This window comes from Epilithonimonas arachidiradicis (genome assembly GCF_003610695.1).
GTDB lineage: Bacteria > Bacteroidota > Bacteroidia > Flavobacteriales > Weeksellaceae > Epilithonimonas > Epilithonimonas arachidiradicis.
Window position 1 is genome coordinate 173,015 of the sequence record NZ_RAQH01000007.1, and the last position, 46,892, is coordinate 219,906.

Genomic DNA, 46,892 nt, shown 5'->3' on the forward strand with positions numbered 1-46,892 from the left:
TTGCTAATTCCAGATGTGTCCAGTGGAACAAAGGATTTCTCAAGGTATTCGGAACTGTTTTGGCCCAAGCTGCGAATTTTTCTTTGTCAGAAGCGTCTCCGGTGATGAATTTTTCGTTAACGCCCATTGTTCTCATCGCTCTCCATTTGTAATGGTCGCCACCAATCCAAACCTGGGTAATGTTCTCAAACTGACGGTTTTCTGCAATCTCTTTCGGTGGCAAGTGGTTATGATAATCGATGATTGGTTGGTTCTCAGCAAATCTGAAATACAACTCCTCAGCGAATTTGTTCTTTAATAGAAATGTATCTGTGATAAATGGTTTTGTAAGTGTACTCATTTTTAATTATTAATGATAAATTATTAATTATGAATGTTTATTCGTTTGAAGGTTTTCCGATGGTTGCTAGGATTCCGCCATCAACGTAGATGATTTGTCCGTTGATGAACTGACTTGCTTCGGAAGCCAGAAAAATTGCAGTTCCTGCCAAATCTTCGGGATTACCCCAACGACCTTCCGGTGTTCTGCTGATAATGAACTCGTTGAAAGGATTGCCGTCCACTCGGATGGGTTCAGTCTGAGACGTTGCAAAATATCCGGGACCGATTCCGTTTACTTGGATGTTATGTTTTGCCCATTCTGTTGCCAGGTTTTTTGTCAGCATTTTCAAGCCGCCTTTTGCAGAAGCGTAAGCCACAACATTATCACGACCCAACTCACTCATCATAGAACAGATGTTGATGATTTTACCAGATTTTCTTGCAATCATATTTTTGGCGACCAACTGAGACATAATGAAAGGTCCTGTTAAATCCACATCAATCACTTTTCGGAAATCGGAAACTTCCATTTCCAAAGCGGGAATTCTTTTGATGATGCCGGCATTATTAATAAGGATATCAATTTGTTTGTGATTCGCTTCGATTTCTGCCACTTTTTCAGCGGCAATTTTCTCATCTGTCACATCAAAAATATAGCCTGTTGCTTTGTAACCTTTTGACTGGTAATAAGCAATGGCTTCTTCCAATTTGGATGGAGTAGTACTGGTAACTACCAATTCTGCACCTGCTGAACCCAAACCTTCTGCCATTGCCAAGCCTAAACCGTGTGTTCCACCAGTTACAAGAGCTACTTTTCCAGTTAAATCAAATAAATTTTTCATTTATAATATTTTATTTCTCGCTGATTTTACAGATTGTGCTGATTTTAAATTTGCTTGATTTGCTAAATCTGCGAGAGTTTATATTCTATTTTAATTCGTCAGTTTTTACAGCATCCATATCGCCATAATCCATATTTTCTCCTGCCATTCCCCAGATAAAGGTATAATTGGAAGTCCCAACACCAGAGTGGATAGACCATTCCGGAGAAATCACGACGTCTCTATTTTTAAGGAAAATATGTCTTGTTTCCTGAGGTTGACCCATAAAATGTGAAACCGTTTGCCCTTCTTCCAAATCAAAATAGAAGTAAGCTTCCATTCTTCTGGTGTGCGTGTGAGAAGGCATTGTGTTCCAAACACTTCCTTCGTGCAATTCGGTCATTCCCATCTGAAGTTGGCAGGTTTCCAGAACGCTGTTGACCAATAATTTGTTGATTGTTCTTCTGTTGGCATATTTAGAATCTCCTAATTCTACAATTTCCGCTTCATTCTTAGTAATCTTTTTTGTCGGAAAAGACTGGTGCGCTGGCGCAGAATTGATATAGAAGTAAGCCTGTTCTCCATCTAGGTTTTCAAAAGTAACCTCTTTGTTTCCTTTTCCTATATATAAGGCTTCCTTATTATTAAGTTCGTAAACTGTTCCGTCAACTGTGATTTTTCCTTTTCCACCAACGTTGATGATTCCGATTTCTCTTCTGTCAAGGAAGTTTTCGGATTTCAATTCATCAATTGTTTCCAATTTTAAAGCTTTGTCTGCTGGCATTGCTCCTCCAACAATTAATCTATCATACATTGTATAGACTAATTTGATTTGTCCTTCTTGAAATAAATTGTTGATTAGGAATTCTCTTCTAAGGTCTTCTGTTGTGTAATTTTTGGCATCATCCGGATGATGAGCGTATCTGAATTCTGAAGTTGTCATTTCTATATTATATAATGTGAACTAAAAATTAATTTTGTGTAATCGATTGCATTAATAAATGCTCTTTTTGGCACAAAAAATAATCTCTGTAAATATATATATAAATATTAATGAAGGAAGAAAAATTTGAAATAAATTTTAATTTGCTTTAAATCAATGTTTTATATTTGATTTAGTAATATAATTAATCATTTTTTTAATGATTTTTTGTGCTTTATTTTGCAATATAATATCAAATTTGTGCAATATTTTGCATTTTACCAATTTTTATAGCTATAGCTATTGTTATATGCTCTGTTTACATTTAATTGATTGATAATGAATTGATTAAATTTATTTTTTGTGAGATCCTTCTCATAGAATATATGAAGTCTAAAAAAATTGATTTTGAGTATAAAAAATGCCCCAATTTTCAAAAATTACTTTCTTAAGTTAAATTTTGGTTAATTAAAAATTGATGATATCTATCATTTTTTGACTCGATTAATTGAATATTGTAATTAATTAAGAATTAATTTAGACAATTTTCAATATTTATTTTTAAATCAAATTAACAGATTAATTAATTGAAAATGAATTATTTAATTGTTTTTTTAAAGTGTGAAAAAAATCTATATTAAATTAATATTAATAAAAATTTTATTTTTTTTATTTGTCAATTGAAAAATAATATTAGTTTAGTCGAGTTAAGAAAATTTTAAAATTTTAAGTGCAATCGATTGCATTTTTAACATTATTTTCAAGACGATTTTGAGTAAAAACATTACTAAAATTATAAAAACTAAAAAATATCTATGAGTGGTTTAAAATTAGGTATTCAAAGTGCTTTTATAAAAACGACGATTGCGTCGGTCTTTTTATTACCCGCCTTTGGATTAGCTCAAGAATTAATTAAAGTGTCCGGGACTGTAACGTCTGACCAAAACAAAGCTTTGCCAAATGTGGAGATTACTGTAAGAAATTCTAAATTCTCTACGATGACAGACAAATCCGGAAGGTATGAATTGAATGTTCCAAAAACGGCAACACTGGTGATTCGTTCCAAAGGTTTTGAAGAGCAGGAAGTTGAGGTTAATGGAAGAACGAGCATCAATGTTTCCTTGGCGAAATTTGATAGCAATAAGGAGAAGGCTATTGATGAAGTGGTTTTGGTGGGTTATACGACTGTGTCTAAAAAAGATGTAACCAATTCCATCGCTTCCGTAAAAGGAGAGCAATTGGCTGATATGCCTGTAAATAGTGCTGCCGAAGCTATCCAAGGTAGAATGGCGGGCGTTCAGGTAACATTTGGAGAAGGTTCTCCAGGCTCCGACCCGGAAATCAAAGTAAGGGGTGGAACGTCTATTACTCAGGATAACGCACCGCTATATATCGTTGACGGGATCCAGATGGATAATGCCTTATCATTGATCTCACCAAAAGAAATCGAATCTATCGAAGTTCTGAAAGATGCGTCTTCAACTTCTATCTATGGTGCTAGAGGTGCCAATGGTGTGGTATTGATCACCACAAGAAGCGGTAGAAAAAATGCTAGAACTACGGTTAACTATAACGGCTATACAGGCGTAAGAACGATCGCAAAAACTCTGGATGTGATGAGTCCTTATGATTTCGTTCAGTACCAATACGAGTTATATAACAAAGATGGTTACCAGGATTTGCAGGAGAAGTTTATCAAACTTTATGGTAACTATGAGCCGACATACGATGCCTTAGGACAAGTTGTTGACCCGGGAATCGAAAGATACAGAACCATCAAAACAAGAAACTGGCAGGAAGAAGTTTTTGGAAAAGAAGCTTTTAACTTTACACACAACCTCAATATCTCTGGAGGTAATGCCAATTCTGCTTTCACATTGTCTTTGAACCACGTGGAAGAAGACGGAATTATGATCAATTCCGGATACAAAAGAAATATGGCTAACTTCAAATATGATTTTGATATTAGCAAAAAATTGAAAGTGGGATTGACGGCAAGATACAGTGAAACATCTATTCTTGGTGCGGGAACTTCAACTTCCGGTTCTCAAACTACTAACAGACTTAGAAATATCATCCGTTATAGACCATTTGAAAATGGAATTTCTACAGGTGCAGGTTCTGATGAATTCGATACAGATGAATTTGCAGCAACTAACTTGATCAATCCATTGGTTTTGGTGAATAACGAGATCAAATACAACAATACCAATAACCTATTCCTGAATGGAGTTATTACTTATAACATCTTTAAGGATTTGACTTTCAAAAGTACCATTGGTTTTGTTAAAAATGACCAAGAGATTAACCAGTTTTCCGGACCATCAACTTATCTGTCAAGAATCAATGCGGATATGTCTGTGGCTCAGTTAACCAACACTCAAACAAGAAGAATTACCAATACCAATACCTTAGCTTACAAAAAGAAATTAGGTAACCACAAAATGGATTTCTTATTAGGTCAGGAGATTGTTCAGACCGACGGCGATAAATTGGATATGGTTATCAGATGGTTGCCGACGTCATTATCTCCGGATCAGGCTTTTGCAAATATTCAGTTAGCCATGCCGCCCGCAGGAATGATTCAGGACGCGCCATCAACATCTATGAGTGTTGGAAGATTAGCATCTTTCTTTGCCAGAGCCAATTATATCTATAACAACAAGTATATCGCAACATTCTCTATCAGACGTGATGGATCTAATTCCTTTGGACCTTCTAACAGATGGGCAAACTTCCCTTCAGCTTCATTGGCTTGGAAAATCGGGGAAGAAAACTTCCTGAAAGATTCTAGAATTGTAAATGATCTTAAATTGCGTTTGGGTTACGGACAATCTGGAAATGACAGAATCACACCTTTCTTGTTTGATACATTTTATACTCCGGCAAGTACTTATGGCTACACAGGTGGAGTAGGAATCATCACTGGTGCTGCGCCAGGAAATATTATGGCGAATCCTAATATCAAATGGGAAGCGACAGTTTCCCAGAATGCTGGTATAGATTTCACATTGTTCAATAAGCGTGTTTATGGAGCAATTGACGGATATATTACTAATACTAAGGACTTATTATTATTAGCTAAAATTCCTCAAACGTCGGGTTATGAATATCAATACCAAAACTCTGGAAAAACTCAGAATAAAGGTATCGAATTCAGTATGGGAGCAATTATTGTTGGGAATGAGAATTTTACCTGGAAAACCGATTTTAATATCGCAGCGAATAAAAACGTTATTAAAAGTTTGGGTTCTTTAACTCAGTCCGGAACAGATTATTACTTGGTACCTTCCGGTTGGGTGAATAACTTATTTGATTTCAAAGTTCAGATTGGTGCGCCTGTAGGAACATTCTATGGTTATGTGACGGAGGGAAGATATGAAATCAGCGATTTCGATTTTAATCCTGCTAATAATACTTATAAATTAAAAGATGGCATTGCAAGTTCTGGTTCTGTAGCTTTAGGGAACAGAGCGCCACAACCTGGTGACCTTAAATTGAGAGATCTCAACGGCGATGGTGTGATCGATAACAAAGATCAGACAGATCTTGGAAATGCGCAGCCTAAGTTTTATGGAGGTTTCAACCAGACTTTCAAGTACAGGAATTTTGATATGAGTTTGTTCTTCAACTTCTCTGTTGGAAACAAAGTTTATAACGCTAACAAAATTGAATTCACGACTAAGTATCAGTACACAGATCAAAATATGTTAGCTGATATGGCTGACAGATGGAAATGGTTTGATGGAAATGAAAGAGTAACAGATCCTACAAGATTAGCAGCCCTGAATGCCAACACAACGATGTGGACACCAACAGGAGGTAACTATTTCTTACATTCTTACGCTATCGAAGATGGATCTTTCTTGAGACTGAATAACGTCACCATTGGATATACACTGCCAAAAGATTCTTTGAAGATGTTGGGAATTACAAATTTCCGATTGTATGCAACGGCAAACAACGTATTCACGATTACGGGGTATTCTGGATATGACCCGGAAGTTAGTACAAGAAAAAGCACCCTTACACCAGGTGTAGATTACGCCGCTTTCCCAAGAAGCAGATTTTTCTTAACAGGTGTTGATGTAACTTTTTAATTCAAAAAAAAATGAAAAAACATAAACTTTTAATAGCAATATTAAGCTGTACACTGAGTTTCACTACAGTTACTTCTTGTAACGACTTTTTGGATGCGGAAAATATTTCTAATTCCAATGAAGATCAGCAGTTCGACAGCGTGGCTGACTCATTCACGGCATTGATTGGTGTTTATAATCAAATCATTGGTGACGATGGTTACGGACAGAGACTGAATTTATACTATCCGCAGTCTGCTGATGATTTCAAGACTTCCGGAGATTATAACTGTAATGACAGAAGAGGATTGAGTACTTACGGTGCTTGTACCTCCAATCCGGACCTTAATAAGCCTTTTTTAAAATTATATTCAGGGATTGAACGAGCTAATCTTGTCATCAAAAATATTCCAAAATCACCAGTTTACCAAACAGGTTCTGCAGCGGATAAAGCCTTGATGGACCGTTACTATGGAGAAGCGTTGACTTTGAGAGCGATGTTCTATTATGACCTGATCAAGAATTGGGGCGATGTTCCAATGCAGATGGTTCCTTCTTCTGATCTGGAATCGGTTTATTTGCCAAAAACGGACAGAGATGTGATCTATGACAAAATCATTGCGGATCTTGAAACGGCTGCACAATTAGTCCCTTGGAGAAGCGAAGCTTCTGTTTCTAACACCAGGTTTTCAAAAGCTGCTGTAAAAGGATTGAGAGCGAGAATCGCTTTGGCAAGAGCAGGTTATTCTTTGAGAAGAGATCCAAGAATTATGGCAAAAGGATCTAACTCCGAAGTGTATTACAAAATCGCTTATGACGAGTGTAAAGAAATCATTGAGAAAGGACAACACGGCCTGAATGCTAATTTTGAAGCCACTTTCAGAGCGTTACACGATAATACAGAAGATGCTGCACACGAAGTTATTTTTGCAATCGGAGCTTATGGAGGTAATGCTCAAACTGACAGTAAAATTGGTTACTACAACGGAATGAGACACAGTGATAACTCTAACTGGAAAAGTAGTGGAGGTATCAATGCTATCGCTACTTATTTCTATGAGTTCGGAAAATACGATGTTAGAAGAGATATTACTGTAGCATCAATGCAAATTAATGATGCAAACCAAGCGATATTAGCAACAGGCGTTCTTTGTACAGATGGAAAATTTAGAAAATCTTGGACTAGTGTCACAGGGACAGCACAGAATTTAGCAATTGATTGGCCTTTATTAAGATATTCTGATATTCTATTGATGTTTGCAGAAGCAGATAATGAAATTAACGGAATGCCTTCCGCACAAGCTATAGATGCTGTAAGGCAAGTGAGAAACAGAGCTTATGCAGGTAATCTTGGACAATCTGGAACGATCCCAACTGATAAAGCAGGATTCTTCAATTATATTGTTCATGAAAGATTACTAGAATTTGGAGGTGAAGGGCTTAGAAAATATGACTTGATCCGGTGGAATCTTTTGGCTACCAAAATTGCTGAAACAAAACAGAAGTTAACCGATTTATTGAACGGAACTGGACAATATGCCAATGTACCTTCTTATCTGTATTACAAAGCTTCGCCATACGATAGAACAAAAACTGCGCAGGCTGCACTGCAATCTGTTGATATCTATGTTCAGCCTGGAACAACAAGAGAAGATGTTTATTATACCCCATCTGTAGCAACTACACCAACTGGTTATACAAGAATCAACTGGAGAGTTGCGGTAACTGCAGATTATATCAGCAGTCCTTTGAAAGGCTACGCTCAGTATTTTGAAGCGAACAGAAAAGAATTGTTCCCGATCTACGATGATATTATACTATCAAACTATAATCTGAAACAGGATTACGGTTACTAGCATATAAGAAATTCTGGACTAGAATTTTTTAAGTTATTATATTTTTAATTTTTTTTGAAGAATCACTCTGTCAGGGTTTTATGCCCTGATGGAGCTGACTCTAAGGACTTCTTTGTCCAAATTTTAAACAAAGACTACTACTATTATTTAAAATTAGTTAATGAGATGGGTTCGTTGAAGGTCAACACTAATTATAATAATTACTTTTTATAAAAAAACTCGTAAAAAACTCATTTAATAAATTTTATATGAATAAACTGAAACTACTTTATGTATTCTTTTTACTTGCATTTATGCAGGTATCAGGACAGTCTGTTACGTTTAACGAATCAGCAGGCTGGATAGAAACTGCCTTTGTAAAATGGCAGCCGGTGGAAAATGCCGGGAGATATAATGTTTACTATTCTGGTGAAGGTGTAGTCAACAAGCAGGTTGACGATTATTTGATCCGTAGCTACGGATCATATCTGAGAGCTGATATTTTAGGATTAAAAGCAGGAAATTATACCATTACTGTTAAGCCTGTGATTCTGGGAATCGAAGGTTCTGGCTCTACAACGGGAACTTTGACCGTTCTACCTCAGGACAGAAACGGTTTTGCTTTCCACGGCGGAAGAGTTCCTGGCGGATACAAAGCCGACGGAACACCAAAAGATAATGCAGTGATTCTTTACATTACTGAAAAAAGTAAAAACACGATTTCTTTCAATGTAATTACGAATAATAACGGTAATACAACTAACTATGTTGGCTTCCAAAATATCTTTTCGGGTATCAAAAAAGGAATTGATAAGAGACCTTACATCTTCAGATTGGTAGGTAATATCACAGATTTCGATGTAATGGAAGGCGGCGACCTTGTGGTTGAAAATAAGAACAATGATTTAAGCTACATTACTGTAGAAGGTGTAGGGGACGATGCAACGGCCAACGGTTGGGGAATTCGTGTTAAGAATGCAACCAATATTGAGATTGCCAATCTTGGATTTATGAATTGTGACAGCAGCGAAGGCGATAACATCGGGATGCAACAGAATAATTCTTACATCTGGGTTCATAACAACGATTTGTTTTACGGACACGCAGGTAGCGACGCAGATCAGATTAAAGGTGATGGTGCATTGGATAACAAAGGAACATCTTATGCCACGTATTCTTACAACCACTTCTGGGATTCTGGTAAAGCAAGTTTATTAGGTCTAAGTGAAAATACAACTGCTGGTTTGTACGTGACCTACCACCACAATTGGTTTGATCATTCAGATTCCAGACATCCAAGAGTTCGTTATTATTCAGCTCATATTTATAATAATTATTTTGATGGAATTGCTAAATACGGTTCTGGCTCTACAGAAGGTTCATCTTTATTTTTAGAAGGAAATTACTTCCGCAATTCAAAAAATCCAATGATGATCTCGCTTCAGGGAACAGATGTTTGGAATCCTACAAAGCAAATGAATGATCCAACCAATCAGGGAACTTTTTCTGGCGAAGATGGAGGTATGATCAAAGCTTTCAACAATTTGATGGACACTGATATTGCAACCAATTCTATGCGTTTTGTAGCCTATGCAGATCCAAATCCTTTATATAATATCGAAGGAAAAATCAGTTCATTGACAGATTTTGATGCTTACTCAGCAGCCACTCGTGGTGAAACTGTTCCAGCAACAGTGAAATCAAAAGTGGGTGCAAAAACTTATAATAACTTTGATACAGATGCTTCGCTTTACGTGAAAAATTTATCCGTTGAAGAACCAACTGTAGCGAGAGACAGAACTAAGCTATATGCAGGACGTGTTCAAGGTGGCGACTTCAAATGGACTTTTGACAACGCTGTAGATGACAAATCTTACGCTGTAATTGCAGGTCTTAAATCTGCCTTGACCAACTATGGAACTTCTATGGTTTATATTCAGGCAGAAGGTAGTTCGCAGACTTTGGTTAATACTTCTGGTAACAAAGATCAGTCATTAATTTCTGGTTCAGCAGTTGCTCCAATTGTTTTCACTTGGGGTGGAGAAGCGACAGACGTTACATTAACTGGTGTTGCGAATGGTCTTACATTCACAAAAGATGCAACCGCTAAAACTGTTACCATTACAGGAACGCCAACTCAAACGACTTCTTATACAGTTACAACTGTTGGTAATTCTGGAACAGCAGCTTCTATCAGCGGAACTGTTACAGTTGGTACACCTGGAAATCCGGGATCAACAGATGGAATGATCCACAACTTCACAACATCTGGAAAAGTTAGTACGTTCTATGCGATTACTGGTAATATGAACTCTACAGATGGTTCTCAGTCTTATGATGGATTGACGTTGACAAAACGTTTCAAAATGGAATCTTCTACAAGTATCAAATACACCACAACAGCAGAATCTACATTAACTTTGGTGTTTGATGCTGACTTTGCTAAAGTGGTTAAGTTTGATGGCGTGAATTATACAGCATCTAACGGTATTGTTACAATTCCTAATGTTGCAGCTGGAGAACATACGATTACGAAAGGTGATACAACCAACTTGTACTATATCAAGACGGTTTATGCAACGATGGCAACTTCTGATATCAACAAAGCTCAGGTCACTTTATATCCAAATCCGGTTTCTGATTATCTGCATATCAACACCGCTGGACAAAAAGTTTTGAGTGTTAAAGTTTACAATTTTGCAGGTGCTTTGGTTAAGAATTTGGCTGATGCAAAAGCAGATTCTGTGGACTTGAGAAACCTTGCAACAGGTAATTATATTATCAGCATCACCACTGATAAAGGAACAATTACTAAGAAGATTATCAAAAAATAACCATACATAACTTAATGTCAATCTGTAGTTTTCAGATCACATTATTTAATTGTTAAATTCATACAGGTTTTCATCCCGAAAGGGGTGGAAACTTGTATATTTAAAAAAGATAAGTTCAATTTCATAGTTGATGACTAAGTCAAAACCTTAATGACTTTAAAAACATTTAATTATTAAAATAAAACTTAGTGACGATTGTGTTTAAAATAAGTTCTAAAATTTCAATGAAGATGTCAAAAACCAAAAATCTGTTATCGTTTTTTTCTTTCATCATTGTTTTGATGGTTATTAATTCTTTCAGCATTATCAGTAATTCTGAAAAAATTTATACAGTTTCAAAAGACGGAAAAGGAGATTTTGAAACAATTCAGGAAGCGGTGAATGCAGTTGAAGATCAATTGAATTCTAAAACTAAAATCATCATCAAAAAAGGAACTTATAGAGAAAAAATCACAGTTCCAGCAACCAAAGGGGCCATTTATTTTGAAGGCGAAAGTTTGGCAGAAACTGTTATTGTAAATGATGATTTTGCATCAAAGAAAAATGCTGAAGGAAAAGAAATGGGAACAACAGGTTCTTCTACAATTTTTATTTTTTCTGATAATTTCTCGGCAAAGAATATCACGTTTCAAAATGATGCCGGAAAAGTTGGGCAAGCCGTTGCCGTTTTGATTACAGGCGATAGAGCCATTTTTGAGAATTGCAGATTTCTGGGGTTTCAGGATACTTTATATTTGAAGGGCGAGCAGGATGTTCCGACACCCAAAAGAGAAATTAGGCATTATTTCAAAAATTGTTACATCGAGGGAACAACTGATTTTATATTCGGTGCAGCAACAGCAGTTTTCAAAGATTGTATAATCTATGCGAAGGAAGGTGCAACATATCTTACAGCAGCTTCAACACCGGAAAATGCCAAATACGGTTTTGTTTTCATCGATTGCAAAATCAAAGGCGAGGCGAAACCAGAATCTGTTTATCTGGGAAGACCCTGGCGACCTTTTGCTAAAACAGTTTTTATCAATACAGACATTTCGAATGTCATAAAACCGAAAGGTTGGCACAATTGGAATAAGCAGGAAGCTGAAAAAATAACTTTCTATGCAGAATTCAATTCGAAAGGAGTTGGAGCTAATTCAGAAAAAAGAGTCGCTTGGTCTCATCAACTAACCAAGGAACAATCCAAAGAATATTCGATTAAAAATATTCTTTCTGGAAAAGACAACTGGAATTTTAAAATGAAATAAAAGGTAGTATTAAAAAGTAATTAAAATGAAATTCAACAAACTCAAAATATTAACCATCGCAGCTTTAGCGTCAGGATTATTCTTTTGCTGCGCACAACAACCGAAGCAAAATAATCATCAAGTTTCGAAGATTGTAAGACAGACCATTTCTACAAAACTGCCTTGGTCAGAAAGGATGATGCAATCCGAGATGAAGCGTTTCCCCGAAGCTTGGATGCTGGATTTTCATAAATCGCCAAAATGGAGCTATCCCAACGGATTGGTTTTGAAAGGTGCAGAACAACTATTTAAGAAAACAGGAAAAAGAGAATACTACGATTATATCAAAGCTTACGCAGATGAATTAGTCAATGCAAATGGAACAATTAAAACTTATGATATCAATAAATACAATCTTGATATGCTAAATTCCGGCAATGTTTTGATCTATCTTTTTCTGGCAACTAAAGATGAAAAATATCTAAAAGGCGCTCAATTGTTGAGATCACAGTTGAACGATCATCCGAGAACTTCAGAAGGCGGATTCTGGCACAAGAAAATTTATCCGAACCAAATGTGGCTGGACGGTTTATATATGGCGGAACCTTTTTATGCGAGTTACACAAGGTTGTTTAATGATGGTGCAGAAGCTGAAAAAGCTTATAATGATATTGTGAATCAGTTTGATGTAATTCAGAAACATATGGTTGATTCTAAAACAGGATTGTTGTATCACGGTTGGGATGAGAGCAAAGAACAACAATGGGCGGATAAACAAACCGGACTTTCTCCTAATTTCTGGGGAAGAGCGATGGGTTGGTACGGAATGGCGATCGTAGATGTTTTGGATTATCTGCCAGAAAATCATCCGGGAAGAGAAAAATTGATTGGCTATTTGAAATCTTATTCAGAAGCTTTGTTGAAAGTTCAAGATGGTAAAACAGGTCTTTGGTATCAGGTTTTGGATAAAGGCAATGAAAAAGGAAATTATTTGGAAGCTTCAGCTTCATCAATGTTCGTCTACACTTTTGCAAAAGCAGCCAGAAAAAAATATCTTCCAACTTCTTACAAAACAGTTGCAAAAAAAGCCTACAACGGAATCCTGAAAAATTTAATTACAGTAGAACCTAACGGAGTAGTTAATCTCAATAAAAACTGTGCTGTTGCAGGACTGGGCGGAACACCTTACAGAAGCGGAACTTACGATTATTACGTGAATGAAGAAATTCGCTCCAACGATCCAAAAGGTACCGGACCATTTATTCTTGCCAGTTTAGAATTGGAAAAATAGAATTATAAATCTGTTTTTAATTCTTTGTCTTTCTTTGTTGAGTTTTACGCCTTTGCGAACCTTAAAATATTTTCAATAAGTTCAAAAAAATCTTTGCGGACTTTGCGTTTAAAAATATGACAGCATTAAAAAAACATATCATCCTTTCCTTGTTTGCAATAGCAATCAATCAACTCGATGCTCAGAAAACGAAGCCTTATGTTTCGGAAGTCTGGGTTTCGGATTTAGCAAATGGAACTTATAAAAACCCTGTTTTGTATGCAGATTATTCTGATCCGGATGTAATCAGAGTTGAAGATGATTATTTTATGACGGCTTCCAGCTTCAATGAGATGCCGGGTTTACCGATTCTCCATTCCAAAGATATGATCAATTGGAAGTTGGTGAATTATGCGATTACAGATTTAATTCCAAAAGAACATTTTAACCAACCAAGACGTGGCGACGGCGTTTGGGCGCCAACTATCCGTTTTCACAACGGCGAATATTACATCTATTGGGGCGATCCGGATTTCGGAATTTATATTGTGAAAACCAAAGACCCTTTTGGAAAATGGGAAGAGTCAGTTTTAGTTATGGAAGGAAAAGGTTTAATCGATTCTTGTCCGTTTTGGGATGAAGACGGTCAGGCTTATTTGGTTCACGGCTGGGCAGGAAGTAGAGCTGGAGTCAAAAGTATTTTGACCATCAATAAAATGAATCCAGAAGGTACAAAAGTTCTGGACAAAGGCACCCACGTTTTCGATGGACACGATGCACATCCAACAGTTGAAGGACCGAAGATGTATAAAAGAAATGGTTATTACTATATTTTTGCTCCGGCAGGTGGCGTTGCAACAGGCTGGCAATTAGCTTTGCGATCAAAAAATATCTATGGACCTTATGAAGAGAAAATTGTTTTAGAAAAAGGCTCGACCAAAATCAATGGGCCACATCAAGGTGCTTGGGTTGATACACAGAATGGCGAAGATTGGTTTTATCATTTTCAGGATGTGGATGCAGGCGGAAGAATCGTTCATCTTCAACCTATGAAATGGGAAAATGACTGGCCGGTCATCGGAATCGATCATAATAAAAATGGAATTGGAGAACCAGTTCTAACTTTCAAAAAACCGAATGTCGGAAAGTCATATCCAATTGAAACACCTGCAGAATCTGATGAATTCAATGATGATAAAATCGGTTTACAATGGCAGTGGAGTGCGAATGAAAACATCGTTTGGTCTGCAAAACTTCCTGGAAAAGATTATCTGAGATTATTTTCAATCAAAATTCCGGATGGCGAAAAAAATCTATGGAATGTCCCGAATCTTCTGACTCAGAAATTTCCAGCTCCAAATTTTGTAGCAACTACCAAAGTTAAATTGTTTCCTGAAGATATTAAAGAAGGGAAAACCGCCGGACTTCTGATAATGGGGATGGATTACCAATCATTAGTGATTACCAACAAACCTGACGGATTTTATCTTCAATTAAGAAAAGCTCAAAAAGCAGATAAAGGCGGTGAAGAGAAAATACTGAACGAAATCAAATTAAAATCAAACGAAGTTTATCTTAAAGTCAATGTCAGCGAACCTAACGGAATCTGTACATTCAGTTACAGTGAAAATGGGAAAAAGTTTGAGATTATTGGTGAAAGATTTCAGGCAAAACCGGGAAAGTGGATTGGCGCAAAAGTCGGAATTTATTCGGTCAGCGATTCCAAAGTTCCAAGAGGTGGCTATGCAGATTTTGACTTTTTCAGAATTACAAAAAATTAGATTTATCGCAAATCGAAGATTCGACGGAGTCAAAGGTGGAAAGTTAATTAGAATAAGATAAATATTAAGGCGCAAACCTTTGCGACTTAAAGAATGAAGTTTAAAATAAATGATTAGCGCCTTTGCGTTAAAGAAAAAATGAAAAGAATCAAAAATATCTCAACAGCGTTTTTTATCACGGCTTCTGTGATGACTTTTGCTCAGACAGAACAGGATAATCAAAAAGAAAGAATTGTTCAGCCTTCCAAAGATAAAAACACAACCAATATTTTTCTGGCCGGCGATTCTACGTTGACAGATTACACTTTGGAAAGCAATTATCAGGAAAAACGTTATCCACAGCAAGGTTGGGGTGGCGTGTTTCAAGAGTTTTTTGTGACTGACAGTCTCAAAACGTTTAAATCACCTTTAGCGAAAAATGTTTTGGTAGTTGATAAAGCTAAAGGTGGAAGAAGCACAAGAACGTTTTTTCAGGAAGGAAGATGGCGTTACATTTTTGAAAATCTAAGACCGAAAGATTGGGTTCTGATTCAGTTTGGGCACAATGACGAATCTGAGAAAAAAGTGGACCGCTATGTGGATGTTGCTGGTTATAAGGAATATTTGCGATTGTACATTCATCAGGTTCGTGAGAAAGGAGCAACACCGATTTTGGTAACGCCAGTTTCCAGAAATTATCCTTGGAAAGACGGTGTTTTGGGCGACAGTCACATAGATTATGCAAAAGCGATGATAGAAGTCGGACAGGAACAGAAAGTGGATGTAATAGATTTGAACAGGCTTTCCAGAGAATTTTTCACACAAAAAGGGAAAGATTTCGTGACGACAACTTATTTTATGAATCTTCCCGAAGGCAAATTCACAGCTTATCCGAATGGACAAAAAGATGATACGCATTTCCAGCCGGAAGGTGCAAAAGCAGTTGCTCAGCTGGTTTATAATGAATTCAAAAAAATAGTAAGCAAGAAATAATTTTTAAATACAAAATTTATCTCGCAGATTTTGCCAATTCAGCAAATTTTAAAATCAGCCAAATCTGTTTAATCTGTGAGAATTTAAAAAGATAAGAATGAAGAAATCGATTAAAATTTTAGCTTTAAGCTTAGCAACATTATTTTCAGGAAATGCTTTTGGACAGAGCATTGCTGATATTTACAAAAATGTAGAATTCAAAATGCCGACCGTTGCAGAAACTTCTTTTCCGGCAACTTCGGTCAATATCAAAAATTTTGGAGCAGTTTCCGGTGGAATCGTAAAAAATACCGAAGCTTTCAGAAAAGCCATTGACGAAACTTCTCAAAAAGGTGGCGGTACAGTTGTCGTTCCAAGAGGAATCTGGTTAACGGGACCAATTGTCTTGAAAAGCAATATCAATCTTCATTTGGAAGATGGCGCTTTGTTAATGTTCAGCAGAGATTTTGCAGATTATCCTTTGGTTGATGTAAGTTTCGAAGGTTTGAACACAACTCGTTGTCAGTCTCCGATTTCAGCAAAAGGAGCAACCAATATTGCAATTACAGGTAAAGGTGTGATTGACGGCAACGGCGACGCTTGGAGATATGTGAAGAAAGGAAAAATGACCGATGGACAATGGAAAGAATTATTATCTAGAGGTGGCGTTTTGTCTTCTGATAAGAAGATTTGGTTTCCAAGCGAAAGTTCGAAAAGAGGTTTCGAAAGTACAGCTAATTTTAACATTCCGGAAAAGCTGACAACTAGAGAACAATTAGAATCTGTTAAGGATTTCCTTCGTCCGGTGATGGTGAGTTTGGTAAGTTGTGACAGAGTTCTTTTAGACGGTCCAACTTTTCAAAATTCGCCAGCTTGGAATCTTCATCCATTGATGTCAAGCAATTTAATTTTGAGAAATTTAACTGTTAGAAATCCCTGGTATTCTCAGAATGGCGACGGTTTGGATTTGGAATCTTGTAAGAATGTTTTGGTTTATAATAATACATTTGATGTCGGTGATGACGCAATTTGCATCAAATCCGGAAAAGATAAAGACGGCCGTGACAGAGGTATTCCTACAGAAAATGTCATTATCAAAAATAATACGGTTTACCACGCACACGGCGGGATTGTTATCGGAAGTGAAATGTCCGGTGGTGTGAAAAATCTTCACGCTTCGGATTGTACGTTTATCGGAACAGACATCGGGCTTCGTTTCAAAACGACTAGAGGAAGAGGCGGTGTTGTTGAGAATATTTGGATTAGCAATGTGGATATGACGGGAATTCCGGCTCAGGTAATTGGTTTTAATATGTTCTATGAAGGCAATTCGCCAATCATTGAAGAAGACCAGAATGCGGACGACGAAAAAAGAGTAGAGAAACAAATTCCTGTAACCGAAGAGACACCAATTTTCAGAAACGTATTCTTCAAAAATATCACAGCTTCCAATTCTTATGAAGCTTTGTCATTAAACGGTTTATCTGAAATGAACCTTAAAAATATCGTGGTAGAGGATTCTTACTTCGATACCAAAAAAGCTTTAACAATCGTGGATGCAGACGGAATTACATTGAAAAATGTTAAAATAAAATATAACGACGGAACCGGTGCAACAATCTATAATAGTAAGAATGTTGATATCTCAGGATTGACTTTGGAATCTTCTAAAACGCCTTTGGTAAAGGTTATCGGGAGTAAAACTAAAGCTATTAAATTACCAAAAGGAATCTCCGGAGATAAATTATCGATTTTCAAAGATGTTCCGAAGAATGCTGTAAAATAATTTTTCTTATATTTTTTCTTAAAACGGATGAAACCTACCAAAGCTAACTTGAATCACAATAGTCATCTGGGGAAGATTTTAATCCGTTTTTCTATTGTTTTGATTTCGGTTTCAAAGATGTATTCTCAGGAAATCGAAAGACCAAAAGCACAACCTTACAACATTGAAGGAACTTATGAAAAACTGAAAAAGAAATATCCTTTCATTCAACCGTTGAATCTGGAATTTCCAAAAAATATCAAAGTCAAAAGAGATATCGAATACAAAACCAGAAATGAGAAATCACTTTTGGCAGATATTTATTATCCTGAAAATTCGGTTCAGAAATATCCCGCGATTATATTGGTTCACGGCGGTGGTTGGATTTCCGGAAGTAAGGAAAATGAGGAGTTTCTCGCTCAGGAATTGGCTTCTAAAGGTTATGTGGCGATGGCAATCAATTACAGTTTGAGTGATGATGCAAAATATCCTGCCGCTGTTGAAGATATCGAAGATGCTTTAAAATTTTTGAAGAAACATCACGGAGAATTTGCTGTTAATAAAAAGAAAATTGCAATTGGTGGAAACTCTGCCGGAGGGCAATTGGCAACGTTGGTTGGTGTCAAAAATAAAGTTCAGGCGATTGTCAATATCGATGGAATTGTCTCATTTATTCATCCCGAATCCGAAGAAGGCGCTTATGCCGCTTACTGGTTTGGAGCGACAAAAGCTCAGAATTTTAAACTTTGGAAAGAAGCGTCACCTTTGGAATATGTCGGAAAAAATACGCCTCCAACATTATTTATTAATAGCTCTCAGCCGAGATTTCACGCAGGAAGAGATGATATGATGAAGTTATTAAAAAGTCATAACATCCCAACGGAATTTCATGAAGTCAAAGATTCTCCGCATTCGTTTTGGTTGGTTCAGCCCTGGTTTGATGAGACTTTGAAATATACGGTCGATTTTCTGGACAAAGTTTTGAAAAATTAATCCAATGAAAAAACTATTTTCCTTTCTAAGTTTTTGCTTCGTGGTTTTGTCTTTTGCGCAATTGCCTTATATCACGATTACCGTTGCTAAAGATAGTTCCGGAGATTTCACGACGATCCAGAGTGCGATTAATTCTGTTCGGGATTTAGGACCTGCTGAAGCTTTGATTAAAATTAAATCCGGAATTTATAATGAAAAAATCGTGATTCCTTCCTCAAAACATTGGATTACGATTGAAGGCGAGAATAAGGAAAACACAATCATTACCAATGATGATTTCTCAGGAAAACTGAATCCTTTGACCAATGAAAAATTCAATACATTCAATTCATATACTTTTCTTGTTGCAGGAGATAATGTTAAAATTTCAAATCTGACCATTAAGAATTCATCTTGTAAGCAAGGTCAGGCCGTTGCTTTACACGTGGAAGGCGACCGATTTGTGATGAAGAATTCCAAAATTTTAGGTTGTCAGGACACGCTTTATTCTGCAACTGACCACAGCCGACAATATTATGAAAACTGTTATATAGAAGGAACTACGGATTTTATTTTCGGGCAAGCGACTGTCGTTTTTAAAAATTGTGAAATCAAAAGTTTAGCAAATTCTTATATCACTGCGGCTGCGACAAGTAAAGACAATCCATTTGGTTTTGTTTTTATCGATTGTCATTTGACTGCTAAAGAAGGTGTTAGCAAAGTTTATCTCGGGCGACCGTGGCGACCTTTTGCTAAAACGGTTTTCATCAATACAACGATGGAAAGCCATATTGTTCCGGAAGGCTGGAATCCCTGGAACGGCGACAAAATGTTTCCGGACAAAGAAAAAACAGCGTTTTATGCTGAGTTTGGAAGTAAAGGTAGCGGTTCAAATCCAGACAAAAGAGTAGAGTGGGCACATCAGCTTTCCAAAAAGGATTTGAAGAATTATACTGTTGAAAAGATTTTCAAAAAATCGGATAATTGGATTCCTTAGAGAATTGTTGCACAAATTACTTTTTTCTAAATTCCCAAAATTTGACTTTTCAGTTTAAATTTTGGGAATTTTTATGCAATCGATTAACTTATTTTAAGTTTGATTTTCTACCTCTGTTTTCGTTTTATGTTAAATTGTTTAAAAATTAATTAAACAAGTATTTAACGCTTTAATTCTTTATTTAAAAGAAATTTTAATTAATTGTTAAGTAAAATTGAACTCAATTTTAAAAATTTTACAGAAAATTATTGGGCGATATTGAAATAATTTTATATTAGAACCGTCGATATATTGTATTAAATAGTGTAATCGATTGCGCAACAAAATAAACAAACAACTATAAACTCATTATTATGAAAAAATTATTATTTTCTTTATTATTGGCGGTAGCTTCTGCTTTTTCTATTAATGCTCAAACCAGTTTTTGGGATTTTGGTGATAATACTGCTTGGGGACCAGGAGCATCTGATGCGAATTATCAAACAATTAGTTATACCTACGACTATAATGGCCTTAAATTTATCGAAGGTTCCAGTGGTTTTACGGGATTTAACACGTCAAGCTTAACACCCATCGGCGATTATACGCCAAAGCAAAGGTTAGCTTTTGGAGGAAACAGTTATGGTGGTAGCACTAATCCTGCTGTAGGCACATCCGGTGCATCTGCTTTGCCTACAAGACGTTATATCGAGGTTTCGGTTACCGGTAATTCCAAAATTACACTTTGGGGTAGAGGTGGCGGTGCGCGATCTCTTATAATTGTGAATAAGGGAACTTCTACGGTTCTGGCCAATTTTGCTTTTTCGTCCAGTACAGATGCGCAAAAATTCGAATACAATTACACTGGTGGCTCTAACACTTTGATTATTGCATCTGGAGCAGGTGATAACAGTTTATATAAAATTGAAGTTGCTAATACTGAAACTATGGCTGTTAATGATGTTAGGTCTAATAACAAACTCAATGCTTTTTCCTCCGGTAATAAAATTTATGTCAAAGATCTGGAATCAAAGAACACACAGATTAATGTTTACTCTACTAACGGCACATTGGTTAAATCTTTGAAATCTTCTTCAGATATCAATTTTGATATCAATACAAAAGGTATTTATATTGTCAATCTGAAATCTGAAGCGGGTGAGAAGTCTGTGAAGGTTTTAATCAAATAAATAAAACATAGCAATAGATATTTTTTTCGTATTATTTTTTAAGAAAGCCCTTTAAGTTTGATTTAAAGGGTTTTTTTGTGCAAAATGTTTTTTTTTTTTGCCTTAATTTATTTTTACCCAATTTTTTTCATCTGAAGTAATATCAATAAAAATGATTTCGGGAATAATTTTTTTTTTGAAAGTAATTATTTTGATAAAATTAGATCAATTTTCAGTGAAATTGATACAACCGATTGCACTAAATTTTAGTCTAAAAATGACATTCTATTATTCCTTACGTAAATAAATTTCGATGTATTTAATTGTTAAAAAGCTTATGAATATTGAGTTTTTCATTAATGCTAATAAAATTTAACATTAAATTAAAAAAAAATATCTCGGAATTAAATAATAATTTTATATTAGAACCATAGAAAAATTACACAAAATTGTGTAATCGATTGCATAAAAAACTTAAACAAACAATTAATAAATTATTTTATCATGAAAAAATCATTACTTTTTTTAGCATTTGCAGTTGTTGCTACTGTAGGAAACGTAAAAGCACAAACAACCTGGGATTTTTCGTCTGCAGCGTGGCCAGTTGTATCTGGTGAAACAGCAAAAGTTAAAAATAATCTTGCCTTGGTTCCCGGACCAGAAACTGTTGTGAATTTTGGGCAGGTAGAAGCTAACTCTGCGACATTCTCTGATGGTTATGTGGCGAGCAAGCGTTTTAAACTGAACGGTGGTGGCTTTACATCTACAGGAGTTAACACTACACCGACACAGCGTCACATTTATTTCAAAACCAATGGTAACTCATCTATTACTATTTGGTACAAAAATGGAGGCGGTGGCGACCGTACATTATATATCGGAACAGGAACAGAGATTTTAGCTTCTAAGACTTATTCTAACTCACAAGACGGTATTATCTATACTTATGACTATGCAGGACCGGCTAGAGATATTTATATCTACGGAGATCAGTCTTTGAATCTATACAAAATTACAGCAACTAATGTTGGGAACACAGTACTTGGTGTGAATGATGTGAAAAAAGAAATGAAGGCTCAGGCTTTCTCCAGCGGTAACAAAGTTTATATCTCTGACTTGGACGCAAAAAATACGGAAGTTAACGTTTATTCTGCAACAGGATCTCTGGTAAAAACGGCTAAAGTTTCTGCTGACACTAACTTTGAAGTGAATACAAAAGGTGTTTACATCGTTAATCTGAAATCCGATGCTGGTGTAAAATCTGTAAAAGTTCTAATTAAATAATTCTGAATTCAGAAAATTTGAGAGTCAGCAAAAATTTATAGGAAATTAAATTTTTCATTAATTAAGGTTTGATGAAACTTGCTTTCATCAAACTTTTTTTTGCCTGAATTAAATTTCAGAGTTGATTAATGGTTTGTTAACCAAATTGTTACAAATTAAAATCAATACCGGGCTTATCTAATTAACTTTTAAACATCTATTAATTTTTATTTTCTAATGAAAAGAATATTTTTAATATTAACATTCTTCGCTTTCGCTATTGCTACCAATCTAAGCGCACAATGTACTGTTTCCGGTTGGGCTTCTACCAATGGTGTTACCGGAGGCGGAACAGCGTCGCCAACAGTTGTGACCACCTATGCTGAATTAAGAGCTGCGGTAAACAATACGTCCATCAAAGTAATTCACGTTTCCGGACAGATCACTTTTCCTGCCGGCGGACGTTTGACTTTGAATAATCAAACTAATAAATCAATTTTAGGTCTTGCCGGAGCAAGATTGATCTCAACAGATCTTACAGCTGGTGGTTCCGGAATTTTGACTTTGAAAAACAGTTCTAACGTTCTCATCAAAAACATCACTTTCGAAGGTCCTGGTGCTTATGATGTGGATGGGAATGATAATATGACAATTGATAATTGTACCAATGTCTGGGTGGATCATTGTACCTTTCAGGATGCTTTGGACGGCAATCTTGATATCAAAAACGGTTCCGACCTGATTACAATTTCCTGGACAAAATTCGAATATCTGAAAGCGCCGATTCCCGGCGGTTCCGGAGGAAGTAATGATCACAGATTCTCCAATTTATTCGGGTCATCCGACAGTGATACGCAGGATTCCGGAAAGCTGAGAATTACAATGCAATACTGCTGGTGGGGCAATGGTGTAAGGGAAAGAATGCCAAGGGTGCGTTACGGTAAAGTTCATCTTCTGAATAATTATTTCAATAGCTCCGTAAGCAATTACTGCATCTACGCAGGTTACCAGGCAGATCTGTTGATAGAAAGTAATTATTTTGAAGGTGTGAAAAATCCAATCCGTCTGGAAACAGGTAATTTTACTGCGGCACAATTGGTTGACAATACATTTGTTGGAACATCGGGGACAGCAACTGGTTCGGGAACAGCTTTTACACCACCATATTCAATTAACAAAATTGCATCTCAGGATGTTAAACAAACAGTTATGGCTGGAGCAGGAGCGGTTCTGTTACAACCAACGGATTGTGTTTTTTTATCAACCAATGAAATTAATTCTAAATCTAAATCTGATTTTTTGTTTTATCCAAACCCAGCCTCAGAACAAATTTCTTTAAAAGCTTTTTCTGGAAATAATCAATCGATAAAAATTAATGTAACAGATATTTCAGGTAAATCAGAAGGAACTATTTACCAGGGAAATCTTAGTAAAGGAAATAACACGGTTAATTCGATTTCGATTAAAAAACTGAGCAAAGGGGTGAAAATTTTTGAAGTGAAAACAGACAAAGATTCTTATACCCAAAAAGTGATTGTAAAATAAATTTAGAATCAAATACTAACTTAACTACTAACTTTAATTACTAATGAAAAAAAATCTAATCTTACCAATTGTACTTTTCGGTACAGCTACGATTTTTGGGATCGGAAAGAGCATATCTTTTTTTTCAGATTCTGTCAATGATGATGCAAAAAAGCATTCTTCTTCGATAAAAGAAAATAAGAACACAACGGAAACTACAAAATATCCGAAAATATTTGAAGCAACTCCGGCTTCTGTTAACTGGCCTTTGATTACAGATGTTACTACAAAATCCTTGGAAGGTAATCTGGAATCTACACTCAGTTATCCTTCAACTGTATCTTATAATGTCAATACGAAAATAGATTTTACCGGAGATTCTGTAACGGACAGCAATGTCGTATTTTGGGAAGGAACAAGCAGTAACAACAGCTGGACAGCAACAGGCAACATCAATACTATTAATTCGTCGGTTTATATTCAGTTGGATGTTAAACCAACCAACAGCGGAACTTTCACAGTTAATAAAATTGAAGGATTGGTTGGAGCTGCCGGAACAGGAAATATGTATTACCAGGCTTTCTACAGTTTGAATTCTGATTTTTCTAACCCGGTTTCGATTCAGGCTGCAACAAAATTACCTAATAACGGTTCATCGGCTCTCAGTGTAACACTATCTACGGCGGTTGTACTTTCCGGAACCCAAAAGATGTATGTGAGATTTTACCCATATCTGGCTGCAGCTGCAACGAATAAGCAGTTTGGATTAAGAAATATTAAAATCTCCGGAACAATGGAAGGTTCTGTTGCCAATCCTGCAACCGTTTCTACAACAGCGATGACCTCAATCTCTACAACAACAGCAGTAACAGGTGGAACGATATCCAGCAACGGCGGTGGGGCGGTAACAGCAAGTGGTGTTGTTTACAGTACCAATGAAAACCCGACAACTGCAGACTCCAAAACAACTGAAAATGCAACCTCTGGCTCATACACAAGTAATTTGTCAGGGCTTTTGCCTTCAACCACGTATTATGTTCGTGCGTATGCAACCAATTCTGCTGGAACATCTTACGGCAGTCAGGTCAGCTTTACCACTTTAGCGAATATTGTCGCACCGACTGTTACAACAACTTCACAGTCTCAGGTAACCAATAAATCATTTGTAGTTTCAGGAAACGTTGCAGACTGGGGCGGTGCCAATGTGACTGACAGAGGAATTGTTTATTCGACATCTGCAAACCCAACAATTGACAACGCCACCAAAATTTCTACAGGAACAGGACTTGGGACATTTTCGTCTTATGCTTACGGTGTTGCGTCTTCTACATTATATTATGTAAGAACATTTGCAACAAACGCTGCAGGAACTTCTTATGGTTCACAAGCTACAGTTACCACAAAAGCTACAGAGCCAGATGTGATCAAAACAATTGCTAAAGATGGGTCTGGGGATTATACTACTGTTCAGGCGGCTTTTGATGCGGTTCCTGATAATTACACGGGAAGGTGGATCATCCACATCAAGCCGGGAACTTATACAGAAAGACCAACGCTTTTAGCTAATAAGATTAATGTATTCCTGATTGGAGATAATGCGGATACAACGGTTATTACCAATAATATCTCTGCTGGTGATATCAACCCTGATACAGGAATCGCTTACGGAACTTCTCTTTCTCAGACTATGGCTGTTTTCGGAAGTGATTTTACAGCTTCTAAAATTACTTTTGCCAATACATTCGTTAATTCAACAGCCAATACACAGATCAATTCATCAACCCAGGCTGTTGCTCTTAAAACGCAAGGTGACAGACAGGCTTTTTATGATTGTAAAATTTTGGGTTATCAGGATACATATCTGGGAAACAGCATTGGAAGGGCTTATTTCAAAAATTGTTATATCGAAGGTAATGTGGATTTCATATTCGGACGCCAGACTGTTGTTTTTGATCATTGTACAACTTACATTAATCGTAATAATAGTGTTGTAACAGCGCCTTCAACAGAAGCTACCACTAAGTTTGGATTTGTATTTCTGGATTGCAATTTGACAGTGCCTGCAGCTGGAACAGCGGATTTTAACGGAACAATTATCAGCAATTTCCATTTCGGAAGAGCTTGGCAGAATACGCCAAAGTCCGCTTTCATACGATGCGAAACCCCTTCTATGCTGAATCCAACTGGTTGGACAACACCTATTAACGGAACAATCCCTGTGACATTTGTAGAATATGGCAATACAGGAGCAGGAGCAACACCTGACAGATTAGCACAAAGATCTAACGGAGGAGTCGTTTTAACAGAAACCGATTCTCAGGTTTATACAATCTCTAATGTCTTCAAAAAAGATACAGATCCGTCTTTCGTTTTCGATTGGGTGCCGGAAGCTTCAGTTAATATCGATTTCGAAACTTTAGCAGTTAATGATGTAAAAGATAACAAGCTTTTGGTTTATCCAAATCCTTTCACAAATCAAGTTACAATTGCATTGGATTTGAAATCGAATTCGGATATTAATATTACAATCTATGATGTTAACGGAAGAGTTGTGAAAACTTTAAAAAGTAATGAAAAGAAAGGTTCTAATCAGTTCGTGATTGATACAAAAGATTTGAAAACCGGGATTTATTTCTATAATTTGAAAACAAATTCAGGAGAGTCGACAGGTAAACTAATTAAAAAGTAAACAATTTAATTTTCATAATGAGAGCCGTCTTCATTTCGGTGGGACGGCTTTTTATCAGATAGAAAATTACAAATTGTAAAACTGAAAAAAGAATTCAAAAGATTTTGATTCCGAAAGCAGTTGTGACAGGTATTATTTTATATATTTACAACAACCGAATATTCATCAAGAAGAATATATGACCAAGAAAAACACGACGATATATGACATTTCGAAAAAACTGAATGTAAGTGTGGCGACTGTTTCCAGAGCGCTCAATGATCATCCTAGAATCAGCCAGGAAACCAAGGAGTTGGTAGCTGCTACAGCAAAGGAAATGAATTATAAACAGAATAATTTGGCAAAAGCCCTGCAAAGTGGAGAGACCAAAACTGTAGGTGTAATCGTGCCTTATATCAATACCAATTTTTTCTCATCCGTCATTAGAGGTATAGAAGAAGAGTTGTCCCCTCACGGTTATCGTGTGATCATCTGTCAAAGTCACGATGATGTTGCAATAGAAAAAAAACAACTGAATACGTTGTTGCACACTCAGGTAGATTGTATTTTCATTTCGATATCAAGAAATACGACGGATATGGACTATGTGAGAAAAATCCTGAGTACAACCAACACACCGATTATTCTTTTTGACAGAAAAAAAGATATACCAGGCGTAAGTACAATCACGATTGATGACCACAAAGGGGCCTATCAGGCAACTGAACATCTCATCAACCAAGGTTATAAAAATATTTGCCATTTCTCTGGAGATCAGAATCTGGAAATCTATCAGAATCGTTTGAATGGCTACCTTGATGCTCTGAAAGATCATAATTTACCGATAATTAAAGAGAATATTATCAATACAGGAAGTTCTATCGAGGAAGGTATCAGTGCGATGAAGAGTTTGTGGAAACGCAAAATAAAGCCGGATGCGATTTTCTCTGCCAGTGATTTTACAGCATTGGGAGCTTGTAAAGAAATAAAAAATCTGAAAATTAAAATCCCTGAAGATATTGGCGTGATTGGATTCAGTAATGAGCCTTTTACCCAGTTTATGGAACTGTCAATCAGTTCTGTAGATCAAACGCCAGTGTTGATGGGTAAAATATCGGGAAATGTCTTTTTGGAAAGTATCAAAGACAATTCTTCAGGCATCAGTATTGAGAAGAAATTGGTTTTAACGCCGACGCTTCATATCAGACAATCATCCAGCAGAAAAAAATAAAAAACTCCCGGCTACCGGGAGTTTTTCTTTCTACTTTTTATTGAACGATCAAACAGTTAATGGTAATTGATTTTACCACCTACTACTTTTTTATCATTTTTCATTTGCGGACTTCCATACACATCTATTACACCACCGGCTCTCGTGGTAGCATCTACGGATTTAGAAGCGTTTACCGACGCATTTCCGCCAGCATTGGTTGTGATTTTGGTGATTTCTGTTTTCAGATTTTGTCCGTCATATTGTCCACCGGTGTTCACAACTACGGTTTGAGATTGCACATCGCCGGATAATTTTAAAATTCCGCCAGTGTTAACTTTCCCTTCAAGAACCTGTGCATCAATGTTAAGGTCGATGTGAGATCCTTCATTAGATGTTATTTCTAATTTAGAAAATTTCACAAGATCATTCGAGGTGATTCTTGCTCCCTGGCTTGCCTGGATGTGATTGATATCTTTATAATAAATGACAACTTTTACATCATCACCTTGCAGTAGTTTGGTTGGTTTCATTCTTACTCTCAGCTCATTGCCGGAGTTTACTAATTCTACTTCATTGGCTTTGGTTCCGCTTAATTCTGCTTTGTAGGAAGTCGATGAAACCAATTCTACAGGTATTTTATCAAAAACTTTAAGCGATGTGAACGTTGCTACATCTTTTGTCTGTGCCAAAGAAAACTGAGAAACCAGAAACACAGAGGCTGCAACAATTATATTTTTCATTATTAATTCAAATTTCATTCTCAGTAACAAAATCAAAACCACTTTTGTGTTAGAATATGTTAAATTTAAATTGCCAAACTTTTTTAATGATCTAAAAAACCTATTTTTATCTCAAATGAGAACAACAATTATTCTTTTTGTATTCGGCGTGTTATTTTCTTGTCAATCTGTTAAGAAAACTAATCTGTTTTTGGAGAAGAAAATATCGGCCGCTCAACTGAGAGAAGATGTGGATTTCACTTATAATAAACTGAAGCGCTTCCATCCAAATCTCTATTGGTACATCACAAAAGAAGAATTGGATTATAAATTTGACAGTCTCAAAGCCAGCCTGAAACCCTCAACGCCCAACGAGTTTTATTTCCATTTAGCGCCAATTGTTGCCAGTATTAACGAGGGTCATCTGAGACTACGTGCCATCCCGCGCCAATATTCTAAAGAAGAACTAGCGGTTCTCAAAACCAAAAAGCCGCTTTTTTCATTGATGGAATACAAGGTGGTGGATGATAAATTGTTTGTGATAGAAAACAAGGAGAATCTTGGCAACATCAAAAAAGGAACAGAAATATTGAAGATCAATGATGAAAATGTTTCGGAATTGGTCAGAAAATATAGAAAGCTATTCAGCTCAGATGGTAAGAATCAAACGTTTCAGAAGTATTTTATGAATCTGACATTTTTCAATTTTTACACTTTGGAAAAAGGCTATCTGGACAGTGCAAAGCTCGTAACCAGGTTTGATAATAAGCTGGCAGATGTGCTTATCAGAAGACACAAAAAATCAGAGAAAGAGATTGTCACAGATAAAGTGCAGACAAAAGTAACCGCGGATCAAAAGGTTCAGGATTACGATGCCAATTCCAAAAGTTATAACAGGAGTTTCAAATTCCTCAAGGCAGACAGCAGTATCGCCTACATCAAGGTGAAATCTTTTTCCGCTACCCTGGCCAGTCGGTTTTACAAAGAGACTTTCGAGAAGATTAGTCATGCCAAATCAGATTATCTTATTTTGGACGTTAGAGACAATTTGGGAGGCTCGCTTACGGAGATCAATAACTTATATTCCTATCTTACGGATAAAGAATTTACGCTGGTCAAACCTCCGGAGATGACTTCTAAAACTTCTGGTATGCATCAGAATTATTTCAGAGACAAGCGCTTTTTTTCAACAGTTTATAGAGCGCTGGGATACCCTTTCTTTTTGGCAGGCAATTATTTTTTATCCTCCAAAAAAGAAGACAAGTACTACTTCCGGGAGTTTGCTTCCAAACCTACAAAACCAAAATCCAATGCCTTCAAAGGTAAGATCTATGTCTTAGTGAATGGCGCAAGTTTTTCTGCTTCTTCTGTGATTGCTGCAAAACTCAAGTACGAGAAAAGAGCAACAATTATAGGTGAAGAGACAGGCGGTGCCAATGACGGAACAGTTGCGGGGGTCAATAATACAGTCACCTTGCCTCATTCTAAATTGATTTTGCCAATCGGTCTTTTTCTCATCAGACCTAATATCGAATTCGATAATCAAAGCCGCGGTGTCATTCCGAATGTAGAAATTGATCCGGAATTTGGAAGCATCGCTGAAACCGAAGATAAACCGATGAAGTGGGTGATGGATGATATTGACTTTCGTAACTCAATTACACGTCAATCCAAATAGTAGATTTATAGCCACTTTATCAGAGTGACTAAAGGATCTTATAAATAGCCAAAATATTTCCCGTTTTTCTCAAACTAATTCTCAAATTCTGCCTAATTGTCAAAAAATCAGAATTGGCAAAAAAATTGAAAAACAGTCCCTATAAATTAATCGATAATGGAAGAAAACAAAGATATACACGAGGAAAATCTGGATACCAACACGCAAAATACCGAAACAACTGAGCCGCAAAATCAGGAAAATGTGTCACAACAACCGACTGCAGAAGAACTTTTGGCAGAAGAAAAAGACAGATACATCCGTCTGTATGCAGAATTCGAAAATTATAAAAAAAGAACACTGAAGGAGAAGAACGAATTCTACCAATATGCTTCAAAAGATCTAATGACATCAATGTTAGGCGTTCTGGACGACTTCGAAAGAGCTTTGAAAGAAATTGCTAAAAACGGAAACGAAGCGGATCTGAAAGGTGTAGAATTAATTTATCAGAAATTCAGAAACAAACTGGTTGAGAAAGGTCTCAATCCGATCGAAGTTAATGTTGGTGATGATTTTAATGTCGACTTCCACGAGGCTATCACACAAATCCCTGCACCAAGTCCTGAACTGAAAGGCAAAATCGTGGATGTGATAGAAACCGGATATCAGTTGCACGACAAAGTAATCCGTTTTGCAAAAGTTGTTACAGGTAACTAATTAAGAATTAAAAAAAGATTTAGACAATAGATTGCGGGTCAATCACCATATATCAGTCACCAATTATGAGTAAGCGAGATTATTACGAAGTTTTAGAAATATCCAAATCAGCCAGCGCAGAGGAAATCAAAAAAGCCTATAGAAAAATGGCTATCAAATATCACCCGGACAAAAACCCGGGCGATAAAGAAGCGGAGGAAAAATTCAAAGAAGCGGCAGAAGCCTATGAAGTTCTGAGCGATGACAACAAGAGAGCAAGATATGACCAGTTTGGGCACGCTGGGATGGGCGGTGCAGCAGGCGGTGGTGGCTTCGGTGGTTTTGGCGGCGGTATGAATATGGAGGATATCTTCAGCCAGTTTGGCGATATCTTCGGTGGACATTTTGGTGGAGGCTTTGGCGGTGGTCAAAGACAACAGCAATCGCGTGGTTCCAACTTGAGAATTCGTATCAAGCTGAATCTTGAAGAGATGATCAACGGAACTCAGAAGACCGTTAAAGTAAAAAAAATGAAACTGGCAGCAGGTGTTACTTCTAAAACCTGTCCTACTTGCCAGGGAAGCGGCGTTCAGGTAAAAGTAATGAATACGATGTTCGGACAGATGCAGACACAAACCACTTGTGGCACTTGCCAGGGTGTTGGAAAAGTGGCTGACAAGATTCCTTCCGGAGCTAATGCACAAGGCCTTATTAAAGAAGAGGAAGAAATCACGATTAATATTCCTGCTGGAGCGAGAGACGGCATCCAACTGAATGTAAGAGGAAAAGGAAATGATGCGCCACTTGGTGGAACGCCTGGCGATCTTTTGGTTGTGGTAGAGGAAGAAGTGGATAAGCTGATAAAAAGAGAAGGTGACAACCTTCATCAGGAGTTATATATTTCGTTTGCGGAAGCTGCTTTGGGCACTTCGAAAGAAATCAACGTGGTTGGTGGAAAAGTTAAAATCAAAGTGGATGAAGGAACACAATCCGGCAAAATCCTGAGACTGGCTGGAAAAGGCCTTCCGAATATCGAAGGTTACGGCGGAAAAGGTGATATGTTTGTTCATATCAACGTATGGACACCACAAAAGCTGACAAAGGAACAAAAAGAATTTTTCCAAAGCCAGTTGGAAAGCGGTGATATGAACGCAGAACCAACCGGAAAGGAAAAGACATTCTTTGAAAAAGTAAAAGATATGTTCAATTAAGAACAAACGAAAAGAGACTTAATTTTAAGTCTCTTTTTTATTTCACCAACAATCTATCACAAACCGTTTTACTAAAATTCTCTTCCTGACCGTTATAAGAAACCTTTATCGATTGGTCAAAATCTTCCTTTTGCAAAACCTTGATTTCAGTTCCAAGGCTAAGATTTCTTTTGTTAAGAAAATTCAAGAATTCCTCGGAAGAAGTCGTTACTGAAGCCAGTTCCACAGTTTCATTTTCTCTGCATTTACTCAACTTCTTCAAATCTGGCTGAATCACATTGCCATCTTTATCAGGAATCGGTTCACCGTGTGGGTCAATTTTCGGATAATTTAGGATTTCGTCCATTTTATCAAAGAAGATATCAGAATGGATGTGTTCCAATTGTTCCGCAATTTCATGGACATTTTCCCATCCGAAGCCCATTTTTTCTACCAAAAACATTTCGGTCAATCGATGTTTTCTTACAATGAGCGACGCTTCTTTTTTTCCAGATTCAGTCAGTTTGATAGGTTTGTACGACTCATATTTCACCCAATTTTTGTCCGCAAATTTCTTTATCATACTATTCACAGACGGCATTTTGATGTTAAGCTGTCGGCTCAAATCATTCACAGAAACTTCATCATTCTCATTCACAAGATGATAAAGCGCTTTCAGGTAATTTTCCTCAGTTAAAGAATTCATATTTCAAAGATAAGTAAAAGTTAGATGGAAGTCAATTTTAAACTAACAATTATTCGGGCGTGTCCCTTTGCTGTTTGCCTTTCACTAATTCCAACGTAGGCAAACAGCAAGCGGGCCGGTCTACGGGCAGTCGCTTTCCCGAAAAACCTTGCAAGGTTTTTCGGGAAGAGCTCCAACAATGCCCTTTGTCCTCACGCAAAAAGCGTAACTTTACAACTTTAAAAAGAAGCAGAAATAATGAAGAACTATTCTTTCAAAAACGATTATTCAGAAGGTTGTCATCCCCATATTTTAGAAACATTAATCAAAACCAATCTCGTTCAGCAAAATGGTTACGGTTACGATGATTATTCCGAAGAAGCCAGAAAATTAATCAAACAAAAAATGAATTATCCAAATGCTGATATTCATTTTGTAAGTGGTGGAACACAAGCCAATTTATTAGTTATTTCTTCAATTCTTCGTCCGCACGAGAGTGTTGTTTCTGCAGAAACGGGACATATTTTTACCAACGAAACCGGTGCAATAGAAGCAACCGGACACAAAGTTCACGGATTGGTTACGGAAGATGGAAAACTAAAGCCAGAACACATTCAATCGGTTTTGGATACGCATACCAACAAGCCTCATCAGGTCAAACAAAAACTAGTCTACATTTCCAATTCTACAGAAGTAGGAACGATTTACACCAAGAAAGAATTGCAGGAATTATCTGCGTTTTGCAAAGGCAATGATTTGTATCTTTTTATGGATGGCGCAAGATTAGGCCAGGCTTTGACTTCCGAAATCAATGATTTGACATTAGAAGATATTGCCAACTTAACGGACATATTTTATCTCGGTGGAACAAAAAATGGAGCACTTCTTGGCGAAGCAATTATCATCACTAACGACAAACTTAAAGAAGAATTCGGATTCCATATCAAGCAAAAAGGAGCGATGTTGGCGAAAGGCAGATTGTTGGGCATTCAGTTTTTGGAACTGATGAAAAATGATCTGTATTTTGATTTAGCAAAACATTCCAATGTTCAGGCAATGAAAATTAAGTTTGCTTTTCATAATAAAGGTTTCCAGTTTTTGTCTGATACATTTACCAACCAGATTTTTCCAATCCTAACCAATTCTCAAATTGAAAAATTATCGGAAAATTTTGATTTTTATGTATGGAAAAAGATAGATGAAGAAAATTCCGCAATCCGATTGATCACGTCTTGGGCCACTTCTGATGAGGTTGTGGAAGAATTTGTGAAAGAGATTCAATCATTATAAACAAAAAAACTCCCGACTTAATCGGGAGTTTCTATTTTATGCAGTTGCAGTTTCTTCTTTCGGAAGTTTGAATTTCTTAGAATAAATCATAATCAGGAAGCCTGCAATCATAAATGGAATGCTGAGAACCTGACCTGTATTGAGTCCGGCAAACTGAATGAATTCATCACCTTGTGGTTCCTTCAGGAATTCTACAAAGAATCTTACCGCCCACAGAATGATAAAGAACAATCCAAACAACCAGCCTTGCTGATACTTTTTGTCGGTTTTTCTATAAAGAAACCATAACAGAACGAACAAGCAGAAATAGCCCACCGCTTCAAACAGCTGACTCGGATAGCGCGGAATCGTCACACCATATTCGGAACTTTGTTGTGGAAAAAGAATAGCGAACGGAGAACTTGGGTCAACTGGTTTTCCGATGATTTCCGAATTAAAAAAGTTACCCATTCTCACAAATGCACCGCCCAATGCGACTACAATCCCAATCCTGTCATAAACCCAAAACGGATTTTTCTTGATGATTTTGAAACTGTAATATAATGTGGTGAAAATCAAAGCAATTGTAGCACCGTGACTGGCCAGACCGGAAAATCCTGTGAAATGCAATCCGCCTTTGGTACTGATCGGTAAGAAAACACTGAAAAAATCTTCTTTGAACAACTCTGGCTGATAAAATATAACGTGTCCCAATCTCGCACCAAGAATAGTTCCTACCAACGTCCAGGTAAAAAGCGGCTCAAGAAATTTCTCTTCCACGCCGTCAATCTTAAAAATTTTTGCCATAATGACATAACCAAGACCAAATGCAAAAATGAACATCAAGCTGTAGAAATGCAGCATTACCGGGCCAAGAGGAATACCTTTCATTGGGTCCCATATTTTGAATTGCGTTTCCAGTTCAGTATTATCAGTTGGCTTCAGAACTTTATCAGATTTCAGAAGATATTTGAAATTCTCTATATTTTTCTGCTCAAAAACAGGTTCCAACGGTTTGAAATTTTTGTCCAGAAACTGGAATTTATTGGTCTTAAAAGTCTCTAAAATATTCTGAATGCTCGCCAAATGTTCTGCAGATTCCGCTTTGATATTATCTTCATTCAGAATAATCAATTCGTTAGGAACATTTGAGGAAGATTCATTATAAAACTTATTACTGCTTTGTGTTGCGAAAATTTTTACGGGCAGCTTCTCTGTGGTATTGATTTTAAGTGTTCCGTCAGAAAGGCCATTGGAAGCACTTTGAGAAGAAAACAATTGGAAAATTCCTGCGAAAAGAATGAGATAAAATCTGCGAAAAATATTGTTCATTGATGAATTATTTTAATGTTGTTTTGGTGGAACAGGATCGTAACCTTCACCGCCCCACGGATGACAGCTACCGATTCTTTTGATTGCAAGCCAGCTACCCTTAAAAAGTCCGTGGACCTTCAGGGCTTCCAAGGTGTAATGCGAACAAGTAGGGTCGTACCGGCAGTTTTTCCCCAGCCAAGGTGAAATAGCAAGTTGATAAAACTTGATCAAAATTACAATCGGAAAAGTCAGAATCTTGTTCAGCATAATTTTTAGTAATACAAAAATAGCAGAAAAATCAAATACCGAATCAACTTTAACCAACAATAACATTTAATTTCAGGATTAGGTCGCTGTTTCGGCTGCGTGTATTCACTGTTTCAAACTATCTCAATATTAATTGATTTTAAACAAAAGTTTAATTTAATCTTATCTTAAAGTCAGAAATTTGAATTTCTAAGTGAAAATCAGGATTTTTGCAAAATGGATAAAAGGATTTTTCCGCTGGCATTGGGAGCATTAGGAATTGGAACTACAGAATTTGTGATTATGGGATTATTGCCCGATGTTGCAAAATCACTTAATATATCGATTCCGCAGGCCGGACATTTGATTTCGTCATATGCATTCGGCGTTGTTGTCGGAGCACCGGTTTTGATTGCTTATGCTGCTAAATTTCCACCAAAGAAAATTCTGGCATTCCTGATGATTGCCTTTGTGATTTTCAATGCATTGTCTGCATTGGTCAATGATTATTACACGATGATGATTGTCCGGTTTCTATCAGGACTTCCGCACGGTGCATTTTTCGGCGTCGGGACTGTGGTGGCAACAAGGCTTGCAAAACCAGGAAAACAGGCGCAAAGCATCGCAATGATGTTCACTGGGTTGACATTGGCTAACCTGGCAATGGTTCCGTTTGTCACCTGGCTTGGTCACCAGCTGAGCTGGCGTTACGCATTCGGTGTTGTTTCTGTTTTAGGACTTTTAACGTTGATTAGTTTAAAATTCCTTTTGCCTTATATGGACAGCCTGCGCACAACAACACTCAGAGACGAGCTGGAGTTTTTCAAATCTGCAAAAGCCTGGCACATCATCGCAATTACCGGAATCGGGTTTGGAGGTTTGTTTGCGTGGTTCAGCTATATCACACCTTTGATGACTAATGTTTCCAGATTCGAAACGGATTTTATCGCTTACATTATGGTTTTAGCCGGCGCCGGAATGGTAGTCGGGAATTTTCTTGGCGGTATAATGGCTGACAAAATGCGACCGGCTTTAGCTGCGGCAATTTTGCTTAGTGCGATGATTCTGGCTCTGATTGGTGTTTTCTTCTTTTCAGAAAACCAGTCGGTTTCATTGGTTCTGACTTTTGTCTGTGGTGCTTTATCTATGGCTGTGGGAACACCGGTTAATATTATAATGCTGCGTTCTGCCAAAAACTCGGAAATGATGGCGGCGGCTTTTATGCAGGCGGCGTTCAATGTGGGAAATTCACTAGGTGCTTTCTTTGGTGGTTTACCTTTGGAATTCGGTTTGTCATATAATTATCCTTCATTGGTTGGAGCTGGTTTAGCAGGAATGGGATTGTTGCTTTGTATCGCATTTATCAAAAAATATAAGCCGGTTATTTAGACTTATCAATTGTCCGGAAAGTCAGGCTGATTCTCGGTTTGATGATTTTTGTGGTCGTTGGTAATCTGTGAAGCCAGAATTTTTGTGTTGTATCTTTCATCATCAGCAGGCTTCCGTTTTCTAGAATCAATGAAACTAATTCTTTCGTGGTTTTATGTTTAAAATTGAATTTTCGCTCTGCACCAAAACTCACGGAACTAATTGCGCCATTATCTTTCAAATCCTTTTCGCCGTCACTGTGATAAGCCATTCCTTCGGATCCGTCGTGATAGAGATTCAGTAAACAGGAATTAAAAGTCTCGCCACTTACGTTTTCGATTTTCTCTTTGATTTCGAGAAGAGTTTTGTTCCAGGGCAACGCTGTTTTTGTTCTTCCGGAATAAGTATAACTGAATTCCTCATTACCGTACCAAGCCACTTTTCTTTTGGTTTCAATCAATTTTCCGAAGATGACTGCTTCATCACTTTTCCATTCAACTTCGGTCATTAATTTTTGAAAATAATCGTTCGCTTCTTCCTCAGAAAATATTTTTCCATAGTAAGAAGTTGTTCCATCGTAGGGCAGAATGTTTTCTATGATGTCGAATTGGTCGTCAAAAAGGCTCATTATTTCGTCTCGTCAAAATTATCGTAATAAGTAAAATCTTTGATGATTTTTCCATTCTCAATGGTGAAAATTGTACAAATCGGCAATTCAAATTTGGAATTATCCAGCGCAGTTCCTGTCGAAACAAATTCAACAATGACATTGTTATTGCCAGATATATAAATTGTTTTGATTTCGTCCTTCAAATCTGGAAACATTTGGTTGAGTTCCGAATATTTCCTGACGAATTCCTGCCGGCTTTGTTTTACAATTCCGATTCCGAAACTTGGATCTTTGAATTCTGCGTTTTCCACGTAAAGTTCAGAGAGCGCTTTCCATTGATGTTGGTTGAACAATTGAAAATATTTCTTTACGAATTGTTCATTTGTCGAATTGTCTTTCGAATCACAATTGTTGCAGGCAATTGTGATTACAGAAATAAATAATGCCGTTATCAGAATTTGAATGATTTTCATATTATATTTTTTAAATGCTCTTAATTCGTTCCTCTTCCAAATCAATCTGGTACAATTGCTGACGGATGATTTCCTCATCAATTTTCGGATCTTGATTCAGTTCTGTCAGATATTCTCTTTGGTTTTCAAGAAGTTCGTAAAATATTTCTTTCGATTCATTGCTCATCCAGCTGTCGTCATTCGCATTGATTTTTTCTTCCCAATGTTTCATAATCCTTTCAAATCCTGGATTTCCATTCAGACCGTTGTCATACTTAAATTTCAATTTGTCATAAATATGGTGTCGCAATCCGTGCTTGATTTTTCGCCTGGTTTCCAATTCGTCTTCCTCATTGTAAATTCCACCAAACAAACCCGTTCTTTGAATTAGCACAGGCAAGGTAAGCCCCTGAATTACCAAAGTCAATAAAATGACAATAAATGTGATGAATAAAATCAAATTTCTGTGCGGAAATGCCTCACCATTTAAAGTCACCGGAATAGCCAAAGCAGCAGCTAGTGAAACCACACCACGCATTCCTGTCCAACCGAGAAGTAATGGCATCAGATAACGTCTGCGTCTGGATGAAGCGTTAGGAATGACACTGGGACGGAAAATAATCGTCGCCACCAAAGCCGCATAAGCACTGATAATTCTGGCCAAAATCAAAACAGCTGTTACCAAAATGCTGTAACCAACTGCCGTTCTTACCTGAACACCTTCCGAACGTATGCCGTCTACAATCTCCGGAAGTTCCAATCCTATTAGCAAAAACACGATGCCGTTGAGAATGAAAACAAAACTTTCCCAAACGCTGTAACCTTTGATTCGGCTGGCACTGTTAAGAAAAATCAAACGTTTGGAGGACATATACAATCCGCCGGCAACTACCGCCAAAACGCCGGAACTATGTAATAATTCTGCAGCGAGATACATAAAATAAGGCTCAATCAATGTCAATGCGACATCAGAAGCAGGTTCTGTATCCAGTAACTTGTGAATCTGAACAAATAACCAGCCCAAAACCAATCCGATTCCAGCACCGCCGATGACCATCCATACAAAACTGGTAGCTGCTTCCTGCCAGATAAATTGTCCTGTTCCGACAGCAATCAGTGCAAATCGAAAAATAATTAATGATGAAGCATCGTTCAGGAGACTTTCGCCCTCAAGAATTGCTGATGTTGATTTTGGAATTTTGACGAATTTGGTAATAGCACCCGTACTTACAGCATCAGGAGGTGAGACAATTCCGCCCAAAAGAAATCCCAATCCGATGGTGAAGCCGGGAATAAAATGATTGGCGAAAATGGCCACTGACAATGCCGTGAAAAAAACGACTAAAAATGCGAAACTGCCGATGATTCGCCACCATTTTTTCATTTCTTTGAAAGAAATGCTCCAAGCTGCTTCGAACAATAAAGGTGGTAAAAAAATGAAAAAGATGAGGTCCGGGTCCACTCTCACCATTGGCAAACCGGGTACAAAACTGATTAACAAGCCGGCTACCACCAGCAGAATAGGATAGGCGATTCTCAGCTTATTGGCCAAAATGGTAAGCAACACAATGGCGGCAACCATAGCAAGCAAAAAAGGTAAAAGTGTATGCATCAATTATTGTTGTGTTTTTTAAATTCAAAATAATTCTTAAAAATATGAAAATGCCCGAATTTTTCCTATAAGTTATTTCTGATTTTAGAAACCTTTGTTTGATTATTCTTATTTTTGCAGTCGATTTATCATTTATCAATCATCATTTATTTTATATAATGAAGCCGAGCTTAGCAAAAGGAACAAGAGATTTTACTGCGAAAGAAGTTTCCAGAAGAAAATATATCATCAATACATTACAGAAGAATTTTGAATTATTTGGATTCCAGCCGTTGGAAACGCCAAGTTTTGAGAATCTTTCAACTTTGACAGGAAAATATGGCGAGGAAGGTGATCGATTGATTTTTAAAATCTTAAATTCCGGCGATTACGCTTCAAAAACCAATAATGATGACTGGACGAATAAAAATTCCCAGAAACTAATTTCCCAGATTTCCGAAAAAGCACTTCGTTATGATTTGACCGTTCCATTTGCTCGTTTTGTGGCAATGAATCACGGACAATTGGCTTTTCCTTTCAAACGTTATCAGATCCAGCCGGTTTGGAGAGCCGACAGACCCCAAAAAGGGAGATTCCGAGAGTTTTACCAGTGTGACGCAGATGTTGTGGGAAGTACAAGCCTTTGGCAGGAAGTGGAATTACTGCAGTTGTATTTTAAATCATTCCAGGATTTGAAATTATCGGTTTCAATTCACATTAACAATAGAAAAATCCTTTCCGGATTAGCAGATTATGCAGGCATTGCGGACAAGTTGATTGATTTTACTGTTGCGTTGGACAAGCTGGATAAAATTGGAAAAGAAGGCGTTGTAAAAGAAATGCAGGAAAAGGGAATTTCTGAAGAAGCGATTTCTAAACTGGATTTCCTCTTCAGCCAAACCAATGATGCTTTGGAAAACCTACTTAATCTGAAAGAAAAATTTGTCGGAAACGAAATTGGACTGAAAGGCGTTGAAGAATTAGAATTTGTTATTACCAATGCTTTGAATCTCGGCATCGATTCTCAAAATTTAGTTTTTGATATCACTTTAGCCCGAGGTCTGGATTATTATACCGGTGCTATTTTCGAAGTTAAAGCTGATGAAGTTGCAATGGGTTCTATCGGCGGCGGTGGACGTTATGATAATCTGACGGAAGTTTTTGGCGTTAAGGATATTCCGGGAATTGGGATTTCTTTTGGGTTGGACAGAATTTATCTTGTAATGGAAGAATTAGGCGTTTTTCCTGAGGATTCTGAGAATAATGTCAAATATCTTTTCGCCAACTATGGAGAAACCGAATCCATTGAAGCCTTGAAGCTTATTTCAGAGCTGAGACAAAAAAATATTGCTGCAGAACTCTATCCCGAAGCTTCCAAACTGAAAAAGCAATTCACTTATGCCGAGAAAAAAGGTATTGAGAATTTGGTTTTTCTAGGAGGCGAAGAAATTAAGAATCAATCGGTTACGGTTAAGAATTTACAAACCGGCGAACAGCAAACTCTGAAAATCGAAGAATTTCTAAATTAGTCTTTCAGCTAATTTTCGGAAACCAGACCATTCATACTTTCGAGAGTAGGATAGTTAAGATTATTTTCTATCTCTTTTTTCCTTTTGCGAATAAAATCTGTGGGTCTGATGCCATTGATTTCGAAAAATAGATCGGAGAAATTCTGTCTTGACGCGATGCCGCATTCTTTTGCCAAGGTATCGATCGTGTAATTGAGGTAGATATTCTTTTCGAACAATAGTCTGGTGATGTATCTGATTCTCAGATCGCCAAGATACTTATTGAAGTTCATTCCCTTGTATTCATTAATAACGTGCGACAGATAATTAGAATTAGTATCCAATTGGATCGCCAGTTTCTGAATTGTCAACCCTTTTTGAATAAAATGTTTTTTCTCTTCAAAAACCTTTAGTTTGTGCAGTAATTCTTCTTTTATTGCTTCTGCAATATGTGTCTTTTTATCATCATTGGTCTCGGAATGGGTTATTGGCGTTATAGTTTCCGGACGAACGTAGTTGTGGTTTTGCAGTTTTTCCTGTATCAGAAAATATTTCTGAAGAATATCTTTTTCTTTCTTGAATTTTTTATACAAAGTGAAAATCAGAAATACCGCTAAAGCTGTTAAAACACTAATGAAAACAGCGCTCCAAATATTTGCTTTTTCCAGTTTTCCTTTCTCTTCCAAAAGCGCATTGGTATCATACTCTCTGTGAACTTTTGGTGACAAGTATGCAAAATCCCGGGAAATAATGCTATCAGCTTTCAACAGTTGAGTAGTGTAGAACAATTGTTGTTTTGGATCATTTTTATCCTTATAATGATTGATCAAGATCTCGTAATTCTCTCTAAGCTCCGGTAAAATGAACTCTTGTTTTGTGAAAATGGAGTCAATTTTTTTGAAATTTAAAATCGCAAGATTCTCATTTTTCAATGCTAAATAACTTTTTCCGATGTAAAAATAATCAACAGATTCCCAGGCAAAATCGTCCTTCATCAGTTGAAGAGATTCTGTCAAGTAGTCAATTGCGGAATTATATTTACCATTCGAATACTCTGATAAGCCTTTGCTTTTCAGAAAATAACTTCTTTCGCGCGAAAAATCATTATTATTGAATGTCTTCAACAGACCAATATTGATGAGCGAGTCCGCCTTAGCAAAATCTTTTATATTCCTGTAGCAGATAATCATCTGATGTAAGCTATTAAGATAGCCTTTCTGATTGTTGAAAATCTTGTACTTATGAGATTTTGTATTATTAGCTTCTGTTTCAAAATAATTGACACATTCTTTGAACAATGCCAAAGCCTCCTCGTTATAACCCAAATAATTTTTTACGACACCTAGGTGGTACGATACTTTATTTGTAAGGTAAGGATCTCCTGTATTCTTAGAGTATTTATAAGCCATCAGATACTCATCCAATGCAGGCTTATATTTTTTCATTTTGGCGTAGTAGATACTGCCTTTAAGAATATAGGCGGTAGCTATCTTATCATCACTGGAAGTTTTGTAGGCCGCATCCAGACAGCTGTCGGCGTAGAGCAGTTTTTTGTTCCATGATTTGGAGTAATACGCAGCGTCTCTGTAAGCTTGGAATAATTCTTCTTGTTTCTTTTCTTTTTTCGCTTTTTTGATATACGGATCTAGAAAAGCAAAAGCGCGATTATCATTTTCTGAAAAACTTTCATAACCCTTTCTGTAACTTTCATAGGTCATTCCAGTCTTATCTTTTGAAAGAACAAACGTTGAGACAAATAAAATGATAATAGAGAAAAAGTTTTTCATCTGAAATTTTTTAATTATCATCATTTGTGTCCACAAAAATACGGAAATCCTAAATATTATTGATAATAATCTAATAAAAAAAGATTATGCATTAGGATAAAGTAATAATAGTGGTATTGTATTGATTTTCAAATGATTATTTTTGTCGCAATTTGTGAATTAGGACGTCATAATTTCAAAATCGAGACCGGTTTTTCTTTCGTGGTTCAAATTTAGAACATAATTTCGTCACAGATAATGAGAGGAACATTTAAAAACTAAGAATTAAAATTTTATAAAAAATTATTACATCATATGAAAAAATTCGTTTCAATTTTAGCAATTGCGTTTGTATCTTTAAATTTTGTGTCTTGCAGACAAGACGACGTTACTTCTGATATGGAAGTTACTTCTGCTAAAGAAAATCTAAGCTTAAGAAAAACTGAAGATACAGCAAAGACAGATACTGTTAAAGCAACACTTGCTACAAGACCAGTTGATCCAGATCCACCAGTTAAAGATACTACAAACTGGTAATTAATACAGAACAACATTCATTCTATACACAATTTTATCTGCCTCAATTTATTTAATTAGATTGAGGCAGATTCTGAAATAGAACCGACAAAATTTATAAAAAGGAGTAGTTATCTCTTTTGATTCTCAAATTTGTATCAATATATTATGAAAAAAATATATGTCGCTTTTTTTGCTTTGGTTTTAACTCTGGTTAAATCTCAAGTAGGGATCAATACTCCAAAACCGTTGGCCAACCTGGAAGTTCATACATCAAACTTATCAACTATTCCAGACGGAATTATCCCGCCGAGAATCTCTGCAGATTCTTTACAGTTAAAAGATCATTTGTATGGTCCTGCTCAGAATGGAGCTTTGATTTATATCACAAAACCCGTTTCTAAGTTTTCTAAAAAAACACAGGAGATTACAAGTTCGGGGTATTATGTGTACGATTCCGGATATACGCACCAGGACAAATCGAATGGAACTTGGAAAAAAATGTTCAGTGACCCAAACGCTTTTGCTGCCAGCAGCTTTTCTGGACTTCAATTTTCCAAAATTATGCTGGACTCTTCCGGATCTGGTTTTCAGTCCATACAATTTGACGACAGCGTGGAAAACAGGATTGGAAAAGAGTATCTCACAGATAATCAATATATTGTTCCGGAGACAGGATTGTATGTCATCAATTACTCTATAGCATTTGAAAATCCGGATCAAAAATTACAAAAACAGAGACCACGCATTGCAATTATGCGATCTTCCAAAGATGATAGTCGTAATATATTGGCTTCAAAGATGTTTGATGCTTTTTTTACAGCTGATGATAAAGTTTCTTTAGCTCAGCAAACCAGCATCAACCATATCTATCAGTTGACACAAGGTGAAAAACTAAACTTCGGACTGGTTACGGAAAATGATGATTTGTCATCCTTCGGTAACGTCTCTACAGAAATTTCAGTTTATAAAATAAGATAAGAGTATGTCTAGATTTAATCACTTAATTATAGTAAAGTTAGCAGGAATTGCCTTGTTGTTTTTGAGAATGTGTTTTGGTGACGAAATTTTCCGTAAAAAACCACATTAAAAAAGTTTGTCTTACTTTTGCAGGAAATTCGATTTCTATGAAGCCCGGACAAACTAATTCTCTTACCATTTCTGAAAAAATATCTTCTGGTTTTATCCTGAGGGATGAAAATCAGGAAAAAGCTTTTATCCAAAAAGTTTTTGCTGACGAATCCTGGGATATCGGAAAGGAAGTGGAAGTTTTTGTCTATCAGGAAGAAGGAAACCTGAAAGCTACAACAGAAAAAGCGAATGCAGAAATAGGAGAATTTGCGGTGATGACTTGCGTTCAGAGTCTGCCAAGCGGCGCTTTTATGGATTGGGGAATTATCAAAGACCTTTTTATTCCGTATAAACAACAAAAATCCAAGATTGTAGAAGGTAAACGCTATTTGGTTTATGTTTACATTGATGAGGCTACAGGATTGATTACCGGCACAACAAAATTCAAACGTAATCCGCAATACGACGAGCTTCCATTCAAAAATGGTGATAAAGTGAATCTGATTATGATGAACGAATCCGAATTGGGTTGGAATGTTGTCATTGAAAAAAAATACATCGGCTTGATCTACGCCTCAGACGTTTTCAAAAAACTATATCCTTTATCAGAAGAAACAGGTTACATCAAAACCATCCGTGAAGACGGGAAAATCGATGTGACGCTCCAGCCGCAAGGTTTTGAAAATGTTGATGAATTCAAACAAAAAGTTCTGGACAAACTCCAGGACAGCTACGGTTTACTTTATCTCTCGGATAAATCTTCTCCGGAAGAGATCAAAGATGAGTTGCAGATGAGCAAGAAAAACTTCAAAAAAGCGATCGGAAGTCTTTACAAAGATAAGATCATCGAGATTCTGGATGACAGAATCAGATTACTATAAACCTTATGTAAAATATCATTTTTCTAAAAATTAGCATCGATTAATTTTTCGTTGGAATCGTTTTTGTTTCTGCAGACGAAATAATAACTGATGAAAAAAATTCTTATCAGCGGTGCAACAGGATTGGTAGGTAAAAAGCTTTCCCGAAAATTGCATGAACGCGGCTACAAAGTTGAGATTCTTGTTCGTTCCAAATCAAAAAAAACAGACTTCAAATCCTATATTTGGGATTATGAAAATGGATTTTTAGAGGATGGCGCTTTAGACAATACTTATATTTTTATCCATTTGGCTGGAGCTCCGATCAGTAAACGCTGGACGAAAGCTTACAAAAAAGAAATCTATAAAAGCAGAGTGGATTCGGCACAGTTTATCTATGAAAAGATGTTGGAGAAAGATATTCATCCAGAAGCAGTAATCTCATCTTCAGCAGTAGGTTTTTACGGACAAATCACGTCGGAACATATTTTTTCGGAAGATAATTCGCCGGCAGAAGATTTTTTAGGAGGTGTCTGCAGAGATTGGGAACTGAAAGCTTTGCAGTTTGAAAATCTGGGAAGCAGAGTAGTCCGAATCCGGACCGCTACGGTTTTGTCAGAAAAAGGTGGCGCTTTGGAAGTTCTTAGAAAACCTGTTGACTTGAATATTGGTTCACCTCTAGGAACGGGAAAACAATATTTTCCCTGGATTCATATTGATGATTTGGTTAATATTTATTTCAAAGCCATAGAAGATGTTTCTATTAATGGTGCTTATAATGCTTCGGCTCCGGATTTTGTTACGAATGAAATTCTCACCAAAAAATTGGCTTCCCATCTTAATAAAAAATTATTCCTTCCTAACATTCCAAAATTTGTTATAAAAACTATTCTGGGTGAAATGTCAGTTTTGGCGTTAGAAGGAAGTAGGATTTCTTCCAGAAAAATCGAGAATTCTGGTTTTAATTTTAAATATAATAACTTAGATTTGGCGCTTTCTGATGTTCTTTAAAGAATTTGCTAATCGATATAAAAGCCTTATTTTTATCAAAATTTTTCAATGAGATTGACTGAAGAAAATCAAGAAAAACTTTCTGTTTTAGAAAAAATTGCCAACGGAATTATTTGGTGGGTGGGTTCTATCCAGTCATTGGTTTTTCATACGATATTTTTCATTGTTTGTTTTGCGTTGCCAATTTTCAATATTGTCGAATTTGAACATATGTTGTTGGTTCTCACAACGGTTGTTTCTTTGGAAGCGATTTATTTGGCCATTTTCATTCAGATGTCAGTGAACAAAAGTTCCGAGCATATTGAAGATCTGAAAGAAGACGTTAACGAAATCCAGGAAGATATTGATGAGATCCAGGAAGATATCGATGAGATCCAGGAAGACATTGAAGAGATCCAGGAAGACGTAGAAGAAATTCAGGAAGATGTTGAAGAAATCAGTGAAGATGAAGATGATGACGACCACAGTGAGCGCGCAAGAACTGTAATGCTGAAAAGCAAAGTCACCAATAATAAAAACGACATCAAAAACCTGAAAGATAAAATAAAAGAGTTGGAAGGCTTAATAGAAAGCCTTAAAAAAGAAGAAGAGCAATAATATCAGTTTGAGATTTCTAAACGTAATTTTTTGCTGTCAGTCTGAGGTTCTCGAAGACTCATAAACGCTAAATTTCCAATTGACACTCTCCCATAAAGTGTGTAAGTTAAAAAGTGAGGGCTTGGATTTTATAATCTGAGCCTTTCTTCAAAAATAAGCATAAATTGGTTGAGAAT

Annotated in this window: 37 protein-coding genes (1 of these 37 cut by a window edge); 26 read left to right on the forward strand and 11 right to left on the reverse strand. The window is 36.7% G+C overall.

Annotated elements, in window-relative coordinates; all coding sequences use genetic code 11:
* From uxaC to kduI, 3 genes are all read right to left on the reverse strand, one after another.
* Positions 1 to 340: the start of a glucuronate isomerase gene (uxaC, locus tag BXY58_RS12275; RefSeq protein WP_120214151.1), read on the reverse strand. It extends 1,070 nt beyond the left edge of the window; the window shows 340 of its 1,410 coding nt (coding positions 1-340); the start codon lies at positions 338 to 340; its stop codon lies beyond the left edge, outside the window.
* A 37-nt stretch (positions 341 to 377) separates the two neighbouring features.
* Positions 378 to 1,163 (reverse strand): gluconate 5-dehydrogenase, encoded by a 786-nt coding sequence (locus tag BXY58_RS12280; RefSeq protein WP_120214152.1) that lies wholly within the window; start codon positions 1,161 to 1,163, stop codon positions 378 to 380.
* A gap of 85 nt (positions 1,164 to 1,248) precedes the next feature.
* Complete coding sequence (kduI, locus tag BXY58_RS12285) at positions 1,249 to 2,085, reverse strand: 5-dehydro-4-deoxy-D-glucuronate isomerase (protein WP_120214153.1); 837 nt, start codon at positions 2,083 to 2,085, stop codon at positions 1,249 to 1,251.
* 794 nt (positions 2,086 to 2,879) lie between these two features.
* On the opposite strand from kduI, the gene BXY58_RS12290 reads away from it, so the two are divergent.
* The 15 genes from BXY58_RS12290 (at position 2,880) to BXY58_RS12360 (ending at position 27,608) form a co-directional block, all read left to right on the forward strand.
* Entirely contained in the window at positions 2,880 to 6,164 is a 3,285-nt protein-coding gene (locus BXY58_RS12290; RefSeq protein ID WP_120214154.1) for a SusC/RagA family TonB-linked outer membrane protein, read from the forward strand.
* An 11-nt stretch (positions 6,165 to 6,175) separates the two neighbouring features.
* Positions 6,176 to 7,999 carry a RagB/SusD family nutrient uptake outer membrane protein gene (locus BXY58_RS12295; protein WP_120214155.1) on the forward strand — a complete coding sequence of 608 codons (1,824 nt, stop codon included), beginning with the start codon at positions 6,176 to 6,178 and terminating at the stop codon, positions 7,997 to 7,999.
* A 248-nt stretch (positions 8,000 to 8,247) separates the two neighbouring features.
* Positions 8,248 to 10,812, forward strand: a complete 2,565-nt coding sequence (locus tag BXY58_RS12300) for a pectate lyase family protein (RefSeq protein WP_120214156.1) — start codon at positions 8,248 to 8,250, stop codon at positions 10,810 to 10,812.
* A 230-nt stretch (positions 10,813 to 11,042) separates the two neighbouring features.
* Positions 11,043 to 12,059: a pectinesterase family protein gene (locus BXY58_RS12305; RefSeq protein WP_120214157.1), complete on the forward strand. Its 1,017-nt coding sequence runs from the start codon at positions 11,043 to 11,045 to the stop codon at positions 12,057 to 12,059.
* Between the two features lie 25 nt (positions 12,060 to 12,084).
* Entirely contained in the window at positions 12,085 to 13,329 is a 1,245-nt protein-coding gene (locus tag BXY58_RS12310) for a glycoside hydrolase family 88/105 protein (protein WP_120214158.1), read from the forward strand.
* A gap of 116 nt (positions 13,330 to 13,445) precedes the next feature.
* The gene (locus BXY58_RS12315) at positions 13,446 to 15,089 is read left to right on the forward strand and encodes a glycoside hydrolase family 43 protein (protein ID WP_120214159.1); all 1,644 of its coding nucleotides are present in this window, start codon (positions 13,446 to 13,448) and stop codon (positions 15,087 to 15,089) included.
* 138 nt (positions 15,090 to 15,227) lie between these two features.
* The gene (locus BXY58_RS12320; RefSeq protein ID WP_229728442.1) at positions 15,228 to 16,061 is read left to right on the forward strand and encodes a rhamnogalacturonan acetylesterase; all 834 of its coding nucleotides are present in this window, start codon (positions 15,228 to 15,230) and stop codon (positions 16,059 to 16,061) included.
* Positions 16,062 to 16,158: 97 nt separating this feature from the next.
* The gene (locus BXY58_RS12325) at positions 16,159 to 17,826 is read left to right on the forward strand and encodes a glycoside hydrolase family 28 protein (protein WP_120214160.1); all 1,668 of its coding nucleotides are present in this window, start codon (positions 16,159 to 16,161) and stop codon (positions 17,824 to 17,826) included.
* A 27-nt stretch (positions 17,827 to 17,853) separates the two neighbouring features.
* On the forward strand, positions 17,854 to 18,798 hold the full coding sequence (locus BXY58_RS12330) for an alpha/beta hydrolase (protein ID WP_120214161.1): 945 nt from the start codon (positions 17,854 to 17,856) through the stop codon (positions 18,796 to 18,798).
* A 4-nt stretch (positions 18,799 to 18,802) separates the two neighbouring features.
* Positions 18,803 to 19,774: a pectinesterase family protein gene (locus tag BXY58_RS12335; RefSeq protein ID WP_120214162.1), complete on the forward strand. Its 972-nt coding sequence runs from the start codon at positions 18,803 to 18,805 to the stop codon at positions 19,772 to 19,774.
* A 353-nt stretch (positions 19,775 to 20,127) separates the two neighbouring features.
* Complete coding sequence (locus tag BXY58_RS12340) at positions 20,128 to 20,943, forward strand: T9SS type A sorting domain-containing protein (RefSeq protein WP_120214163.1); 816 nt, start codon at positions 20,128 to 20,130, stop codon at positions 20,941 to 20,943.
* A 483-nt stretch (positions 20,944 to 21,426) separates the two neighbouring features.
* Positions 21,427 to 22,206, forward strand: a complete 780-nt coding sequence (locus BXY58_RS12345) for a T9SS type A sorting domain-containing protein (protein ID WP_120214164.1) — start codon at positions 21,427 to 21,429, stop codon at positions 22,204 to 22,206.
* Between the two features lie 216 nt (positions 22,207 to 22,422).
* Entirely contained in the window at positions 22,423 to 23,730 is a 1,308-nt protein-coding gene (locus BXY58_RS12350; protein ID WP_120214165.1) for a pectate lyase family protein, read from the forward strand.
* 43 nt (positions 23,731 to 23,773) lie between these two features.
* The gene (locus BXY58_RS12355) at positions 23,774 to 26,398 is read left to right on the forward strand and encodes a pectinesterase family protein (RefSeq protein WP_120214166.1); all 2,625 of its coding nucleotides are present in this window, start codon (positions 23,774 to 23,776) and stop codon (positions 26,396 to 26,398) included.
* 178 nt (positions 26,399 to 26,576) lie between these two features.
* On the forward strand, positions 26,577 to 27,608 hold the full coding sequence (locus BXY58_RS12360; protein WP_120214167.1) for a LacI family DNA-binding transcriptional regulator: 1,032 nt from the start codon (positions 26,577 to 26,579) through the stop codon (positions 27,606 to 27,608).
* Between the two features lie 56 nt (positions 27,609 to 27,664).
* On the opposite strand, the gene BXY58_RS12365 is transcribed toward BXY58_RS12360, so the two are convergent.
* The gene (locus BXY58_RS12365) at positions 27,665 to 28,330 is read right to left on the reverse strand and encodes a head GIN domain-containing protein (RefSeq protein WP_120214168.1); all 666 of its coding nucleotides are present in this window, start codon (positions 28,328 to 28,330) and stop codon (positions 27,665 to 27,667) included.
* Between the two features lie 115 nt (positions 28,331 to 28,445).
* On the opposite strand from BXY58_RS12365, the gene BXY58_RS12370 reads away from it, so the two are divergent.
* The 3 genes from BXY58_RS12370 to dnaJ all read left to right on the forward strand — a co-directional run bounded on the left by BXY58_RS12370 (position 28,446) and on the right by dnaJ (position 31,873).
* Positions 28,446 to 29,987: a S41 family peptidase gene (locus BXY58_RS12370; protein ID WP_120214169.1), complete on the forward strand. Its 1,542-nt coding sequence runs from the start codon at positions 28,446 to 28,448 to the stop codon at positions 29,985 to 29,987.
* 156 nt (positions 29,988 to 30,143) lie between these two features.
* Positions 30,144 to 30,683, forward strand: coding sequence for a nucleotide exchange factor GrpE (locus BXY58_RS12375; protein WP_120214170.1), 540 nt, complete (start codon positions 30,144 to 30,146; stop codon positions 30,681 to 30,683).
* Between the two features lie 65 nt (positions 30,684 to 30,748).
* Positions 30,749 to 31,873, forward strand: coding sequence for a molecular chaperone DnaJ (gene dnaJ / locus BXY58_RS12380; protein ID WP_120214171.1), 1,125 nt, complete (start codon positions 30,749 to 30,751; stop codon positions 31,871 to 31,873).
* Positions 31,874 to 31,910: 37 nt separating this feature from the next.
* Here dnaJ and BXY58_RS12385 read toward each other — a convergent pair whose 3' ends face one another.
* Positions 31,911 to 32,558, reverse strand: a complete 648-nt coding sequence (locus tag BXY58_RS12385; protein WP_120214172.1) for a metal-dependent transcriptional regulator — start codon at positions 32,556 to 32,558, stop codon at positions 31,911 to 31,913.
* 237 nt (positions 32,559 to 32,795) lie between these two features.
* Here BXY58_RS12385 and BXY58_RS12390 point away from each other — a divergent pair, with 237 nt between their 5' ends.
* Positions 32,796 to 33,827, forward strand: coding sequence for a threonine aldolase family protein (locus BXY58_RS12390; RefSeq protein WP_120214173.1), 1,032 nt, complete (start codon positions 32,796 to 32,798; stop codon positions 33,825 to 33,827).
* A gap of 36 nt (positions 33,828 to 33,863) precedes the next feature.
* Here BXY58_RS12390 and lgt read toward each other — a convergent pair whose 3' ends face one another.
* Together lgt and yidD are read right to left on the reverse strand one after the other, a co-directional pair.
* Positions 33,864 to 34,697 carry a prolipoprotein diacylglyceryl transferase gene (gene lgt / locus BXY58_RS12395; RefSeq protein WP_120214194.1) on the reverse strand — a complete coding sequence of 278 codons (834 nt, stop codon included), beginning with the start codon at positions 34,695 to 34,697 and terminating at the stop codon, positions 33,864 to 33,866.
* A 453-nt stretch (positions 34,698 to 35,150) separates the two neighbouring features.
* Positions 35,151 to 35,387: a membrane protein insertion efficiency factor YidD gene (gene yidD / locus BXY58_RS12400; RefSeq protein ID WP_120214174.1), complete on the reverse strand. Its 237-nt coding sequence runs from the start codon at positions 35,385 to 35,387 to the stop codon at positions 35,151 to 35,153.
* Between the two features lie 216 nt (positions 35,388 to 35,603).
* Between yidD and BXY58_RS12405 the strand changes: the two genes are divergently transcribed.
* Positions 35,604 to 36,755, forward strand: coding sequence for an MFS transporter (locus tag BXY58_RS12405; RefSeq protein ID WP_120214175.1), 1,152 nt, complete (start codon positions 35,604 to 35,606; stop codon positions 36,753 to 36,755).
* Here the strand turns inward: BXY58_RS12405 and BXY58_RS12410 are convergent.
* Genes BXY58_RS12410 through BXY58_RS12420 form a run of 3 tightly spaced genes read right to left on the reverse strand, consistent with a single transcriptional unit; the run spans position 36,748 to position 39,408 of the window.
* Entirely contained in the window at positions 36,748 to 37,362 is a 615-nt protein-coding gene (locus tag BXY58_RS12410) for an alpha-ketoglutarate-dependent dioxygenase AlkB family protein (protein ID WP_120214176.1), read from the reverse strand. The genes BXY58_RS12405 and BXY58_RS12410 overlap by 8 nt on opposite strands.
* The gene (locus BXY58_RS12415; RefSeq protein ID WP_120214177.1) at positions 37,362 to 37,817 is read right to left on the reverse strand and encodes a nuclear transport factor 2 family protein; all 456 of its coding nucleotides are present in this window, start codon (positions 37,815 to 37,817) and stop codon (positions 37,362 to 37,364) included. The genes BXY58_RS12410 and BXY58_RS12415 overlap by 1 nt, the downstream gene beginning before the upstream one ends.
* Before the next feature lie 10 nt (positions 37,818 to 37,827).
* Entirely contained in the window at positions 37,828 to 39,408 is a 1,581-nt protein-coding gene (locus tag BXY58_RS12420; protein ID WP_120214178.1) for a Na+/H+ antiporter, read from the reverse strand.
* 158 nt (positions 39,409 to 39,566) lie between these two features.
* On the opposite strand from BXY58_RS12420, the gene hisS reads away from it, so the two are divergent.
* Positions 39,567 to 40,916 (forward strand): histidine--tRNA ligase, encoded by a 1,350-nt coding sequence (hisS, locus tag BXY58_RS12425; protein ID WP_120214179.1) that lies wholly within the window; start codon positions 39,567 to 39,569, stop codon positions 40,914 to 40,916.
* An 8-nt stretch (positions 40,917 to 40,924) separates the two neighbouring features.
* Here hisS and BXY58_RS12430 read toward each other — a convergent pair whose 3' ends face one another.
* Positions 40,925 to 42,682: a helix-turn-helix domain-containing protein gene (locus tag BXY58_RS12430; RefSeq protein WP_170144233.1), complete on the reverse strand. Its 1,758-nt coding sequence runs from the start codon at positions 42,680 to 42,682 to the stop codon at positions 40,925 to 40,927.
* Positions 42,683 to 42,976: 294 nt separating this feature from the next.
* On the opposite strand from BXY58_RS12430, the gene BXY58_RS12435 reads away from it, so the two are divergent.
* From BXY58_RS12435 to BXY58_RS12455, 5 genes are all read left to right on the forward strand, one after another.
* Positions 42,977 to 43,198, forward strand: a complete 222-nt coding sequence (locus tag BXY58_RS12435) for a hypothetical protein (RefSeq protein ID WP_120214181.1) — start codon at positions 42,977 to 42,979, stop codon at positions 43,196 to 43,198.
* Between the two features lie 147 nt (positions 43,199 to 43,345).
* The gene (locus BXY58_RS12440) at positions 43,346 to 44,158 is read left to right on the forward strand and encodes a hypothetical protein (RefSeq protein ID WP_120214182.1); all 813 of its coding nucleotides are present in this window, start codon (positions 43,346 to 43,348) and stop codon (positions 44,156 to 44,158) included.
* 146 nt (positions 44,159 to 44,304) lie between these two features.
* Positions 44,305 to 45,129: a CvfB family protein gene (locus BXY58_RS12445; protein ID WP_120214195.1), complete on the forward strand. Its 825-nt coding sequence runs from the start codon at positions 44,305 to 44,307 to the stop codon at positions 45,127 to 45,129.
* 90 nt (positions 45,130 to 45,219) lie between these two features.
* Positions 45,220 to 46,119, forward strand: coding sequence for a TIGR01777 family oxidoreductase (locus BXY58_RS12450; protein ID WP_120214183.1), 900 nt, complete (start codon positions 45,220 to 45,222; stop codon positions 46,117 to 46,119).
* A 48-nt stretch (positions 46,120 to 46,167) separates the two neighbouring features.
* Positions 46,168 to 46,716 (forward strand): DUF1003 domain-containing protein, encoded by a 549-nt coding sequence (locus BXY58_RS12455; RefSeq protein ID WP_120214184.1) that lies wholly within the window; start codon positions 46,168 to 46,170, stop codon positions 46,714 to 46,716.
* Positions 46,717 to 46,892 lie beyond the last annotated feature (176 nt).

Excerpts from the sequence above, each read along its gene's own strand:
- BXY58_RS12280 (WP_120214152.1), bottom strand. The coding sequence starts at position 1,163 with ATGAAAAATTTATTTGATTTAACTGGAAAAGTAGCTCTTGTAACTGGT.
- kduI (WP_120214153.1), bottom strand. The coding sequence starts at position 2,085 with ATGACAACTTCAGAATTCAGATACGCTCATCATCCGGATGATGCCAAA.
- BXY58_RS12290 (WP_120214154.1), top strand. The coding sequence starts at position 2,880 with ATGAGTGGTTTAAAATTAGGTATTCAAAGTGCTTTTATAAAAACGACG.
- BXY58_RS12295 (WP_120214155.1), top strand. The coding sequence starts at position 6,176 with ATGAAAAAACATAAACTTTTAATAGCAATATTAAGCTGTACACTGAGT.
- BXY58_RS12300 (WP_120214156.1), top strand. The coding sequence starts at position 8,248 with ATGAATAAACTGAAACTACTTTATGTATTCTTTTTACTTGCATTTATG.
- BXY58_RS12305 (WP_120214157.1), top strand. The coding sequence starts at position 11,043 with ATGTCAAAAACCAAAAATCTGTTATCGTTTTTTTCTTTCATCATTGTT.
- BXY58_RS12310 (WP_120214158.1), top strand. The coding sequence starts at position 12,085 with ATGAAATTCAACAAACTCAAAATATTAACCATCGCAGCTTTAGCGTCA.
- BXY58_RS12315 (WP_120214159.1), top strand. The coding sequence starts at position 13,446 with ATGACAGCATTAAAAAAACATATCATCCTTTCCTTGTTTGCAATAGCA.
- BXY58_RS12320 (WP_229728442.1), top strand. The coding sequence starts at position 15,228 with ATGAAAAGAATCAAAAATATCTCAACAGCGTTTTTTATCACGGCTTCT.
- BXY58_RS12325 (WP_120214160.1), top strand. The coding sequence starts at position 16,159 with ATGAAGAAATCGATTAAAATTTTAGCTTTAAGCTTAGCAACATTATTT.
- BXY58_RS12330 (WP_120214161.1), top strand. The coding sequence starts at position 17,854 with ATGAAACCTACCAAAGCTAACTTGAATCACAATAGTCATCTGGGGAAG.
- BXY58_RS12335 (WP_120214162.1), top strand. The coding sequence starts at position 18,803 with ATGAAAAAACTATTTTCCTTTCTAAGTTTTTGCTTCGTGGTTTTGTCT.
- BXY58_RS12340 (WP_120214163.1), top strand. The coding sequence starts at position 20,128 with ATGAAAAAATTATTATTTTCTTTATTATTGGCGGTAGCTTCTGCTTTT.
- BXY58_RS12345 (WP_120214164.1), top strand. The coding sequence starts at position 21,427 with ATGAAAAAATCATTACTTTTTTTAGCATTTGCAGTTGTTGCTACTGTA.
- BXY58_RS12350 (WP_120214165.1), top strand. The coding sequence starts at position 22,423 with ATGAAAAGAATATTTTTAATATTAACATTCTTCGCTTTCGCTATTGCT.
- BXY58_RS12355 (WP_120214166.1), top strand. The coding sequence starts at position 23,774 with ATGAAAAAAAATCTAATCTTACCAATTGTACTTTTCGGTACAGCTACG.
- BXY58_RS12360 (WP_120214167.1), top strand. The coding sequence starts at position 26,577 with ATGACCAAGAAAAACACGACGATATATGACATTTCGAAAAAACTGAAT.
- BXY58_RS12365 (WP_120214168.1), bottom strand. The coding sequence starts at position 28,330 with ATGAAAAATATAATTGTTGCAGCCTCTGTGTTTCTGGTTTCTCAGTTT.
- BXY58_RS12370 (WP_120214169.1), top strand. The coding sequence starts at position 28,446 with ATGAGAACAACAATTATTCTTTTTGTATTCGGCGTGTTATTTTCTTGT.
- BXY58_RS12375 (WP_120214170.1), top strand. The coding sequence starts at position 30,144 with ATGGAAGAAAACAAAGATATACACGAGGAAAATCTGGATACCAACACG.
- dnaJ (WP_120214171.1), top strand. The coding sequence starts at position 30,749 with ATGAGTAAGCGAGATTATTACGAAGTTTTAGAAATATCCAAATCAGCC.
- BXY58_RS12385 (WP_120214172.1), bottom strand. The coding sequence starts at position 32,558 with ATGAATTCTTTAACTGAGGAAAATTACCTGAAAGCGCTTTATCATCTT.
- BXY58_RS12390 (WP_120214173.1), top strand. The coding sequence starts at position 32,796 with ATGAAGAACTATTCTTTCAAAAACGATTATTCAGAAGGTTGTCATCCC.
- lgt (WP_120214194.1), bottom strand. The coding sequence starts at position 34,697 with ATGAAAGGTATTCCTCTTGGCCCGGTAATGCTGCATTTCTACAGCTTG.
- yidD (WP_120214174.1), bottom strand. The coding sequence starts at position 35,387 with ATGCTGAACAAGATTCTGACTTTTCCGATTGTAATTTTGATCAAGTTT.
- BXY58_RS12405 (WP_120214175.1), top strand. The coding sequence starts at position 35,604 with ATGGATAAAAGGATTTTTCCGCTGGCATTGGGAGCATTAGGAATTGGA.
- BXY58_RS12410 (WP_120214176.1), bottom strand. The coding sequence starts at position 37,362 with ATGAGCCTTTTTGACGACCAATTCGACATCATAGAAAACATTCTGCCC.
- BXY58_RS12415 (WP_120214177.1), bottom strand. The coding sequence starts at position 37,817 with ATGAAAATCATTCAAATTCTGATAACGGCATTATTTATTTCTGTAATC.
- BXY58_RS12420 (WP_120214178.1), bottom strand. The coding sequence starts at position 39,408 with ATGCATACACTTTTACCTTTTTTGCTTGCTATGGTTGCCGCCATTGTG.
- hisS (WP_120214179.1), top strand. The coding sequence starts at position 39,567 with ATGAAGCCGAGCTTAGCAAAAGGAACAAGAGATTTTACTGCGAAAGAA.
- BXY58_RS12430 (WP_170144233.1), bottom strand. The coding sequence starts at position 42,682 with ATGAAAAACTTTTTCTCTATTATCATTTTATTTGTCTCAACGTTTGTT.
- BXY58_RS12435 (WP_120214181.1), top strand. The coding sequence starts at position 42,977 with ATGAAAAAATTCGTTTCAATTTTAGCAATTGCGTTTGTATCTTTAAAT.
- BXY58_RS12440 (WP_120214182.1), top strand. The coding sequence starts at position 43,346 with ATGAAAAAAATATATGTCGCTTTTTTTGCTTTGGTTTTAACTCTGGTT.
- BXY58_RS12445 (WP_120214195.1), top strand. The coding sequence starts at position 44,305 with ATGAAGCCCGGACAAACTAATTCTCTTACCATTTCTGAAAAAATATCT.
- BXY58_RS12450 (WP_120214183.1), top strand. The coding sequence starts at position 45,220 with ATGAAAAAAATTCTTATCAGCGGTGCAACAGGATTGGTAGGTAAAAAG.
- BXY58_RS12455 (WP_120214184.1), top strand. The coding sequence starts at position 46,168 with ATGAGATTGACTGAAGAAAATCAAGAAAAACTTTCTGTTTTAGAAAAA.